The organism is Ruegeria sp. AD2(2025) (assembly GCF_056542385.1).
This window is the reverse complement of sequence record NZ_JBQFZS010000001.1, coordinates 226295-281926: the sequence shown is the minus strand read 5'-3', so window position 1 is coordinate 281926 and position 55632 is coordinate 226295. Positions and strand designations below refer to the sequence as shown.

Here is a 55632-nt window from a genome sequence, read left to right as displayed (position 1 = left end):
CGTAGACCTCGGGATCGACCGGCACAGGCCAGAATAGAAGATAGGCAAGGCCGAGAACGATCAGACCTGTGAGAATGCGCATGGGACCTCCGAACCGCTGTCGCGGGCAAGCTTACGGCGAACGCGGTGGGGTGCAAGACTTGCCGAGCGTCTGGGGTTGCGCTTATCTGCGGCTATGACTGGTCCTCGCTACACCCCGCTTGCGCAATCCCTGCCCGCCACCGTGCCCTTTGTCGGCCCCGAAACGCAGGAGCGTCAGCGCGGCGCGCCGTTTGTGGCGCGGTTGGGGGCGAATGAGAGCATCTTTGGCCCATCGCCGCGCGCGATTGAGGCGATGCAGGGGGCGGCGGGCGAGATCTGGATGTATGGTGACCCCGAGAACTTTGACCTGCGCCATGCTCTGGCGGAACATCATGGGGTCGCGCCCGAAAATATCGTGGTGGGCGAAGGGATTGACGGGCTGCTGGGCTATCTGGTGCGGCTGGTCGCTGGCCCGGGGGATGCGGTTGTGACCTCGAACGGGGCTTATCCCACGTTCAACTATCATGTCGCCGGGTTTGGAGGTGTGTTGCACAAGGTTCCTTATGCCGGGGATCATGAGGACCCGGTCGCCCTGTTCGCCAAGGCGGCAGAGGTAGACGCCAAGCTGGTTTATCTGGCCAATCCCGACAATCCGATGGGAAGCTGGCATTCCGGGGCTGCGATTGTTGCGGCGATGGAGGCTTTGCCCGCTGGGTGCCTGCTGGTTCTGGATGAGGCCTATGTGGAATGCGCGCCCAAGGGGACTGCAGCCCCGGTCGCGGTGGATGATCCGCGCGTGATCCGGATGCGGACCTTTTCCAAGGTGTATGGGATGGCGGGGGCCCGGGTTGGCTATGCGATGGGGGCAGTCGAGTTGATTTCCGCGTTCAACAAGGTGCGCAATCATTTCGGCATGAACCGCGCCGCGCAGGCCGGGGCGCTGGCGGCGTTGCAGGATCAGGCCTGGCTGGCCGAGGTTCAGGCGAAGATCGCAGCAGCGCGTGACCGGATCGGGCGGATTGCGCGGGCGAACGGGTTGGAGCCTTTGCCCTCGGCCACCAATTTCGTAGCGATTGATTGTGGGCGGGATGGCGTGTTTGCGAAGGCCGTGCTGGATGCTCTGGTCGATCAGGGGGTGTTTGTGCGGATGCCGTTTGCCGCCCCGCAGAACCGGTGCATCCGGGTGAGCTGTGGTGGCGATGCGGAGATGGCGGTTTTTGAGATCGCTCTCCCCCGGGCGTTGGAGCGGGCCCGGGCCGTCTAAGGGGGGCTGTCTGCCCCCCATCGCGCCTTTGGGCGCGATCCCCCCCGAGGATATTTTTGGCCAGATGAAGACTGGATCAGGTGGCCAGGGTGGCGGCGGCGGCTTCTAGGGCGCCGGTGCCGCGGGGGATGTTGAGCGCGGCCATCGCCGTTTCCATACTGCCCAGCATGGCCATCACCATCTGGGCGTTCACGTGGCCCATATGGCCGAGGCGGAAGCAACCGTCCCAATCCTGCATCCCCAGACCGATGCCGAGGGTCAGGCCGAGCTGGGTTTCGGTGTAGGTACGCAGCGGCGTGCCACGGCCTTCGGTCAGGCGCAGGGCGGTAACGGCGTGGCTGCGGTGGGCCGGGTCGGTGACGTTGAACTGCAGCGCTCCGCCGTCAGACCAGACCTCGCACGCGGTCCAGATGGCATGGGCGAGGCGGGTGTGGCGGGCCCAGACCTGTTCGAGGCCTTCGGCATGGATCAGGTCGAGCGCAGCGCGCAGGCCGTAGAGGTGGTGTGTCGGCGCGGTGCCATTGAAATGCTGGTAGAACAGGTCGGGATTGGCGCGCGGCTGCCAGTCCCAATAGTGCGAGACGCGGGGCATTGTGGCGCGTTTGGCCTGTGCCTTGTCGTTGAAATAGACAAAGCCCATGCCTGCGGGGGTCATCAGGCCCTTCTGGCAGGCGGTGACGGTGACATCGACGCCCCAGGCGTCCATCTCGAACCGGTCGCAGCCCAGCGAGGCGATGCAGTCGGCCATCAGCAGCGCGGGGTGCTGCAGGTCGTCCAGCAGGGCCCGCAGGGCGGGGATGTTGTTGCGGATCGACGTGGAGGTGTCCACATGGACGGCCAGCACCGCCTTGATCCTGTGATCTGTGTCGGCACGCAGCGCCTCGGCGATGCGGTTGAAGTCCCAGGGTGCAGACATGCCGAAGTCGATCACCTGAGCCTGCGCTCCGAGGCCTTCGGCCATCTCGGCCCAGCCTTCGGCAAAGCGGCCCGAGGCGGGGGCCAGCACAGTTTCGCCGGGGGCGATGACGTTCGACAGCGCCGCCTCCCACGTGCCGTGGCCGTTGGCGATGTAGATGGCGACGTCATGTTCGGTGCGGGCGACACGGCGCAGGTCCTGCAGCAGGGCGGGCATCATCTCGACCAGTTCGCCGTCGTAGATATTGGGCGACGGGCGATGCATGGCCTGCAGCACCGCATCGGGCATGACCGAGGGGCCGGGGATGGCCAGATACTCGCGCCCCTGCGCGAGGGAGGTTTGGTTTGTCATGAGGGCAACCTGTTTGATTTGCGGTTTACCCTAGCGCGTCGCCCTGTGGCGTCAATCCATCAGGCTGGCAGCCTCGCGCGCAAGTGTTTCGATCCCCGCCCAGTCACCGCTTTGCACCATCTGTTTCGGCGCGACCCAGCTGCCGCCAGCGCAGATGACATTGGACAGCGACAGGTAATCGCGGGCATTTGCGGGCGAGACGCCGCCTGTGGGGCAGAAGGTGATCTGCGGCAGGGGTGCGCCGATGGCTTTCAGGGCGGGGGCGCCGCCCGAGGCTTCGGCGGGGAAGAATTTCAGCATGTCATAGCCCTTTTCCAGCAGCGCCATCGCCTCGGTCGCTGTGGCGGCACCGGGCAGCAAGGGCAGGTCTTCGGCTTCGCAGGCGGCGACCAGCGCGTCCGTCGCGCCGGGCGAGACGCCGAATTGTGCGCCTGCCGCCTTGGCGGCACGGACGTCTTCGGGCGTGATCAGCGTGCCTGCGCCGACGACACCGCCGGGGACATCGGCCATGGCGCGGATGGCGTCGAGGGCTGCGGGGGTGCGCAAGGTGACTTCGAGGGCGGGGAGGCCCCCGGCGACCAATGCTTGGGCCAGCGGGCGGGCATTGGTGGCGTCATCGACGACCAGAACCGGAACGATGGGGGCCAGCGCGCAGATCTCGCGGGTGCGTTGGGTTTTGGACATGCTTACACTCCGAAAATGCTGGCACCGGTATCGGCTGAGCCGACATTCTGGCGGAACGCGCCGAAGAGGTCGCGCCCGACGCCGTGCTGGTTCGCTGTCAGGTCGGCGGTGGCCGGGGCGCGGTCGAGGACGCCGGGGGTGAGGACTTCCAACTCGCCCTTCACCGCGTCGACGCGCAGCAGGTCGCCGTCTTGCAGATAGGCGATCGGCCCCTGATCCAGTGCCTCGGGGCAGACATGGATGGCGGCGGGGACCTTGCCCGACGCGCCAGACATGCGGCCATCGGTGACGAGCGCGACCTTGTGCCCTCGGCCCTGTAGGATCGACAGCATCGGGGTCAGCGAGTGCAGTTCCGGCATGCCGTTGGCCTTGGGGCCCTGAAAGCGAACGACGACGATGGTGTCTCCCGTGAACTCTCCGGCTTTGAAGGCGTCTTTGACGGCGTTCTGGTCGTGGAACACGCGGACCGGGGCCTCGACCACCTGATGTTCGGGCGCGACGGCTGAGACTTTCATGACGCCGGTGCCCAGATTGCCGGTCAGGCGCGAGAGGCCGCCGGTGGGCTGGAACGGATCATTGGCGGGGCGGACGATCTTTTCGTTCAGGCTGTGGCCTGCGCCGTCCTCCCAGACCAGTTCGCCGTCTTTCAGCTTGGGTTCCTTGGTGTAGTTGTGCAGGCCCTGCCCCGCGACGGTTAGCGTGTCGGGGTGCAGTAGGCCTGCGTTCAGCAGCGTGCCGATGGCAAAGCCCAAGCCGCCAGCGGCGTGGAAGTGATTCACGTCGGCCAGACCGTTTGGATAGACCCGCGCGACCAGAGGGACCACGGCGGAAATGTCGGAAAAATCCTGCCAATCCAGTATGATACCCCCTGCCCGCGCCATGGCAATCAGGTGAATCAGCAGGTTGGTCGAACCACCGGTGGCCATCAGGCCGACGATGCCGTTCACAAAGGCACGCTCATCAAGGATCTGGCAGACCGGCGTGTAGTGATTGCCCAGCGCGCTGAGAGACAGGGCGCGGCGGGCACCTTCCTCGGTCAATGCATCGCGCAGGGGGGTGTTGGGGTTGACGAAGCTGGAGCCGGGCAGGTGCAGGCCCATGAACTCCATCAGCATCTGGTTGGTATTGGCGGTGCCGTAGAAGGTGCAGGTGCCGGGGCCGTGATAGGCGGCCATTTCGGCTTTCATGAGCTCATCGCGGCCCACTTCTCCGGCGGCGAATTGCTGGCGGACCTTGGCCTTTTCGTCGTTTGGCAGGCCGCTGGTCATCGGACCGGCGGGCAGGAACACGGCGGGCAGATGACCGAAGGCCTGCGCGCCGATGATCAGACCGGGCACGATCTTGTCGCAGACGCCCAAAAACACGGCAGCGTCATAGGTGTTGTGGCTAAGCGCCACTCCGGTCGCCAGCGCAATGACGTCGCGGGAAAACAGGGACAGTTCCATCCCCGCCTCGCCCTGCGTGACGCCGTCGCACATGGCTGGAACGCCGCCTGCAACCTGCGCGGTGCCGCCCGCGGCGCGGATCGCATCGCGGATCAGGGGGGGGTAGCGTTCGAATGGCTGATGGGCCGAGAGCATGTCGTTATAGGCGGTGACGATGCCCAGATTGCCTGCGGTGCCGGTGGCCATCGACTGCTGATCCTCGCCTGCACCGGCATAGGCATGGGCCTGACCGCTGCAGGACAGATGTGCGCGGGCGGGGCCTTTGGACCTGGCCTGCTCCATCCGCTCAAGATGCGGGCCGCGCAGATCGGCGCTGCGGTCGATGATGCGTTTTGTGACGTCGGAAATAACTGTGTTGAGCATGATTATCCTCCGATCTGACGCCAGCGGCGACCATCGCGATGCATCAGCATCAGGGCTTCTTCGGGGCCGGAACTGCCCTGATCGTATTTCGCGGGCTTGTCGCCGCGTTCTTCCCAGCCATGAATGATGGGATCGACCCAGGCCCATGCGGCCTCGGCCTCATCCCCGCGCATGAACAGCGTCTGATCGCCGCGGATCACGTCCATGATTAGGCGTTCATAGGCGTCGGGGGATTGCTGACCGTCGCCCAGCGCATCGGCAAAGCTCATATCGAGCGCGACGTCGGACAGGCGGAACCCGCCTTGCCCCGGTTCCTTGATAGTGGTGCGCAGGGTGATGCCCTCGTCCGGTTGCAGGCGGATCACCAGCACGTTGCCATGCAGAGGGCCAACATTCGGGAAAATCGTATGCGGCGGGTCGCGGAAGAACACCGCGATTTCGGATTCGCGGGCGCGCAGGCGTTTGCCGGTGCGTAGATAAAACGGCACCCCGGCCCAGCGCCAGTTGCCGATATGGGTCTTCAGCGCAATGAAGCTTTCGGTACGGCTGGCGGGGTTTCCGACGTGATCGAGGTAGCCGTCGCCCCCCTTATCCGTACGGTATTGGCCTCGGGCGATATCCTTGGGCTCGACGGGCTCCAGCGCTTCGATCACCTTGACCTTTTCGTCGCGCACCGCATTGGGGGCGAATTTTGAAGGCGGCTCCATGGCAGTCAGGCATAGCAGCTGGACCAGATGGTTCTGGATCATGTCGCGCATCGCGCCGGATTGATCGTAATAGGCCCCGCGCCCTTCAACACCAACCGTCTCGGCCACGGTGATCTGGACATGGTCGATATGGGTGGCATTCCAGAGCGGTTCGAACAGCGAATTGGCAAAGCGCAGCGCCATCAGGTTCTGCACGGTTTCCTTGCCCAGATAGTGATCGATCCGATAGATCTGATGCTCTTCGAAACAGGCGCGCAGGCCCGCGTTCAGGGCCTTCGCCGAGGCCAGATCGTGACCGAAGGGTTTTTCGACAACGATGCGGCTATCGGGTGTGGCAAGGCCATTGTCATTCAGGCCCTGGGCGATGCCCGAAAACAGGCTGGGCCCGACCGAGAGGTAAAAGGCCCGCACCACATCGGGACGCAGCAGCGCGGTCAGCTCGGACCAGCCTGCATCGCCCAGAGCATCGACCGGTACATATTCCACATGGCGCAGGAACTGATTCAGCGTCTCTTTCTTGAACAGAGGCGCAAATTCCTGCATCGATTTGCGCAACACGTCGCGGAAACCGTCGCTGTCCATATCCGAGCGTGCGGTGCCGATGATCCGCGCGTCTTCGGGCATCTGACCCACTTCGAACCGGTGGTACAGCCCCGGCAGAATCTTCCGCTGCGCCAGATCGCCGGTCGCGCCAAACAGCACGAGGTCGAACGGATCCACCGGAATAACGCGTGAGACCATAGTGAGGCTCCTTCTCGGGGTTCATTGCCTGTTTAGCAGCGGGTCGCCCGGTTGTGTAAGGGTGAAGCGTTGCTCTGCCATGTTATCGCTAACATTCATCGGTTGGATAAGTAACCTGCGGGCAAAAATCAAGCCCGGATTTGTGTGCGGCGCTGAAACGGGTGCTGGCGGTTTCTTAGAAAGAAACCGGCCTGAAACTTTGAAAGTTTCAGGTGGCGCAGGGTCAGGACTGTGTGCGCAGCCAATCCATCACCGCCGGGCGTACAGATTGTTCGCCCCTATGGCGCGCGTCGGCGATGATCTTGCGCACATCCTGCAGGTTGGACCGCAGCAGCAGGCTTTTGACCGGCCCGATCGAGGCCGGGCGCATCGACAGGGTGCGGATGCCCATTGCGGCCAGACACAGCGCCTCGACCGGGCGGCCCGCATCTTCGCCGCAAAAGCTGAGCGGGGTGTTCGAAATCTGGCACCGCTCGACAATGCGTTCGATGAAGCTGAGGAAACTGACATTCAGCGTGTCATAACGGCGGCGCACCAGTTCATTTTCACGGTCGGCGGCAAAGAAGAACTGTTTCAGGTCATTGCCGCCGATCGAGATAAACCCGACCTCGTCAAAGAATTTCTGCGGTGCAAAGGCCAATGACGGGGTTTCCAGCATCGCGCCAACTTCGAGCGTTTCGGGCAGGACATGGCCCAGCCGCCGTTCGCGTTCGATGGTTTTCTTGACCTCCCAGCGGGCCTCGCGGAATTCGTCGGCCTGCGCCACAAAGGGGAACATCACCGTCAGCGGGCGGCCATTGGCGGCGCGGATCAGCGCCTGCAACTGCATCCGCATCACCCCGCGTTTGTCCAGACCCACGCGGATGGCGCGCCAGCCCAGCGCCGGGTTCGGCTCGTCCACATGCTTCATGTAGGGCAGAACCTTGTCGGACCCGATATCCAGTGTGCGGAACACCACCCGCTTTTCCCCCGCCGCGTCCAGAACCCGCTGATATTGCGTCACCAGCTCCGACCGTTTGGGCATCTGGTTGCGGATCAGGAACTGCAGCTCGGTCCGGAACAGACCCACGCCTTCGGCACCTGAATTGCCCAGCGAGGGCAGATCGGCCATCAGGCCAGCATTCATCACCAGGCTGATCCGCTCGCCGTCGCGGGTGACGGTGGGGGTCTCACGGATCGAGGCATAGCGTTCCTGCGCCTTGGCCTGCATCGCAACCTTGTCGCGGAAGGCGTTCACCACGGTGTCCTCGGGGCGCAGATGGACCACGCCGTTATCACCATCGACAAGGATGTGATCGCCGTTCAGCGCCTCGGTCGTGATCCGGCCCACATGCACCACCAGTGGGATCGCCAGCGCGCGGGCAACGATAGTGGCATGGCTGCCGACCGACCCCTCTTCCAGCACGATGCCTTTGAGCGAGCGGCCATATTCCAGAAGGTCCCCAGGCCCGATATTGCGGGCGATCAGGATCGGATCAGGCGGCAGATCGGCCCCGTTGGTACTGCCCTGCCCCGTCAGGATACGCAGCAGGCGGTTGCTGAGGTCATCCAGATCGGCCAGCCGTTCGCGCAAGTAAGGATCGGTCACCTGACCCATCCGAGCGCGGGCCTGCGATTGCTCTTTCTCGACCGCTGCCTCGGCGCTGAGGCCAAGCGCGATGTCTTCCTCCATCCGGCGCATCCAGCCCTTGGAGTTGGCGAACATCCGGTAAGCTTCCAGCACCTGAAGTTGCTCGGTGTCCCCGCCCTGCGAGATCTCAAGCATCTTGTCGACGCCGACACGCAGTTCCTCAACCGCCTCGCTCAGACGTTCGCGTTCGCGGTGCGGATCGTCGGCGATGGGGTTGGTGACAACCACGCGGGGTTCGTGCAGCCAGACATGACCCTCGGCCGAGCCCTCCTGCGCCGGGCCGCCGGTCAGCTGGACCGATTGCTGGTGCAGCGGCGACAGGGCCGCGCCCTCGCCCACGAACGCACCCAGCTCGGCCATCTCGGCCAGCACCATGGCGACCACTTCCAGCGCATAGACCTCATCCGCCGAGAATTCGCGCGCATCGCGGGATTGCACGACCAGAACGCCCAGCTTTTCGCCCAGACGCTGTACCGGGACGCCCAGAAAGGAGGAAAACCGTTCTTCGCCCGTCTCGGGCATATAGCGGAAACCTTTGGCCGAGGGCGCATCGGCGGTGTTCACCACCTTGCCCGACTTGGCCACGCGGCCCACCAGCCCCTCGCCCATGCGCATCCGGGTCTTGTGCACCGCCTCGGGCGACAGGCCTTCGGTCGCGCAAAGCTCCAGCGTGTCTTCATCGCGGAACAGGTAGATCGAGCAGACCTCGCGCCCGGTGCTGTCGGCGATCAGATGGGTGATCCGGTCAAGGCGTTCCTGACCGGCGGCCTCGCTGGCCATCTCTTCCCGCAGCCGACCCAGCAGCTTGCGGGATTCTGTTTCAGTGCCGTCCGCCATGGCCCAACCGTCTTATTGTGTCAGGCGTGACCCTTGGCCGATCAGCTCAGGCCGCCTTGTCCAGTTCAAAGGCATCATGCAGCGCCTGAACCGCAAGTTCCATGTATTTCCTGTCGATCAACACGGAAATTTTGATCTCGGAGGTTGTGATGACCTTGATGTTGATCCCCTCATCCGAGAGAACCCGGAACATTTTCGCCGCCACGCCGGATTGCGAACGCATCCCGATACCCACGACCGAGACCTTGCAGACGTCTTCGTCGGCGACCAGTTCGGCATAGTTCAGCTCGCCCCTGTCCTTGATCGCCAGCAGCGCCTTTTCGGCGCGCGCGACCTGATTGGTGGGGCAGGAAAAGGTCATGTCGGTGCGGCCTTCATCCGAGATATTCTGGATGATCATGTCCACATTCACGCCTTCATCGCTGAGCGCGGTAAAGATGGTCGAGGCGATGCCGGGGCGGTCGGCGACCGAAACGGCGGTCATCTTGGCCTCATCCCGCGAATAGGCGACGCCCGAGACTATGTTGGATTCCATGATTTCCTCCTCGTCGACGACCAGCGTTCCGGCCTCGTCGGATTGTTCTTCAAAGCTTGAGAGAACGCGCAGTTTCACCTTGTAGCGCATCGCCAGCTCGACCGAGCGGGTTTGCAGCACCTTGGCCCCCAACGAGGCCAGTTCGAGCATTTCCTCGAACGAAATTCTATCCAGTTTGCGCGCCTTTTCACAGATGCGCGGGTCAGTGGTATAGACGCCATCCACATCCGTATAGATATCGCAGCGCTCAGCCTCGAACGCGGCGGCAAAGGCAACGGCGGTGGTGTCCGAGCCACCCCGGCCCAGCGTGGTGATGCGCCCCTCGGGGCTGATGCCCTGAAAGCCTGCGACAACCGCGACACGCATCCCTTCGCCGAATTTCTGTGTGATATTTTCGGGCGGGATTTCTTCGATCCGCGCCGCCGAATGCGCGCCATTGGTGATCAGCGGCACCTGCCAGCCCTGCCAGCTGCGCGCCGGGATATCCATCTCCTGCAGGGTCAGCGCCATCAGACCGGCGGTGACATTCTCGCCCGAGGACACAACCGCATCATATTCGCGCGCGTCATACAGCGGCGAGATTTCATCGACCCAGCCCACCAGTTCGTTGGTCTTGCCGGACATGGCCGAGACGATGACGATCACGTCATAGCCCTTGGCAACCTCAACCCCCACGCGCTTGGCGGCGCGGCGGATACGGTCCAGATTGGCGACCGAAGTGCCGCCGAATTTCATCACGAGTACGGGCATGGGGGCAAATGTCTCCGCGCCTTGGATTTCTGATCCCGTGCGTCTTATGCGAGGGGGGGCGTAAGGGCAAGGGCGCAAAGAAGTTTCGCCTGCGACGCGGGGCCGCTTTACATTGCATCGCCCCGGTGTCAGCCTGCGCACGAATATTCGCCCACGAGGATTTCCATGTACCGCTTCGCCGCTGCCCTGACCCTGATCTCAACCGCTGCCCATGCGCAGGTCGCCACCCTGTCGGGCACTGATGGCGAGAATTCGCTGGGCACCGTGCCCTGCGCCGCTTTGGCGGGCGAGCCGCTGGATAGCTGCCCCGCCGAGCTGCGCAAGCGCGAGGACGGCACGGCAACGCTGGCGGTGCAATTGAAAACCGGAGAGGTCCGGCGGATCTACTTCACCGGCGGTGTGCCCGATTCCAGCAGTTCAACGTCCAAGCTGACCTATGAGACGCCGGGCGATATCATGGTGATCTTCATCGAGCCCGGCGAGGTTTACGAAATCCCCAAAGCGGCGCTTGGCACTCAATAGGCGTGTGCGCGGCCATCCCAGGTTTCGAAGCATCCCGTAGTCTCAAGGGAGAGCGTATCGAACCGCTGGATCAGCCCCTCGGCGGCCTGATCCACGGTGATCTCGGCTGCGGCACCGCCCATATCGGTCTGCACCCAGCCGGGGTGGTAGATACCGACGGCAATACCATCACCACGCAGGTCGGTGGCCAGATTGCGCCCCAGATTCAGCGCCGCCGCCTTTGAGGCGCGGTAGATATAGCTGCCCCCGGGCGCGTGGCTGTGCGAGGCCATCTGAGACGACAGGATCGCGATCCTGCCCCGCGCCGCCCGCAGGTTCGGCAGCAACGATTGCACCGTCAGAAAGACGCCGGTCACATTGGTCGCAAAACTCTGCGCCCACATTTCGACGGGATAGCCGCTGATGTCGTGGCCCTTGTCCAGATAAACCCCGGCATTGCAGATCAGCAGATCCACCGGGCGGTCCTGTAACCCGCGGGCCATAGCCGCGTGATCTGCCGGGTCGGTGACGTCCAGCGTGATCTGCGCGCTGCCGTCCCGCGCGGTTCCGGTGACATCATGACCTGCCGCACGGTATTGATCCGAAAGCGCTTTCCCGATCCCACGGCCCGCGCCGGTTATGACGACATGCATTGTCTAGTTGGTCTTGCGTCTGGGGATGAAGGGCAGCGGCGCGACCGGCACACCATCTTCAACCAGCGCCCGGGCTTCTTCGGGCGGGGCCTCGCCATAGATCGCTCGCTCGGGCGCATCGCCCAGATGTATCCGGCGCGCCTCGGTGGCGAAATCGGTGCCGACATAGTCCGAGTTCTCTTCGATCTTGCGGCGCAGGTCGGCCAGCACCTTTTCGACGTCGGGCGTCGGGGTGGCAACGTCGATCTGTTCACTTGCAGGCGTCGACAGGGTCTGTTCGGTCGCTGCGCTGCGCGCAGGGCGCACCCGAGGCGTCATCACCGCCTTTTCCACCTTGTCGCAACCGCAAACGGCGCAGGTGACCATCCTGGCCGCCGCCAGCTTGTCAAAAGCGGCTGCGGACTGGAACCAACTGTCAAAGCTGTGGCCTTCGCTGCATTTCAATGCGTATTGAATCATCACATATCCAAGAACCGGTTGGCGAATAGATACCGACCAACATGGCAATATCAAGTCTTGATCTCGGTCCCTACTGCGGCAGATGCCCGAAACCAAGCAGAAGTGAAGCCAGATCGGGCGACCCCACCCGCTGTGCCGCCTTTTCAGGCGACAGCCACTTGCGCCTGCGCTGCCCCGCCTCGGGGAAATCCGCCGCCAGCCGCCGCACATGCAACGGAAACACATCGACCAGACACAAGGCCGATCCCTTGTCGCGCCGGTTCTTGACATAGGCGAACCGCCCCAGGCTTTCGGTCCCGCAAGTGCCCAGCACGCCCGCCTCTTCCCAGGCCTCGCGCGCCGCTGTCTGCCACGGGCTAAGCCCGCTGATCAGCCAGCCCTTGGGAATGATCCAGCGCCGCGCCCGGCGGGTGGTAACCAGCAATATCTGGGGCTGCCCCGCCTGCAGGCGATAACACAGCGCGGCGGCCTGCGTGAACACCGGAAGCGCCCCTGAAAGAGAGAGACCCTCGGTCGAAAGCCTGCCATTGCTCGTGCTACTGCGCCCGTCAAACACGGTTCATACCCAACTGCTCGCTCCGCTTATGTTGCGGTTTATACAGCCAGAATTACCACATGCTGGTTGATATTCCAAGCTTTTCAGAAGACGACGCCTAGAGCGCCATACGCCCCGACAGGCGGCGGACCAGATCGTCATGGGGGATATCGGCGTCGATCGATAGCCGTCGCAGACCGAAATGCACATGGGCGATCTGCTGGTAATAGCGGGTGTAAATGAAATTCGTGCCACCCCCGGCCAACGCGCCCAGCAAGGGCACCGATTGCGCCGCCAGTTTCTGCCCCAGCACCACCGACAGGCGTGGGGCCACCATCGCGATCAGCCGCTGCATGGTTGGGCCGGTCAACGTCAGACGCATCGAGAAGAACCCCAGATCCGCCCCGTCATCCTTGGTCAGAGGCCCCGCGGCGGACAGCACCCGGATCGAGTCGAATTTCACGTTCTCCGCCGCCGGATCAAACCCTTCCCGCGCCGCCGCGCCCTGAATGGCGCGCAGGATCATCGCCGTGGTCGCGGGCAGTTCGACCAGAGCCGTCGATACTCCGCCCAAGCCCCCGGCGGCACCCATCGCGGTGGTCAGCGCGGTGTTCACCCATGGTTTCTGATCGGGCACGGCACGTCTGGATCCTTCGGCGGCGTGCATGGCAAGCCACAGCGCCTGCTCGGTCGCATCGGTCAGGCCGTTGCGCACCGGTTCAGGCAGTTGGTCCAGCAGAGACTCCGCCGACCCGCCCAGCTTGTTCAGCAGATTGACCCCGGCCCCTCCGGCCGAGCTGTAAAGCCGCGCCAGCCGGTCAAGTTCCGCCTCGGGATCAAGTTTTTCGACAAGAACGACGTCCTGCATCTGTGCCCTCCTGTCCTGAAAACATCGGCATTTTGCGGCAGGTTTTCAATGGGTCAGCGGGACCAGCGCGTCACAAGCCCCTGAATTCCATCCCAAACTCCGGGGCTGAGTTCCATCCCCAGAACCCGGTCGGGGTTGGTGGGCGGCGGCATCTCGACCCCGACCAGCGGGGTAAATCCGAACCGCGCATAATAGGGCGCATCGCCCACCAGCATCACCCTGCCCCAGCCCCGGGCGCGCCCGGCCTCAACCCCTTGATGGATCAGATAGCCACCCAACCCTTCGCCCTGGTGGGTCGGATGGACAGCGACAGGCCCCAGCAACAGTGCATCATGATCACCCACATGCACCGGCCAGAACCGGATCGCACCGGCCAGAATGTCCTGACCGTCTCGCGCCACCAGCGATAACCCGGCCACGGGCGGCACATCATCGCGCAACCGGTAGGACGACAGCGCCTCGCGCCCCGGCGCGAAGCAGAGATCATAGAGCGCCTCGACCTCCCACCAGTCGTCCGCCTCTTCCGGCCTGATCCTGAACTGCTGCACGCGCGCCCTCTTTTCCCTGCTGGAATTCGCCCTAGCACTTCGGTACGCCTTGGGCAAACGCTTGGAGACCTTATGTTCTATCGCCCCGAAGACGGCCACGGCCTGCCGCACAATCCCTTCAACGCCATCATCACGCCGCGCCCGATTGGCTGGATTTCCACCCGGGACGCAGACGGGATCAACAATCTGGCCCCCTATTCGTTCTTCAACGGTGTGGCTTACACACCGCCGCAGGTGATGTTCGCCACCACAGGCACAAAACACGACCAAGATGGCGGCAAGGACAGTATCGCCAATATCGAGGCCACGGGCGTGTTCTGCGTCAATGTGGTCGCCCACGCCCATCGGGACGCGATGAATGCCAGTTCGGCGGGCCTGCCGAAACACATCGACGAGTTCGCCCATGCGGGCCTGACGGCTGCCGAATGCGAAACCATCGCCTGCGCCCGGGTTGCTGGCGCTCCGGCTGCGCTGGAATGCAAACTGACGCAGATCGTCACCCTGCCCGGCGAAGCAAACAGGGTGGTGTTCGGAGAGGTCACCGGCATACACCTGCAGGACGCGCACATCCGCGATGGCAAGTTTGATGTGACCTCATTCAAACCGCTCGCGCGGCTAGGATATCGGGATTATTCGGTGGTGAGTGAGCTGTTCTCTCTGAAACGCCCCGACGATTGACCCCATGGGCAGAAGGGGGCGCTGCCCCCGCCGCCCTGCGGGCGACTCCCCCGGGATATTTTTGGCCAGATGAAGCAGGGGATCCGCACTTCATCTGGCTATAAATATCCCGGAGCGCGAGGCAGAGCCTCGCAAAAAGTCAGTGACCACCCAGAATCCCGGTGCGAACAGAGTAATCCACCACCAGTTCGTATTCGGGATCGTCGTCGCTGTCGACCATCAGGTGCCCGGCCTTGGTCAGCAACTTGTGGCAGTCGCGGCTGAGGTGGCGCAGCATGACGCGTTTGCCGGCAGCCTCGTATTTCGCGGCGATGTTCTCGATGGCTTGAAGGGCAGATTGATCGACGACGCGGCTGTCGGCAAAATCGACGATCACCGTGTCTGGGTCGCCCGCCACGTCAAAGAGCTCGATGAACCCGTCGGACGAGCCGAAGAACAGCGGGCCCTGCACTTCGTAGACCTTGGCCCCCGCTTCGGTATGGGACTCGCGCGTGACCGCGTGGATGCGTTTGGCGTTGTTCCAGGCATAGGCCAGCGCCGAGACGATGACACCAACCACAACTGCGACGGCGAGGTCTTCCATCACGGTCACCACCGTCACCAGTACGATGACGAAGGCGTCGGTCATCGGCACCTTGAGCAGGATCTTGAACGAGTTCCATGCAAACGTTCCGATCACCACCATGAACATAACCCCCACCAGCGCGGCCAGCGGGATCTGTTCGATCAGCGAGGATCCGACGAGGATGAACAGCAGCAGGAACAGCGCCGCGGCGATGCCAGCGATGCGGGTGCGCCCCCCCGATTTCACGTTGATCATCGACTGCCCGATCATCGCGCACCCGCCCATGCCTCCGAAGAACCCGGTCACCACGTTGGCTGCGCCCTGCGCGATGCACTCCTGCGAGGCTCCGCCTCGCCGGCCGGTGATCTCTCCGACCAGATTGAGCGTCAGCAGGGATTCGATCAGGCCGATTGCGGCCAGAATGACCGCATAGGGCAGGATGATCTCGAATGTCTCCCATGTCAGGGGTACCATGGGGATGTGGAACGAGGGCAGGCCGCCCTCGATCGAGGCCAGATCGCCCACGCGCGGCACATCCAGCCCCATGCCGATCACCAGCGCGGCCACAACTACGATCCCGGCCAGCGGCGCGGGAATGATGCGGGTAATGCGCGGCATGACCCAGATCACCGCCATGGTCAGTGCCACAAGGCCCAGCATTGTGTAAAGCTGCATGCCCGAGAGCCATTCGCCCCCGCCCATACCGTGACCGGTGTTTTCCATCGTGCCCGGGACCTTGAACTGGCCCATCTGCGCCAGAAAAATCACGATCGCCAGACCGTTGACAAAGCCCAGCATGACCGGGTGTGGCACCAGCCGGATAAAGCGGCCCCAGTGCATCGCCCCGGCTATGACCTGCAGGATGCCCATCAACACCACCGTGGCGAACAGGTATTCGACCCCGTGCTGCGCCACCAGCGCCACCATGACCACCGCCAGCGCCCCGGTCGCGCCCGAGATCATGCCCGGACGGCCCCCGATCAGCGCCGTGATCAGCCCCACCAGAAACGCCGCATAAAGCCCGACCAGCGGATGCACCCCGGCGACGAAGGCAAAGGCCACCGCCTCGGGCACCAGTGCCAGCGCGACGGTGAGCCCCGACAACAGTTCAATGCGGATGCGTGAGACCGAAAAGCCCTCGTCCGGCATCCAGCGCAGATCGGGCATGGCAATACGGTTGGCAAAGCTGGCCAGCAAGGCTCGGGGCATGGATCGGTCCTGTCGGTCTATGGGGTTCGCGCGAAGGGGGCCTTCTACAGGGCAAACTCGGCGAGAGGTACTGCGCCAGGCGGGACCCTGATATGCGCCCAGAACATAGCTTGTGCAGCTTGGGCGGCGCGGGGCACACAAACCGTTGAAGCCGCTTGCCAAACCGGGCCGTGACCCGCAGAACTCGGACAGCAGTTTTTTTCAGCGGAGAACCAACGTGACCCAAACAAAAATCGCCGTCATCGGAGGATCGGGCATTTATGACATCGATGGTCTGGAAAATGCCGAATGGGTTACTGTGGAAACGCCCTGGGGTGATCCGTCGGATCAAATCCTGACCGGATCGCTGGGCGGGGTCGAGATGGCCTTTTTGCCCCGCCACGGGCGCGGCCATGTGCATTCGCCGACCGAAGTACCCTATCGCGCCAATATCGACGCGCTGAAGCGGTTGGGGGCGACGGATGTAATCTCGGTCTCGGCCTGCGGATCGTTTCGCGAGCACATGGCGCCGGGTGATTTCGTGATCGTGGATCAGTTCATCGACCGGACCTTTGCGCGCGAGAAAAGTTTCTTTGGCACCGGCTGCGTGGCCCATGTCAGTGTGGCGCATCCCACCTGTCCGCGCCTGTCGGATGCCTGCGAGACCGCGGGCAAGGCGGCGGGCATCACCGTGCATCGCGGTGGCACTTATCTGGCGATGGAGGGGCCGCAGTTTTCCTCGCTGGCGGAATCCAAAATGTACCGCGAACACTGGGGCTGTGACGTGATCGGCATGACCAACATGCCGGAGGCAAAACTCGCCCGTGAGGCCGAGCTTTGTTATGCCTCGATCGCGATGGTGACCGACTATGACAGTTGGCACCCGGATCATGGCGAGGTTGATGTAACCGCGATCATCGCCACCCTGACCGGCAATGCCGAGAAAGGCCGGGCGCTGGTCAAGGGGCTGCCCGCCCTCCTGGGGGCTGACCGCGCGCCCTGCCCGCATGGCTGTGACCGGGCGCTGGAATACGCGATCCTGACCGCCCCCGAAAAGCGCGATCCGGCGCTGTTGGCCAAGCTGGATGCGGTGGCCGGGCGGATACTCTGAGCTTAGTTTTGCTGTAGCTGCTGATGCACGTCGTCCCACAGCCCATACGACCAGAGGTCGTTATGGGTGCCGTCAGGGATGACGTGTAGCTGCGCCGTGTCGGACAGTTCAGCCAGCGCCTTGCCGTGGTGTACGGGGATGGTTTCATCCTCTGTTCCGTGGAAGATCAGCGTCGGCACGGTGATGCGTTCGATCAGGTCGCGGGTGGCGAACTGGTCTTTCATCAGGGCCGAGACCGGCAGAAACGGATAGCGTTCGGCCGCCACATCGACGGTTGCGGTGAAGGGAGCCTCAAGCACCAGCAACGCGGCACTGGGGCGTTGCGCCGCGACGGCGGCGGCGATACCAGTGCCGAGGCTTTGGCCATGCAGAACAACATCTTTGCCCTCGCCCTGCAGCCGGTCGAACAGCTGAACACCATCCGAGATCAGCGCCAGCTCCGAGGGTTCGCCGTCGCTGCCCGGAAACCCGCGATAGCTGGGCGCAAGCAGCCCGTAGCCTGAGTTGAGAATTTCGCGCATCCGGTCGGCGCGGTCGCCCAGATTGCCGCTTTGGCCGTGGAAAAACAGCACCGTGGGCGCATCAGCGGTCGCTGCTGGGGCGCTCCAGACCGTCAGGACGGTGCCGTCGGCCATGGGTAGTGACAGGGCCTCCACATCCGCCAGACCCACGCTGGCGGGATCGGGCAATTCGCCATCGGGTTTGTAAAGCAGCGATTGCTGGTTGAAATACATATAGCCGAGGATGCCCGCATAGAGCACCGCCCCCACCAGTACGAAGCCCAACAAAACGGCTTTTGCGCGCTCGATCCCGCGATGGGTCGCGCCTGGGCTTGCGTGTTGTATCTGCACCATCGGCCTCTCCTTTGGGTCTGAGGTTGGGCAGGGCGGCGCGGGTTTCAAGATGCGGGGGTGAGGCTTCATCCAATCTTTAACCTGTTGCCGCAAAGCCAATGTGCCGGGCTTTTGTATTCGCGTTGCTTGAAATGGCCCCGGCCCTTGCCAAGTTGACGCTGATTAATGACGAAAAGGCAGGCACTTAGCGGTCTGTGAGGATTGATGAAACGACTCGATGCACTGGATGCCGCCCGATTTCTGGCTTTTTGCGGCATGGTGCTGGTGAATTTTCGCATCGCGGCTGAGGTCGCACCGGGGTCGGATTGGGCATCGACCCTGATTGACGCACTGGAAGGGCGCGCAGCAGCTTTGTTCGTGGTGCTGGCCGGGATCGGCATCGGATTGTCGCGCATCGGGGCCGGGCTGCTGCTGCGCCGGGCGGCGTTCCTGTTTGGGGTCGGGCTGATCAACATGACGGTGTTCGACGCTGACATCCTGCATTTCTACGCGCTGTATTTCGTGGTCGGGGCCGCGTTTCTGACCGCCGCTCCGCGCGGGCTGTGGCTGGGGGCGCTGGGGATCGTGGCGCTGGCGGTTATTGCCAATCTGGTCTTTGACTATGCTCGGGGCTGGGATTGGCAGGCACTAACCTATACCGACCTCTGGACCCTGCCCGGCTTTCTGCGCAACGCGCTGTTCAACGGCTGGCACCCGGTGTTGCCCTGGGCCGCATTCCTGCTGATCGGGATGGCGATTGGCCGGTCTGAACTGCATACGATCTGCATTCAGCACCGCTTGATCATGTGGGGCTTTGGCGCGGCGGTGCTGGCGCTGTTTCCGCAGATGCTGGTATCGGCCCCCGATCTGGCGGCCTATCTTGGAACCGAATCCATCCCGCCCGGCCCGTTCTATATCCTCGCTGGCACGGGTTCGGCCTGCGTGGTGATCGGGCAGTTACTGAAACTCTGGCCTGTGATCGAACGCCTCGGCATCGTCCGGTTTCTGACCGCGCCGGGACGGCAGAGCCTGACGTTTTACATGGCGCATATCCTGATCGGGATGGGGCTGCTTGAGGAGCTCGGGCTGCTGAACGGATCGCTGAGCGCGCCACAAATCGCGGGCTATGCAGCGCTGTTCTGTGCGCTGTCCTCGGCATTCGCATTGCTTTGGTTCCGCAAATTCAAGCGCGGCCCGCTGGAGGCGCTGATGCGGCGCGTGACCGAGCGGGCTTGACCTGACCGCCAACGCCGGGCTTGGTGTGGGAAACGCTCCGATAGGATGACCCATGTCGCTTGATCTCTGGCTGGCCTTTGTGGCCGCATCGACCGCCCTGCTGCTGATCCCCGGCCCAACTGTGCTGCTGGTGCTCAGCTATGCGCTGTCGAAAGGGCGCAGCGTCGCCGTTGCTTCGGCGACCGGGGTGGCTTTGGGCGATCTGGTGGCGATGACCGCCTCGCTGCTGGGGCTTGGGGCGCTGGTGCTGGCCTCGGCCACTCTGTTTGCGGTGCTGAAATGGGTGGGTGCGGCCTATCTGGTCTGGCTGGGCATCAAACTGCTGCGCAGCGCGCCCTCGGGCGGGTTGCAGACGGTAGACACAGGCCGCGACGTCACCGCGCGCAGCGTCTTTGGCCATGCCGCTGCGGTCACCGCGCTGAACCCGAAATCCATCGCCTTCTTCATCGCCTTCGTGCCGCAATTTCTGCGCCCCGCTGACCCGCTGGGTCCGCAATTCGCCATCCTGATCGTCACGTTTGTCGGCCTTGCCGGACTGAACGCGCTGGCCTATGCGCTGCTGGCAGACCGCCTGCGTCAGATGATCGGGCGCGCGGGCGTGATCACCGCCATGACCCGGTTCGGAGGGCTGACGCTGATTGGCATGGGCGTCGCCACAGCAGTCTTGCGGCGCCCGGCCTGAGTCTATTCTTCGGCGTTTTCCTTCATGAACCCCCGGATAAACCGGCGGATTTCCCGTGCGGCGGATGTGTCCAACTCTTTGCACAGCTCGACAAAGGCATCACGCTCATCCTTGTCGAGCCGCAGAACCAACTGACTGTTTTTCTTGGTCGATTTCTTGCCGTCTTTCTTCGCCACGCGCCCTGACCCCGTTCAGACCTTGATTCACAAAGCGATGCAATGTATATACAAAGTATAGAAAATATAGATATCAAAAACATAACAACAAAAGTGAGATCAACGCAATGAACCTTCACGTCGCGCAGGCATTTCTTCTTCGGGATCAACGCAATTGGCGCAAGCCGCATCTTTCGTGGTTGCCGAACGCGCTTTACCGCTATTACGGGCTGCCCAACGCCATCAGCCGCCGCAAGTAGTCGCAGCGGCCAAACATTTCTTGCATGACCGACCCTGATGGGCCAAACACCCCGGCGTGTTTGATGCCAAAGGGGTGGGCCATGTCCAGAAACAAAACGGTCAAGGATTACATTCGGACCATCGTCGATTTCCCGCACGAGGGGATCATGTTCCGCGATGTCACCACCCTGTTCGCCGACCCCCGCGGGTTCCGCATGGCAATCGACCAGATGCTGCACCCCTATGCCGGTGAGCGCATCGACAAGGTCGTGGGTCTTGAGGCGCGCGGCTTCATTCTGGGCGGGGCGATTGCACATCAGCTGAGCGTGGGTTTTGTTCCGATCCGCAAAAAGGGCAAGCTGCCCGGCACCACGATCAGTCAGGACTATAAGCTGGAATACGGCGAGGCGATCGTGGAAATCCACGATGATGCCATCCAACCGGGTGAGAAAATTCTGGTCGTGGACGATCTTCTGGCCACCGGCGGCACCGCCGCAGCCGGGATCAAGCTGATCGAACGACTGGGGGGTGAGATCATCTCGTGCGCGTTCATCATCGATCTGCCCGAACTGGGCGGGCGCAAGATTCTGGAAGAGATGGACATGGATGTGCACGTGCTGTGCGAATTTGAGGGGCTCTGAGAGTCACAGATATCACAAACTTGTGAGTGGAAATCGGACAAGCCGCAGGTTTAGCGCGGATGATCGACGTTTCAACATCCAATGACATTCATATCCGGTGATCTTTTAGCAAGCAGCCTGCGTATCCTGTTTGATGCCACCTAGGGCATTCTCAATCAGGGAACCATACCATGTTGCGCAAATTCGCTGTTGCCGGAGTAGCCAGTATTCTGTTGACCACCTCTGCCATCGCAGGCGGCCACGCCAAGGATATCGTCGATACTGCAGTCGGCGCGGGCAGCTTTGAAACGCTTGTTGCCGCCGTTCAGGCCGCTGAACTGGTCGATACGCTGAAAGGCGAAGGCCCCTTCACCGTCTTTGCCCCCACCGATGAAGCCTTTGCCGCCCTGCCCGAAGGCACGGTCGAAAACCTGCTGAAACCCGAGAACAAGGATCAGCTGGTTGCCATCCTGACCTATCACGTGGTGCCGGGTAAGGTGATGTCGGGCGATCTGTCGGATGACATGACCGCCGCCACCGTTCAGGGTGGAGATATCACGATCGATCTCGACAACGGTGTGATGGTGAATGACGCCAATGTCGTACAGGCCGATATCGAGGCCGAAAACGGCGTCATCCATGTGATCGACAAGGTTATCCTGCCTGCGTCGTAAACCACTGGCGCGGCCCGGCATCGGGCCGCGTTCAACCCGGAAGCACAGCGCCCGGGTTCATGATCCCCAGGGGATCAAGCGCCGCCTTAATGGCCCGCATCGCCTGTAACCGCACCGGATCACCGTACCGTTCCAGGTCTTCGGTCTTGAGCCGCCCGACGCCATGTTCGGCGCTGACAGACCCTCCGAATTCATGCACCAGATCATGCACAGCGCGCTTGACCGCCGCCCTCTGCCCCACATATTCCGCTCGGTCATGCCCCTGCGGTGGAAAGACGTTGTAGTGCAGATTGCCGTCACCCAGATGGCCAAAACAATTCACCCGGAACGGCCCCAGCGCCGCCACGATGTCCTTCCCCTGACGAATAAACGCCGGGATATCCGAAATCGGGACCGAGATATCGTGGCTGGATACCGACCCGATCAGCCGGTTCGCCTCGGGGATATTTTCCCGCACGGCCCACAGCGCGGCCCGCTGCGCCTCGCTCTGGGCGATGACCGCATCGCTGACCAGACCGCGCGCCTCTGCCGCCGCATAGATCGTTTCCAAGATCTCCGAAGGGTCCTGCCCCTCTGACAAGCCCAGTTCGATCAGAACAGACCACTCGGGCTGCGCGGCAAAGGGTTGTCGGACGGTCGGCAGAACCTCGGTCAGAAATTGCAGCCCCTGCCGGTGGATCAGTTCAAAGGTGCTGACGGCCTCACCCACCTGATCACGCGCCAGCGACAGCAGATCAATCGCCGCCTCGGGCGACGTCACCTGAAACATCGCCGTTCCAACCGCCTTGGGTTGCGGGAACATCTTCAATGCGGCAGCTGTGATGATACCCAGCGTCCCCTCGGAGCCGATCAGCAGGTTGCGCAGGTCATACCCGGTGTTGTCCTTCCGCAACCGGCTCAGCCCATGCCAGATTTTACCATCGGGCAGCACCGCCTCAAGCCCCAGACAAAGATCGCGCGCATTGCCATAGCGCAGCACATTCACCCCGCCCGCATTGGTCGCCAGATTGCCGCCGATCCGGCAAGACCCTTGCGCAGCCAGAGACAGCGGAAACAAGCGACCAGCCTGCGCGGCGGCGGCCTGAATGTCGGCCAAAATCGCGCCCCCCTCGGCGATCAGGATGTTCTCGGTCGGGTAAATGGCACGGATCGCAGTCATCCGCTCCAGCGAGATGATCAGCGGCACGGGACCATCGGCCATGACCTGACCACCGACCAACCCGGTCCCGCCTCCGTAGGGCACCACAGGAACCCGCGCCTCAGCTGCGCAACGCACCAGCGCCGAGACCTCCTTGGCCGAACGCGGCACCGCCAGAACCCCGCTCGTGCCGACAAACCGCCGACGGGGTTCTTCAAGATAACGATCCTCAAGCGGGCGCAACACGTCATCGCCCAGCGCCTCGCGGATCAGGCTGGCAAAACTATCATCTGCAGGGTTCAGTTCCATGCCTCATCCCTGCCAAAGGCGATCCGCTGCGACAAGCCCTATTCCAGATCGATCAGATATTGCGACTCCAGCACCACCACCGTGGGCCGGTCCGGCAGGGTCCGCAACGAGACGACAATCTCCGACACCCCATCGCGCTCGACCGGGAAGGTGTCGCGGATATCCACCAGAAACCGCTCCAGCGAAAAGCCCGAGAACCAGTGCATCGGAATAATGACCGAGCTTTTCAGTCGCTTGAGCACCTCGATCATCTCGGGCAAAGGCATCGTCGTGCCGCCATCGACCGCCGCCATCACCACATCCAGCCGCCCCAAAGCGGCAAATTGCTCATCCGAGGGGATGTGATGCAGATGACCCAGATGACCGATGCACAGGCCCTCGACCTCAAACACAAAGATCGAATTGCCGCGCTCCTCGACCCCGCCATAAACCGACCGGATGTCAGTCGACACATTGCGCACCAGCAACTCACCCAGATCAAGGTAGTGATCGATCCCCTGCCCGAACTCTCCCCACCCCGGCAGCACATGCGGTATCGCCGGATCGGGATAAGCGGTCCAATGGGTATCATGCGCATGGTTCATGGTCACCACATCCGGGATCAGATCGGCACCGCCAATGAACCCGGTAAAATCCGTCACCGCATTCAACCCGCCCTGCGTCTGGATCAGAAACGAGGCATGGGCGACATAGCTGATCCGTACGGAGAACTCCGGCACCGGGTCCTGCCAGGCCGCCTTGTGCAGATACTCAATCCCGGGTGCCGCATCCGCGATGGCAATGCAATGGCTCGGCCGCCGCTCCTGCGCCACGGCCCCGCCTGCAATCATCATCAGCCCAACAACACTCCACCGCATGATCCAATTCTAGCGCAGAATGCCGCCAAGTCATGCTCTTTGATGATACCCGCAAAACCAACCCCACCTCTGTGCGACAGATCCCATGCTTCATCTGGCCAAAAATATCCCGGGGGAGTCGCGGCCTGCCGCGACGGGGGCAGAGCCCCCTACCCTGCGTCGGTCTTGCCCCGCCGGTCCGACCGCAGGCTGGCATACAGAACATGCGTCCGCCACCGCCCATTGATCTGCAGATAGGACTGCGCCACACCTTCGTACTTGAACCCCGAACTTTCCAGCAGCCCGCGCGACGGCTTGTTTTCCGGCAAACAAGCGGCTTCGATCCGGCTCAGATCCAACCGGGTAAAGGCATAATGCACCACCGCCCCGATCGCCTCGCGCATGAAACCCTGCCGCGCAAAGGCCTGTCCGGTCCAATAGCCCAGCGTCCCCGCCTGCGCCGGGCCGCGCCGCACATTGTCCAGCGTGATCGCCCCCAGCAATGCATCGTCGCTGCGGCGGAACAGAAACAGCGGGATCGCCGTGCCGCTGGCCACGGAGCGCTGCGCCCAATAGACCCGATTGGTGAAGGATTTACGGCTCAGATGATCCTTGGCCCAGACCGGCTCCCACGGCACCAGATAATCCTTGGACGCGCGTCGCAGCGCGGTCCAGTCGTTAAAATCGGAATGTACGGGCGGGCGCAGGCTCAGCCGCTCGGTTTCGAGTTTCAGCTTGCGTCGGCCCAGTAACATCACGCCGCGCGCCTCGCCTGCAACTCCTCCAGCGACGGCGCACCCGAAACAGGGCCGTAAAGCGCCAGCGCCGCGGGGGCCTGCATCGCCATCGTTTCGGCAAATGCGCGCACATCCTCGGTGCAAACCGCATCGATCTTGGCCACCGTATCCTCAAGCGAGGGCACACGTCCCCAGATCTGCACCAGCCGCGCCAGACGTTCGGCCCGGTTCGAGGGGCTTTCCAGCCCCATCAGCATGCCAGCTTTCATCTGCGCACGCGCGCGGGCGACCTCTTCGGCGCTCATGTCTTCGGCAGCGCGTTTCATCTCATCGATGGTGATGGTCGCCAGCTCTGCAACCTGATCGGCAGACGTTCCGGCATAGATCGTGGTCGTGCCGGTATCGGCATAGGCCCCGGTCTGCGCGAAGATCGTATAGCACAGCCCGCGCGACTCACGCACCTCTTGGAACAGACGCGAGGACATGCCACCACCCAAAGCGGTGGAATAAATCTGCGCGGTATAGATCGCATCATCGCGATAGCCGGGGCTTTCCAGCGCCAGCGCGAAATGGGCCTGCTCCAGCTCTTTCTCCTGCCGTGCTTCGCCACCGGTGAAGCGCGCAGTTTCGGGGATCAATCCCTTGCGCGGTTGCAGATGGCCAAACATCTCTTCGGCCATTTTCATCAACGCGTCGTGATCCACTGCACCCGCCGCCGACAGGATCATCTGTTCCGGCCCGTAATGCTCGGAGACAAAGCCTGACAGGTCTTCGCGCGAAAACGCGCTGACCCGCTCGGTTGGCCCCAGAATGGTGCGGCCCAGGGGCTGGTCGTGATAGCTCTGCTCTTGCAGCCAATCAAAGATCACATCGTCGGGCGTGTCGTAGGCTTGACCGATTTCTTGCAGGATCACGCCGCGCTCCACCTCGATCTCGCGCGGGTCGAAAACCGGGTTCAGAACGATGTCACCGATCACATCCATCGCCAGCGCCACGTCGTCTTTCAGAACGCGCGCGTAATAGGCCGTCACCTCACGCGAAGTATAAGCGTTGATATAGCCGCCCACATCCTCGATCGCCTCAGCGATTTGCAGCGCGGAACGACGCTCGGTTCCCTTGAACGCCATATGCTCAAGGAAATGCGCGATACCGTTCTGCTCGATCCGTTCATGCCGCCCACCGGCAGTTACCCAGATGCCGATGGCCGCAGATTGCAACCCCGGCATATGTTCACTGACGATACGAAAGCCGTTCTTCAGCTGGTCTTGTCTGACTGTCACTCAGCGATGTGCCTTCTGATATGATCCTCAAGGGCCCCCAGATCGTTGGCAATGCGGGTCACCCGTTCGGGACGTTCATACAGATCAGACATGCGGGATGGAAGAGGCGGATGTTCGCCGCTTGCCTTCTCGACCGCTGCCGGGAATTTCGCCGGATGCGCGGTGGCCAGAGTGATCATGGGGACGTCTGCCGCGCGGTGATCCTCGCCGACCTTGATCCCGATGGCCGAGTGCGGACAGACCAGTTCGGCGCTACGGGCCAGCGTGTGCTTGATTGTCTCCAGCGTTTCATCCTCGGACACGCGTCCCGAGTCAAAACTCTCACGCAGCGATTCCATCGCACCTTGACTAACGTTGAAGCCACCAGTTTTCAGCTCGTCCATCAACTGTGCGACGGCACCGCCATCCTTGCCATAGGCATAGTACAGCGCCCGTTCAAAGTTCGAGCTGACCTGAATATCCATCGACGGGCTGATTGAGGGGATGGTCTCGCCCTTGAAATACCCCTCACCCGAAAGGCAGCGGTGCAGAATGTCGTTCTGGTTGGTCGCCACCACCAGACGATCAATCGGCAGGCCCATGCGCTTGGCCAGATAGCCTGCAAAGATGTCGCCGAAATTGCCGGTGGGCACGGTAAAGCTGACCTTGCGATGCGGCGCGCCCAGACTGACGGCCGCCGAGAAGTGATACACGATCTGCGCCAGAACCCGCGCAAAGTTGATCGAGTTCACCCCGGCCAGTTTCACCTCGTCACGGAAGTCGAAATCGTTGAACATATCCTTCAGCGCAGCCTGACAATCGTCAAAATCGCCATCCACGGCCAGCGCGTGCACGTTACTGTCGGTGGGCGTCGTCATCTGACGGCGCTGCACCTCGGAGACACGGCCATGCGGGAACAGGATGAACACATCGACCGCGTCCAGCCCTCGGAACGCCTCAATCGCGGCGGACCCGGTATCGCCACTGGTCGCGCCCACGATGGTCACGCGGTCATTGCGCCGTTTCAGAGCGACCTGAAACAGCTGGCCGATGAGCTGCATGGCAAAGTCCTTGAAGGCCAGCGTCGGCCCGTGGAACAGCTCCAGCAGGAAGTGGTTCTCGTTCAACTGCTTCAAAGGTGCGCGGGCGTCGTGACCGAAGCCTTCATAGGCACGCGCGATGATGTCTTTGAACTCGCCTTCAGTGAACGAGCCGCTGACATAGGGCCACATCACACGGAACGCGATCTCTTCATAGGGCAGACCGGCCAAAGCGGCGATTTCGTCATAGCTCATCACCGGGATCTCGGCGGGCAGGTACAGACCGCCGTCACGGGCCAGCCCGGTCAACATCGCTTCTTCAAACGTGAGTTCGGGCGCTTGCCCTCGGGTCGAGATGTATTTCATGTCGTTTCACTCTCAGACGGGGCGCGGCTGCGCCACAGGAAATATGCGGTCATCGCGGCCCAGACGAAGGCCAGACCAAGCCATGTAATTGCGTATTGCAGGTGATCGTTCGGGATGCCCGCCGTGTCCACGGGCAGAGGCGTCACGCCCGGATCGGTTTCGGAGCGGGCGATCAGCAGAATGGGCTCGGCCCCCAACGCAGCGGCCAGATTGGGCACGTCGCGGGCGAACCAGATGTTGCTGTCGATGTCCGGCTCAGGCGTGTAACTGTCGATCTCATCGGGCCAGTGCAGGTTGCCGGTGACCTCCATCGGGCCGGTCAGACGCGCGGCCTGCTTCGCGGTCGTCGGCACAAAGCCACGATCCACCAGAATGGTCCGGTCTTCGGTGCTGAAGGATTGAATGATCCGGTACCCCGCACCGACCTGTTTGACCGACACCAGAACGTGAATTTCCCTAGGTTCCATCTCGCCCGAAACCCTGACCGCAAGGTACCTGTCAGTGCCAGCCGCGACCTGATCCGGCAGAGCCACGGGGTCTGCAGAAATCCGACTTTCGATATCGGACAGAACACCCTGCTTCCACGCCAGCCGCTGAACCTGCCACATCCCCAGCGACAGCAGGATTGCCAGACCGGCAATACCAAATATCAGCGGAAACAGGATAGAGCGCATGACGGGACCATGTCTGGTTGCTTCGGGGGCGTTTCAACGGCGTCTTGTTAAGGGCGGCACATACTGGAATGCAACCACGCAATTGTATGGGGCGCAATCTTGCGCCCCGGATAGAGAAAAAGCCGCCCCAAGGGGCGGCTTTTGCAATTGGATCATCTGAGGCCGATCAGAATAGCGGGGCCTGACCCCAAATGTAGACGGCGAAGAACAGAAACAGCCAGACAACGTCCACGAAGTGCCAGTACCAGGCGGCCGCTTCAAACCCGACGTGTTTCTCGGGCGTGAAATCCCCTTTCAGCGCCCGGATCAAGCAGACCGTCAGGAAGATTGTACCGATAATCACATGCGCGCCGTGGAAACCGGTCGCCATGAAGAAATTCGAATAGAACTGGTCGCCACCAAATTCCCAGCCTTCATGGGCCAGCAACTCATAGTATTCAAAAGCCTGCAACGCGGTAAAGGCGATACCCAGAACGATACCGATGGCCAGACCCTGCACCAGCGCCTTGCGGTCGTTGTTGTGCACCAGCGCGTGGTGTGCCCAGGTGATCGCGCAGCCTGACAGCAACAGGACCAGCGTGTTGATCAGCGGCAGATGGAACGGGTCAACCGCGTGGATATCCGGCTGGATGTATTCGGTGCCGGCATAGTCGTACATCGGGTACATACGATGTTTGAAGAACGACCAGAACCAGGCAAAGAAGAACATCACCTCGGACATCACGAACAGGATGAAACCATAGCGCAACCCGATGCGAACAACCGGAGTGTGGTCGCCCTGACGGCTTTCGACCACCACTTCGGACCACCAGGCGAACATGGTGTAGAGCACACCCACCAGCCCCATCCAGAAGATCCAGGCGGTGATGCCGTGCATCCAAAGGACGGCTCCGAACAGCATCACGAACCCACTGACCGCGCCAATCAGCGGCCAGATCGAGGGGTTCAGAATGTGGTAGTCATGGTCTTTTGCGTGTGCCATCAGCGTCCCTCACCTACAGGCGTTAGTTCTTGTTTGTCTCAGCCTGCACGTCAAGGGCGGCATAGCCCTCGGGCAGGTCAATTTCGTAGAATGTATACGACAGCGTGATCGTATGCACATACTTGGCTTCCAGATCCTCGACCATTTCCGGGTCGACGAAGAAACTTACCGGCATCTCAACCCGTTCACCGGGCTGCAAAACCTGTTCTTCAAAGCAGAAACAGGCGATTTTCTCAAAATACCCACCGGCGGAATAGGGCGTCACATTGTAGGATGCCTGCCCTGCGATGGGCCGGTCGGTCGGGTTATAGGCCTCGTAAAAGGCCAGCCCGGTTTCGCCGATGCGCACCTGCATCTCACGTTCGACCGGTTTGAATTCCCAAGCCATGCCTTTGGCCTTCGAGGCATCGAACCGCACGGTCACAACGCGATCCAGCACATCTTCGGGCGCGGCTTCGGCCACGCCCGTGGTACCCCCAAATCCGGTGACACGGCAGAACCAGTCGTAAAACGGCACCGCCGCCCAGGCGAGGCTGCCCATCAGGACAACCACACCAACGGTCTGCGCAACCGTTTTCTGCGGACCCGACAGCGCCATCAGTTCTGCACCTCTTGCGTGGCCATGTTGAAATCGGTGCCTGACACCTTGACGATGGTCAGACCGAAGATGATCACGATAAACGCCGCCAGCGTCAGGCCCACGCCCAGATTTCGGCTGAATCGGCGCTGGTGCAACTCGTGGCTTTTGCGCAGGCTCATGACCAGCCTCCCAGCCCATAGGGTTTCAGCAAGGCTTCGGCCAGAATCGCGCCGAAATGCAGGAACAGATAGAGCAGCGACAGTTTGAAGAAACCACGCTCGACCTTGAAATTGTCGGCTTCTGAGTCGTCCTCGGTCCGGCGGGAGATCTGCCACGCGCCGCGCAGGAACAGAGCGTTCATGACAACGGCTACGGTCAGATAGATCGGCCCGCCGATGCCCGAGAATGACGTCCCGACCGCGAGCAGCGCCAGCAGAGCCGTATAGACCAGAATGTGCCAGCGCGTCGCGCGGCGTCCGTGGGTCACAGTCAGCATCGGCACGCCTGCATCGTCGTAGTCGGACCGCATGAACAGTGCCAAAGCCCAGAAATGCGGCGGCGTCCACATGAAGGTCAGGGCGAACATCAACCACGGCTCAAGCGTCATCGAACCTGTGGCTGCAACCCATCCGATCACCGGGGGGAAAGCCCCTGCAGCACCGCCGATCACAATATTCTGCGGCGTCGAGCGTTTCAGCCACATCGTATAAACAACGACATAAAAGAAGATGGTGAAGCCCAAAAACGCGCCTGCAAACCAGTTGGTCGCAAGCCCCAGCATGATCACCGACAGACCGGACAGCGCCAGACCCAGCGCCAGCGCCTCGCCCTCTTCAACCTTGCCCGAGGGGATCGGGCGGCCCTTGGTGCGCTTCATCACCCGATCAATATCCGCATCCCACCACATATTCAGTGCACCTGACGCACCACCGCCGATGGCGATGAACAGGATGGCGCAGAAGCCCACGAACGGATGCACAGGCACCGGCGCGGCCAGCAGACCGACCAGAGCGGTAAACACCACCAGCGACATCACCCGCGGCTTCAGCAGGGCGAAGTAATCGCCAAAGCTGGCCTCGTCCGCGCGGGGCTGCGCGGTAACGGTGCTGGCGTTGAAGCTTGCGTCGCTCATGTCCGGTCCTTTTCGGGGCAAAAGCTGCGCGAAACCCGCGCAGCCCGCATGTTTTACCTAACCCGCAACGGGCTTAGTTCGAGGCCACCTGATACGCAGCAGGCTGACCCGCATACTCTTCCACGGCGCCCTGCAGCCATTCCTCATAGGCCTCTTCGCTGACCACTTTGACGGTGATCGGCATATAGGCGTGGTCCTTGCCGCACAGCTCCGAGCACTGTCCGAAATAGACGCCTTCCTTGTCGGCCTGGAACCACAGCTCGGCCAGACGACCGGGCACACCGTCCTGCTTTACGCCAAAGGACGGGATGGTCCACGAGTGGATCACGTCCGACGCGGTAACCTGCATCACGATAACCTTGCCCACGGGCACAACAACGGCGGTGTCGGTGGCCAGCAGCCACTCGTCTTCGCCATAACCGGCATCCGCCAGCTTGGCGCGCATCGCATCGTCCAGAACAAACGGGGTTACGTCTGCATCCGCCGGGCGCGCACCCTCATCCAGAGTGGCAGGGTGGCCAAGCAGATAGCTGTCAAAGGCGAAATCGTGATCGACATATTCATAGGTCCAGTACCACTGGTTGCCCACGACCTTGATCACCACGTCGCCTTCGGGAATTTCCTGCTGCTTGAACAGCACAGGCAACGAGAAGGCACCGATGAAAACCAGAATCAGGATCGGACCCAGCGTCCACGCGATCTCGACCGGGGTATAGTGCGAGAATCGCGCCGGCGTCGGGTTGGCGCGCTGGTTGTAGCGCACGATGCAGTAAACCAGCAGGCCCGCGACGAACACACAGATCGCGGTGATGATCACCAGAATCATGCTGTCCAGCGAATGGATCCCCTCGGCCAGACTGGTGGCAGCTGGCTGGAAACCAATGCCGCCATCGACCGGCTTGCCAATAATCTCAAGCTCCTGAGCCATGGCGGGAAGGCTGGAGAGGGCTGTCACTAGCCCCGAAAGCATCAAAGCATTCTTCATTTTCTGTCCTGATCGTTTGATCTTTGCGTCCCTGGCGAAAAGGTGTGAATCGGCCACACCTCACCCGTTGTCTTTGGCCGCGTTAAAAACCATATTCCTGCGGGTAGATAAAGCAAAATGCTTGCGTCAAACAGACGCTATTTTTGATCTGGATCAAACCGGAAAGGTCGCAACCAATGACTCAGGCCCCGTTTCGCCCCTTTGAAAGCACTCTTCCGCAGGATGAGGCGCTGGCGGTTCTGCAATCGGCCACTGCCGGGGCCGAGGACGGAGAGCTGTTTGTTGAACGCCGAAAATCCGAGTCTCTGGTCTTTGATGATGGCCGTCTGCGCACGGCCTCTTATGACGCGTCCGAGGGGTTTGGCCTGCGCGCCGTGCAGGGCGAAGTGGCCGGATATGCCCATGCGACCGATGTTTCGATCCCGGCCCTGAAACGTGCGGCTGAGACAGCGCGGTTGGCGGTTGGCGACGGCGGCGGCACACTGTCCGAGGCGCCGCGCGCCACGAATATCCGGCTGTATACGGACGAAGACCCCATCGAATCCGCAGATTTCCCTGTCAAGATCGAGACCCTGCGCGCCATCGACGCTTTTGCCCGCGATCTGGACCCGCGCGTGGTGCAGGTCAGCGCCACCATCGCAGCCGCCGTTCAAGAGGTCGAGATCCTGCGCCCCGATGGCGTGTTGGTACGCGACGTGCGCCCGATGACACGCCTGAATGTCTCGGTCATCGTGGAACAGAACGGACGGCGCGAAAGCGGCTCGGCCGGGGGTGGCGGTCGCGTCGGGCTGGACGGGCTCATTGATCCGGCCGATTGGCAGGACAAGGCCCGCGAGGCGCTGCGTATTGCCCTCGTCAATCTGGATGCGGTGCCCGCCCCCGCGGGCGTGATGGAAGTCGCGCTCGGCCCCGGTTGGCCCGGCATCCTGCTGCACGAGGCCATCGGTCATGGGCTTGAGGGCGACTTCAACCGCAAGGGCAGTTCGGCCTTTGCCGGTCTGATGGGGCAGCAAATTGCATCGAAAGGAGTGACGGTGGTGGATGACGGCACCATTGCGGACCGGCGCGGATCAATCACCGTGGATGACGAAGGTACGCCCAGTTCGCGAACCGTACTGATCGAAGACGGTATCCTGACCGACTATATGCAGGACCGCCAGAACGCCCGCTTGATGGGCGTTTCGCCCACCGGCAACGGGCGGCGACAGAGCTATGCGCACAAACCGATGCCGCGCATGACCAATACGATTATGCTGGGCGGAGATGCCGACCCTGCCGCGCTGGTGGCCGACATCAAGGATGGTATCTGGGCGGTGGGTTTTGGCGGCGGTCAGGTCGACATCACCAACGGTAAATTCGTCTTCTCCTGCACCGAGGCCTATCGCGTCGAAAACGGCAAGATCGGCGCCCCGGTCAAAGGCGCCACGCTGATCGGCGACGGGCCGTCGGCTTTGAAACGCATCCGTGGGTTGGGCAACGATATGGCGCTGGATCCGGGGATGGGCACCTGCGGCAAGGATGGCCAATGGGTCCCGGTCGGTGTCGGCCAACCGACCGTGCTGATGGACGGGCTGACGGTGGGCGGCTCGGCGGCCTGAGTCAGAATCAGCGAACGGACAGGGGCGCAAGGTTAATAACACGCGCCCCGAATGAAGTGCTGCCAGCGCAAGCCGCGCCAAGAAAATTCGTACGAATTTTCTTTGCCATCTCAAAGACATGGGCTCTCTCTCAAAGGCGAACCCCGAACAAATCACGTCTAATTTTCATCGATTTACAAGCTGTTAACCCCAAACCCGGTAAACCAGTTCTGCAATCAGGCGGAGCATCGGATGACCGAAGAGCAGCTTTCTTCCAATCACCCCCCACTCCCACCCACCACGGAAGAGGACCGGTTTTCCTGGCTCCGTCTGTTGCGCTCGCGCAAGGTAGGTCCGGCGACGTTTCGCCGGCTGCTGCGCGAACATGGCTCGGCGCAGAACGCGCTGGCCGCGCTGCCTGAAATGGCACGCGCTGCCGGGATAGAAGGGTATGAAATCTGCCCCCCCGGCGTGATCGAGGCGGAACTCAGGGCCGCAAAGGCCGCGAATGCGCGGCTTTTGTGCCTTGGGGTCGCCGATTTTCCCAGCGCCTTGAATGACCTATCAGACGCGCCGCCTCTGTTATGGGCGATTGGCGACGTCTCGATCTTGCAGAAACCTGTGATCGCCATGGTCGGTGCGCGCAACTGCTCGTCCCTCGGGGCGCGGATGGCACGCGGGCTGGCGACCGATTTGGGGAAACGCGGACATATCATCGTCTCGGGGCTGGCCCGAGGCATTGATACATCAGCCCATCTTGCAGCGCTCGACACCGGCACCATTGCTGTGATGGCGGGCGGCGTGGACGTGATTTATCCGGCAGAGAACACGGATCTCGCGCGGCAGATCGCGTCACAGGGCCTGCGCCTGTCCGAGCAGCCGATGGGTGTGACGCCGCAAGCCCGGCATTTTCCGCGACGCAACCGGATTATCTCGGGCCTTGCGCGGGCGGTTGTGGTGGTTGAGGCGGCAGCCAAATCCGGCAGCCTGATCACCGCGCGCGATGCGCTGGATCAGGGCCGAGAGGTTCTGGCCGTGCCCGGCCACCCCTTCGACGCACGCGCTGCCGGATGCAATCTGTTGATTCGCGACGGGGCCACGCTGGTGCGTTCGGCAGAGGACGTGATTGAGGCGCTGCCCAAGCAGGAAGACCTGTTCCGCGACCACCCGCAACCGCCACGACCTGCGCCCCCTGCCCCGGCCGCAGCGCTGCAAGCTCAGATACTGGCGCGGCTTGGTCCCTCGCCAATCGCCGAGGATCAGTTGCTACGCGATATCGCGGCCTCGGCTGGGGATCTCGGCCCGGCCTTGGTTGATCTGGAGCTGGATGGCCGAATCCAGCGTCAGCCGGGCGGGCTTTTGTCGCTGACTGGCTGATGGCCTCATGCTGGTCGCGGCAACGCGCGGAACGCAGCACAACAGCGGGTAGCGTGCTGGAAACGCGCCATTTTTTCGGCTGCCAAAGGAACGCATTGACAATCCTGCCTTGCCCCACACATTTTGCACCACCATAGAAGGCGTCCATTTCGTCGAGCGAGGTTTCCCCTTAAATGCCTGTCGTTGTTGTAGAATCTCCGGCCAAAGCAAAAACAATCAATAAGTATCTCGGCCCCGACTACACTGTTTTGGCCTCATACGGCCATGTGCGGGACCTGCCGCCCAAGGACGGATCAGTCGATCCAGACGAAGAATTCTCGATGAAATGGGAGGTCGGCAATGACAGCCGCAAGCACGTCAAGGCCATTGCCGACGCCCTGAAAGAGGACAACGCCTTGATCCTCGCCACCGACCCCGATCGCGAGGGGGAGGCGATCAGCTGGCACCTACAAGAGGCGCTGACCAAGCGGCGTTCGATCAAAAAGGACACGCCGGTCAGCCGCGTGACCTTCAACGCCATCACCAAGGACGCCGTGACCGAGGCAATGCAGAACCCACGCCAGGTCGATATGCCTTTGGTCGAGGCCTATCTGGCCCGCCGGGCGCTCGATTATCTGGTGGGGTTCAACCTGTCGCCGGTGCTGTGGCGCAAACTGCCCGGCGCGCGGTCCGCGGGCCGAGTGCAATCGGTTTGCCTGCGCCTGATCGTCGAACGTGAGATGGAGATCGAGGCATTCAAACCGGTTGAATACTGGTCGGTCCGGGCGTTGTTCGAGACGCCGCGCGGTCAGACTTATGAGGCCCGGCTGGTCACTCTGGCAGGCAAAAAACTGGACAAGCACGATCTGGCCAACGCCACGCAGGCGGAACTGGCGGTTCAGGCGATCACCAGCCGTGCGCTCAGCGTGACGTCGGTCGAGGCCAAACCCGCCGCCCGCAACCCCAGCGCGCCGTTCATGACTTCGACTCTGCAGCAAGAGGCCAGCCGTAAATTCGGAATGGGCGCGCGCCATGCGATGCAGGTGGCGCAGCGGCTGTATGAGGCCGGGTACATTACATATATGCGGACCGATGGCATCGATATGGCACCGGAGGCTGTGGCTGCCGCGCGCGATGCGATCTCGGACCGCTATGGTGCCGAATACGTGCCCGACAGCCCGCGTATCTATAAGAACAAGGCCAAGAACGCGCAGGAGGCGCATGAATGTATCCGCCCCACGGATATGGCGCGCGACGCCAAGGCGCTGAAGGTGACGGATGAGGATCAGCGCAAGCTGTATGATCTGATCTGGAAACGCACCATCGCCTGTCAGATGGCCGCCGCCCGGTTGGAGCGGACAACGGTCGAGATTGGCAGCGATGACGGCCAGGTCGGTCTGCGCGCCACAGGTCAGGTGGTGTTGTTTGACGGGTTCATGCGCGTCTATGAAGAAGGCCGCGATGACGTCGCAGACGACGATGAAAAGCGCCTGCCCCAGATCATGCAGGGCGATCCGGCTCCTCTGGTTGAAGGGACCGGGCTCTTTATTACAGAATTCAGCCGAGCGGTTGAAGAGGAGGAGGCGATTAACGATGAGGACGACAGCGATCCGATAATCAGGTACAAATCTGGCCTTCTATACTCCGAAAAACACGTGATGGCTAAGCGTCACGAGACCCAACCACCGCCACGTTATACCGAGGCCACGCTGGTCAAGCGGATGGAAGAGTTGGGGATTGGTCGACCGTCGACCTATGCGTCGATCGTGACCACGATTCAGGACCGTGAATATGTGCGCAAGGACAAAAACCGGCTGATCCCCGAGGAAAAGGGCCGGATCGTCACGATCTTTCTGCTGAATTTCTTCCGGCAATACGTAGGCTATGAGTTCACCGCCAATCTGGAAGAAGAGCTGGATGATGTCAGCGCGGGCGACCGTGACTACAAGGACCTGCTGGGCAAGTTCTGGCGCGATTTTTCGGCCGCGATTGGCGAGACGTCCGAACTGCGCATCTCGGAAGTGCTGGACAAGCTGGATGAGGCGCTGGCCCCACAGCTTTATCCACCGCGCGAGGATGGGACAGACCCGCGTGTCTGCCCGAAATGCGGCGTGGGGCAATTGCACCTGAAAACCTCGCGCACGGGCGGGTTTGTCGGCTGCGGCAACTATCCCGAATGCACCTATACCCGCCCCATCGCGGGTGAAGGCGCCGAGGGCGACGAACGGTTGCTGGGTGAGGATGCGGGAGATGAGATCTGGCTGAAATCCGGCCGTTTTGGACCTTATGTGCAACGTGGCGAGCCCACGCCCGAGAACAAGAAACCTCCACGCGCCTCCTTGCCCCGTGGGTGGAGCAAGGATGACATGGATCTGGAGAAGGCTCTGACCCTGCTGTCTCTGCCCCGCCAGATCGGTGAACACCCCGAGGGCGGCATGATCACCTCGAATTTCGGGCGGTTCGGGCCGTATCTGATGCATCAGCTGGCCGATGAGGCCAAACCGGTCTATGCCAACCTCAAAGACCCCAACGATGTCTTCGAGATCGGGATGAACCGTGCCGTCGAACTGCTGGCCGAAAAGCGCGCCAATCCGGGACGCGGGCGGCGGGCGGCTGCGAAACCGTTGAAAGAGCTGGGCGAACACCCCGATGGCGGTGCGATGCAGGTTCTGGACGGGCGGTATGGGCCTTATGTGAAATGGGAGAAGGTCAACGCGACCCTGCCCAAGGACATCAAGCCCGAGGACGTGACGCTTGAAATGGCGGTAGAGCTGGCCAACGAGAAGGCGGCGAAGAAGGGCACAAAACGAAAAGCGGCCCCCAAGAAGAAGGCCGCCGCGAAGAAGACCACCAAGAAAGCGGCCAGTTAGGTAGAAATACCACTGACCCTCTGGTTTCATTGACTTCCCCGTGACGTGGCGGCACAAATCGGCCCAACACCATGTCATTGGGGGAGTTTTCCATGAAAAAAGTCTATGCCAATGCCACCGAAGCGCTGGATGGCGTGCTGTCGGATGGCATGTTGATCGCCGCAGGCGGGTTCGGCCTGTGCGGCATCCCGGAACTGCTGCTCGAGGCGATCCGGGAATCGGGTGTGCAGGACCTGACCTTTGCATCGAACAACGCCGGTGTGGATGATTTCGGTATCGGCATCCTGCTGCAGACCAAACAGGTCAAGAAGATGATCAGTTCATATGTCGGCGAGAACGCGGAATTCATGCGCCAGTACCTGAGCGGCGAGCTTGAGCTGGAATTCACCCCGCAGGGTACCCTCGCCGAACGGATGCGGGCCGGTGGCGCGGGCATCCCGGGCTTCTATACCAAGACCGGCGTCGGCACCGTGATCGCCGAGGGCAAAGAGCACAAGGATTTCAACGGCGAAACCCATATCATGGAAGAAGGCATTTTCGCCGATCTCGCCATCGTCAAGGCGTGGAAGGCCGATGACACCGGCAACCTGATCTTCCGCAAGACCGCGCGTAACTTCAATGCTCCGGCGGCCACCTGCGGCAAGCTCTGCATCGCCGAGGTTGAAGAGATTGTGCCCCGCGGTTCGCTGGACCCCGACAGCATCCACCTGCCCGGCATCTATGTGCATCGCCTGATTCAAGGCAGCCATGAAAAGCGCATCGAACAGCGCACCACCCGCAAGAAGGAGGACGCATAATGCCCTGGGATCGGAATCAGATGGCCGCGCGCGCGGCGCAAGAGCTGGAAGACGGCATGTATGTGAACCTCGGCATCGGCATCCCGACGCTGGTGGCGAACTATGTGGGCGACAAGGACATCACCCTGCAGTCCGAGAACGGAATGCTGGGCATGGGCCCCTTCCCCTTCGAGGGTGAAGAGGACCCTGACCTGATCAACGCCGGCAAGCAGACGATCACCGAACTGCCCCGCACCTCGTATTTCGACAGCGCCACATCCTTTGCCATGATCCGGGGCGGCAAGATCGCCGCCGCCGTGCTGGGCGCGATGGAGGTGGATGAAGAGGGCGATCTGGCCAACTGGATGATCCCTGGCGTTCTGGTCAAGGGCATGGGCGGTGCGATGGATCTGGTTGCGGGTGTGGGCCGTGTGATCGTGGTGATGGATCACACCAACAAGCACGGCAAATCCAAGCTGCTGAAGAAATGCACCCTGCCGCTGACCGGCAAGCAGGTGGTGAACCGCATCATCACCAATCTCGGCGTGCTGGACGTGGTCGAAGGCGGTCTGAAAATCGTCGAACTGGCCGAAGGCGTCACCGAGGACGAGATTCGCGCCGCGACCGAGGCCACTCTGGTCAACTGACCCGTGCCCTACGAATTTGAAAGGCCCGCGCAGGACGCGGGCCTTTTTCAATTTACGGTCTGAAAGACGCAAGCGTCCGAGATGAACTCGGGCGGGTTGGTGCACAACGCTCGCGCCACCTGAAACGCGGCCAGCACCTTGGGCACATAATCCCGGGTCTCGGCATATGGGGGCACGCCGCTGTGTTTGCGCACCGCCCCCTCGCCTGCATTATATCCGGCCAGTACCAGAATCGGGTCCTCACCGAACTCTTCCATCAGCCAGTGCAGGTATTTCACGCCGCCCTCGATATTCTGTTCGGGCTTGAAGCTGTCCTTGACTCCGAAACGCGCCGCCGTGGCGGGCATCAGTTGCATCAGCCCCTGCGCCCCGGCGGAACTGACCGCCTCGGCCCGGCCTGCTGATTCCACCGAGATCACCGCCAGCACCAGCGCGGGGGACACATTGGTCCCCACTGTCGCCCGCAGGATGTCGACACCGCGCTGATCGGCGATATCCTGAATGGTCTGAAGGCGTGGCGTGGCGACGCTGGTCGCCGACAGGGCCTGTATGGCCTCTCGCAACCGGCCCGCGCTGGCCTGCGCCAGATCGGGCGACACCCTGCTCCAGAATGCCTTGTAGGACCCGACCGGTTTTTCCGTACCCGCGATCTTTGGCGGGATCGACGGCGGAACCTTCGCGCGCGCAATGGTGTCGGGCACGATCAGTTCAGCGCCGGTACTGGGGGCCGACGGCGACGCCGCGTGTTGCTCGGGTGTGATCTGGATCGTCACCCGCGCGCGCGTTCCGGGTTTAGGAGCCTTGATCCGCTTATAGACTCCACGCGGTTCGGGATCGCCCGCGGATACCGGAAGCGCCCCACCAATAAGCCATGCCGCCATACCGGCGCATATAAGTGCGTTCCGGAGATACATTTGCCTGCCTCGATTTTTCTCTTTTTCAGTAGTTTGAACCCGATAACCGCTGCCAACACCAGAAAAACAAAGCGAAATGGGGCAATTTCGCCTCATTTGCCGCTATTTTGCATCGCTCGCGGCCTGGGGTGGAAAAAAAGACTGAATTTTTAACTCATGTTTTCAGTATGTTACGAATTTTATAACCAAAAAATTAAGCTTTGAGCGAAAAAATTGGGGTTTGGCCCAATTCCTGCCACGCACAAGGGGCAAACATAGACCCATACCGAGACGATCGGGAGCGGACTGAGAGAGAAAGCTCTGAAAGACGCCGAGGTTAATTTACTATTTGATCCTTTAGGAGGGACGTAACATGATCAAGTTCATCAAGAACTTCCGCAAAGACGAAGACGGCGCCGTAACTGTAGACTGGGTCGTTCTGACCGCAGCCGTTGTTGGCCTGGCCGCTGTTGCTTACAACGCAATCGGCACCGGCACCGCCAGCGTTTCGACCGAAATCGGCAACGCTCTGGGCACCGTCGCAACCGCGACCCAAGATCCGGACGTCAACTTCTCTGAGTAATAGCCGTGCTGTTGTAGCTTTGTAGTGGTGGGGTCCAGCTTTATCCAGCTTGACCCCACCATTTTTTTTAACTCAGACGATGGTTGGTCCCATGTTAAAAAAAATCACACTTTTTTTTGGGCGCGAAGAGGGAGCCGTAACGGTCGATTGGGTTGTGTTGACTGCCGCAGTCGTAGGATTGGGCGTTTTTATCGGCTTGAACGTCGCCCAACCCGTCAACGATATTGACGAACGAACGGGGCAGGCCCTGACGCAACTTGATGTTCAGGATGTCACCGTCAGCTTTAGCCCTTCTGATCCCTGAATTGGAGGGGTTTTTATTTGCGGAAAGGCAGGGACGTAAACAAAATAAGCTATTGTCCCCCTTTTCGACACAATTCAGGCGTATGCAGCACTGATGCTCGTTGCGAACTTCACGGCGAGAAACTACAAAACGAAACACGAGGGGACGTAGATGCGCGCAGTATTTGGACTTGTCCTAATTGTCGGCGTGGCTTTGGCTGGCGGCGCCGTATATATGGCACGTGATTACATCACGCAGCACCAGAAACAACTCGCCCGCGAGCGGCAAGCTGCACAGGATGCTTTGGCAAAGGTGAACACGGTAACCACCATTAGTGTACTGGTGGTTAACCGCGCCCTGAAATATGGTGAGCCCCTGACCGAAGAAGATATTCGCGTCGTCAACTGGCCAGAAGATGCGATCCCCGAGGGCAGCTTTACAGAGATGGCAGCTCTTTTCCCTGAAACTGGTGAGAATGAACGCTTCGTTCTGCGGGCCATGGAAAAGGACGAAGCGGTGATGGAGGTCAAGGTGACCCGACCCGGAGAATCTGCGGGCCTTACGTCACAGCTTGAGAAAGGAATGCGCGCCTTTGCGATCAGCGTTGATGTCGCATCTGGCGTGTCGGGCTTCCTGCGCCCCGGCGACAATGTGGATGTCTATTGGACAGGTTCTCTGCGCGGCACAGTTGATGGTGCGCAAGGCGAGATAACGCGCCTGATCCAAACCAAAATCCAACTTATCGCCGTCGATCAGATTGCTGGATCCGACCTGACAGGTGCCACGATCGCCCGCACAGTCACGGTCGCCGCGACCCCAGAACAAATCGCCGCTTTGGCACAAGCCCAGAACACGGGTCGTCTTTCATTGGCTTTGGTTGGTGCCCAGGACGACGCGGTTGCAAGCGCAATCGAGATCGACCAGCGCAAGCTGCTGGGAATCAAGGAAGCCGCTCCCGCACCGGAGGTAGAACAAAAGAAGGTCTGCACCATCCGGACACGCCGCGGCGGGGAAACCGTTGAAACACCCATCCCCTGCACAAACTGACGTCAATTCAGTCTGTTACACGTCACTGGCCGCGCACCCAGCGCGGCCATTTTCGTTGCGATGTTGCGGATTGTCCACATAAAGAAAATTCCAGAAACCATTGATTATTGCAATAAATCCCGATTTCGCGCAGGGTTTCCCGATAGAGGGCATAAGACCCATATAATAGAGTGGTGATCGGAGAGGCAGGTCACATGACAATACGTTCCTGGATCAGCGCAACCCTGCTGGGGTTGGCGCTTGTAGTGGGCCCGGTCGGCGATGCCGCCTGGGCTGAAACCCTTCGCGTGGTGAAAAAGGGCACAGCAGAATCGCTGGATGTCCCCGTCAACCGCGCCATCGTTGTTGAAAGCGAACAACCTTTCGCCGACATCAGCATTGCAAATGCCGGCATTGCGGACATCTCGACGCTGTCGGACCGGACAATATATGTTCTTGGCCGCGAGCCCGGGATGACAACCATGACGCTGTTCGATGGCGCGGGCAACCTGATTGCCAACGTCCGCGTACGCGTCGCCCCCGATGTCACCGAGTTCAAAGAACGGCTTCGCCAGATTCTGCCCAATGAGCGAATCGAAGTCCGCACTGCCAATGATGGCATCGTCCTATCTGGTACTGTTTCGAGCAGCGCCCGACTTGCACGTGCTCTCGAGCTGGCGGAACGTTACGCGCCGGAACGCGTTTCGAATCTTATGAATGTCGGCGGTGTGCAGCAGGTCATGCTGAAAGTGCGCTTCGCTGAGATGAACCGATCTGTGGCCAAGAACCTGTCGGCTTCGCTGGGCTTTGGTGGCGGTGACGTAACAGCGGGTATCAACACCCTGAACAACCAGGGCGCTTTGACCAATGCCTTGGCGAACAATATCCCTGTGACGCAGACCAATACCGGTGCGATCCTATTCGGATTCGGCGCCGGATCCACGCAGGTGCGCCTGCTACTGGAAGCGCTTGAGTCCAAAGGTCTTGCACGGAGTTTGGCCGAACCGAATCTGTCCGCTCTGTCGGGACAAGAGGCCGAGTTTCTGGCTGGCGGAGAAGTGCCGATACCTGTCCCTCAAGATGATGGTGTCGTTGCAATTGAATATCGCCAGTTCGGTGTATCTATTCTATTCGTACCGCGCGTGGTCGACGGTGATGTGATCAACCTCGAGATGGGAGCATCGGTTTCGAGCATCGATCCAAACTCGAATTTCACAATCAATGGCGACTCTGTGCCCAGCTTCATCGTTCGTCAAACCAAGACGACTGTGGAGCTCCGTGACGGTGAGAGCTTTGCAATTGCCGGGCTAATCCAGGATGATTTCGCTGACTTGAGCAATCAGGTTCCGTGGTTGGGTGACGTACCTGTTCTGGGCGCGTTGTTCCGCAGCGCCCAATACCAGCGTGAGCAAAGCGAGTTGATTATCATCGTTACCGCGCATCTGGTGTCGCCGACGCGTGGCGAGGCCCTAGCACTGCCTACAGACAGGGTGAAACCGCCCAGCGAATTCGACCTGTTTATCAACGGCAAAGTCGCGCGGACCGAACGTGCCGGAAACGGCGCTGCGTCCGAAGTCGCCAAGCAGGATTTCGGCCAGTCGTACGGCTATGTCCTGGATTGATAGGAGAGGATAGAACCAATGGATAAGTGGATTATCGCACTCACTCTTTCGGTTGCTGTCGCTGGTTGCACGCGCGAAGCCGGATACGAGATTGATGCTGGCACCTTTGGGAACGCGACCCTGAACAACATTCAGGTCATGAACGGCGAACTGACTTATAGTCAAATTCTCGCCCAACGTTTCGCAGCTGAGGTTCCAACACAAATCAACTTTGCGTTCGACAGCGCGAGGCTCGATGCTTCGGCGCAGCGTATCCTGCTGCAACAGGCCGCATGGATTAAGCAATTCCCTGAAGCGCGGTTTCGGGTCTACGGTCACACGGATGCGGTTGGCTCTGAAGCGTACAATAAGCGCCTCGGACAGCGTCGCGCCAATGCAGCCGTCGCCTTCCTGACACGGCAGGGAATTTCCCGATCAAGGCTTGAAGCAGTTGTATCTTTTGGCAAATCGCGACCCCTTGTGGCAACTCAGGATCGCGACCGGCGTAACCGGCGTACGGTTACGGAAGTATCCGGCTTCATAGATCGCCACCCCACCTTGTTGGATGGAAAATACGCTGAAGTGATCTACCGCGAGTACATAACGAGCGCGGCCCCGGTCAGCATCATCCAAGAACAAGACAGCTCAGACGGATAATAATAGAGGATTGGGCGGCATTGTCGCCCATTTCCCCACAATTGGTTCTTTTGCGCCCAATTCTTGCCCTACTTCCAAGCGACATTGTGAACAATTGGGTGACCTGCGGCCAAAGTTGACCGCAACGGGCGACAGCAAACCAGAACTGACTTTTCACGCGTTCAATCGGTTTGCTCAGCCCTCTCGACGAGGATTGTGTTAATGACGAGCGCGACGCCGCACGATGAAAACTCCGCCATTCTGGCCTGCACCATCAGCCGGGATGTCCAGAATTTCGACCTGCTGATCGAGGACATGGAGGCCGCGCTGGGTGAGCGTTGGGGCGATCTTGGTTTTGCCGAGGCCCTGGCCTTCTTCAGCCAGCCCGAGGCCGAATCGCTGCAGTTCGTGGCGCTCGCCCTGGATGGCGATGACGAAGACAACCTGACCCTGATGGGCGAAATCATCACTCAGGCCAAGGAAAAAGGCATCAAGGTTGTTCTGATCGCCGAGGATGTCACGCCCGCCGCGCTGCATCAGCTGCTGCGCAAGGGGGCCGACGAATTCGTCCCCTACCCGCTGCCGGAAAACGAGCTGCAGGAAGCCATCGAGCGGATGAACCGGCCCGATCCTGTCGCTGCTCCTCAGGCGGCTGCGGTACCGCTGGCCAATGGCGCGTCGAAAGAAGGCGCGTTGTTTGTGGTTCAGGGGCTTGCTGGCGGCGTCGGCTCGACCACCATGGCCGTCAACCTGGCCTGGGAGCTTGCGACCGTGTCAGCAAAAGAGGCACCCAAGGTTTGTCTGATCGACCTCGACCTGCAATACGGTACGGTATCGACTTATCTGGACCTGCCCCGCCACGAATCCGTGTTCGAGATGCTCTCGGACACCGCGTCCATGGACGAGGAGTCCTTTGGTCAGGCGTTGCAAACATTCGAGGACAAGCTGCAGGTACTGACGGCACCCTCGGATATGGTGCCGCTGGACATCATCACGCCTGAAGACATCCAGCGCGTGATCGACACCGCGCGCAGCCATTTCGACTATGTCGTCGTCGATATGCCCAAGACGCTGGTGCAGTGGTCCGAGACGGTTCTGCAGGCGGCGCATGTCTATTTTGCGCTGATCGAGCTGGACATGCGCTCGGCCCAGAACGCGCTGCGGCTGAAACGGGCCCTACAGGCCGAGGAATTGCCGTTCAACAAACTGCGTTTCGCGATGAACCGGGCACCTAAATTCACCGATCTCAACGGCAAGAGCCGAGTCAAGCGCATGGGCGAGAGCCTGGGCATTTCGATCGACCTGCTGCTGCCGGATGGCGGCAAGCCGGTCATGCAAAGCGGTGACCACGGGCTGCCACTGGCCAGTTCGGCGGCCAAAAACCCGCTGCGCCGCGAGATCGCCAAGCTGGCCCAGTCCCTTCATAGCCTGGGCAGCAGCGACGCCGAAGCCGCATAACCCGAGGGGGAACCACCGTGTTTTCAAGATACAAGAAACAGCCCTCGGCGCAGCCGGTCGAGACCAAAGCGCCCGCCGCAGCCCCTGCTGCCGCCGCGCCCACCGCCACGGCGGTGGCCCGCAAGCCGGTGCAGAAGAAGGCAGCCGAGGTTGTTGGCAACGACAAAGAGCGCAAGCGCAAAGAGCGCCTGGGCGAGATCAAGCTGGAACTGCACCGCGAGTTGCTGGAGAACCTGAACCTCGCCGCCCTTGAAAACGCGGCCGAGGCCGAGCTGCGGACCGAGATCAGCGCAATCGCCAGCGAAGTTCTGGAAGCGCGCAACATTGTGCTGAACCGCGAAGACCGGAGCCAGTTGAACAAAGAGCTTTATGACGAGGTCACCGGCCTCGGCCCGCTCGAGACGCTGCTGCAGGATGATACGGTCAACGATATTCTGGTGAACGGCCCGCAGCAGATCTTTGTGGAACGCGCGGGTAAGCTGGAGCTCAGCGACATCACGTTCAAGGACGAAAAGCACCTGATGCGGATCATCGACAAGATCGTGTCCGCCGTGGGTCGTCGCGTTGATGAATCCAACCCCTATGTTGACGCCCGTCTGGCCGATGGCTCGCGTTTCAACGCCATGGTGCCGCCGATTGCGGTGGATGGATCGCTGGTTTCCATTCGTAAGTTCAAGAAAGACAAGCTGGGCATTGACGATCTGGTCAATTTCGGTGCCTTCACCGAAGAAATGGCCGCCTATCTGCAGGCCGCGGTCTCGACCCGACTGAACATCATCGTCTCCGGCGGTACGGGTTCGGGTAAGACGACCACTCTGAACGCCCTATCCAGCTTCATCGACGATGCCGAACGCATCCTGACCATCGAGGATACGGCGGAACTTCAACTGCAGCAGACCCATGTGGGCCGGATGGAAAGCCGCCCACCCAACGTCGAAGGCAAAGGCGAGGTCAGCCCGCGCGACTGTCTGAAAAACGCCCTGCGGATGCGCCCTGACCGCATCATCGTGGGCGAGACGCGTGGCGCCGAGGTGATCGACATGCTGCAGGCCATGAACACCGGCCACGACGGTTCGATGACCACGATCCACGCGAACTCGGCCCGGGATGGTATCTCGCGTCTTGAGAATATGATCGCGATGGCCGGGATCGAGATGCCGATCAAGGCGGTCCGTAGCCAGATCGCATCAGCTGTGAACCTGATCGTGCAGGCCAGCCGCTTGCAGGACGGCTCGCGCCGGATGACCTCGATCACCGAGATTACCGGGATGGAAGGCGACGTGATTTCGATGCAGGAAATCTTTCGTTTCCAACGCGTTGGGTTAACGCCTGACAACAAGATCATCGGCCATTTCACAGCCACCGGCGTGCGCAGCCACTATTCCGAGCGCTTCCGCCTGTGGGGCTTTGACCTGCCCGCTTCGATCTATGACCCAACCACGATGTAGGAGACCTGAGATATGCAACTGCCTGTTGAGGCTCTCATCTATGTCGCCATCTTCGTTGGCGTCGTCGCCCTAGTTGAAGGGATCTATCTGGTTGCCTTCGGCAAGTCGATCAGCCTGAACAGCCGCGTCAATCGGCGCCTGGACATGATCGACAAAGGCGTCGGGCGCGAGCAGGTTCTGGAACAGCTGCGCAAGGAAATGCAGCAGCACATGAAAACCCAGAGCATTCCGCTGTATTCTCTGCTGGCCGACAAGGCGCAGAAGGCGGCGTTGGCCTTTTCTCCCAGGCAGCTGATCATGATCATGGTGCTGGTCTCCGGCCTCGCATTTATGGGACTAAGCATCGGCACGGCCACTGAAACCACTTTGCGTGCGGCGATCTCGATCGCTATCGGCGTCGGCGCGGTTTATGCTTGGGTGAACAAGAAAGCCAACAAGCGCATGGCGCTCATCGAAGAACAGCTACCCGATGCTGTTGAGCTGATGGTGCGATCCTTACGTGTCGGCAACCCTTTCGTGTCTTCTGTCCAGATCGTAGCCAACGAGGTAGCAGATCCTCTGGCAACAGAATTCGGTGTTATATCGGATGAGTGCGCGTATGGCCGCGATGTCGGCGAGGCGCTAAAAGACCTGGCCGAGCGTCTGGACATGCAGGACCTGCGCTTTCTGGCGGTTGCCGTGTCCATTCAGCAGCAATCCGGCGGTAACCTGGCCGAAATTCTGGCCGGTCTGGCCAAAGTCATTCGCGCCCGGTTCCGTCTGTTCCGCCGGGTGAAGGCCATCACAGCGGAAGCGCAGTGGTCAGGCAAGTTTCTGTCCGGTTTCCCGTTGTTCTGCCTGGTATTTATTCTGGTGAAAGACCCAGGATATTATGATGATGTGATAGATCACCCATACTTTATTCCTGCATGTTTCTTTGTTGGGATTATGCTTACGCTGAATCTGATCGTCATGCGAGTTCTCACCAACATCAAGGTCTGAGGAAACTTCCATGGAATTGTTGACCCAAATAAATAACCTGCTCACCACCTATCTTGGTGAATTCGGTCCACTGATCGTAGCGGGCGTACTCGGTCTGTTCATGGTTCTCGTTGCAGTACCGCTGTTGCTGAATCAACCCGAAGATCCGTTGAAAAAATTGCAGCGATCTACCGCAGCGCCGAAAAAGAACAAGAAAGACAAGAAAGATCGGCTCAGAACTGCAGGTCGAAACGAACAGCTTGAGAAATTCGCCAACTTCCTCGAACCACAGAACAAGGAAGAATACACTGCCGTTCAACTGAAACTCCGGCAGGCCGGATACCAGTCGAAAGATGCGGTACGCTTTTACCACTTTGCCCAGTTCGCCCTTGGCATTTCGGGACTGCTCATCGGCATCGTGTTTGTGATGTTCTTCTCAGACAATGACGAACTGTCGCCGCAAAACTTGGCAATCCGTGTGCTGCTTCCAGGCGGCGTCGGTTACTTCATTCCGAAGTATTGGATCACGCGACGTGTGGAGGAACGCAAAGAGAGTATCACAGCGGGGTTTCCCGATACGCTGGATTTGATGCTGGTTTGCGTTGAAGCCGGTCAATCGCTGGACCAGGCAATCGTCAGAGTCGCTGCAGAAATGAAAGCGTCCTACCCAGAGATCGCCGAAGAGTTCGAGGTCGTGGCATATGAGATGAAGGCCGGTAAAGAGAAGGATTCCGTCTTGCGCGACTTTGCAACCCGCTGCGGCGTCCAAGACGTAAGCGCCTTCGTTACTGTTATGATTCAATCGGCAACTTTCGGCACCTCGATCGCCGAAGCTCTGCGTGTTTACGCGGATGAGATGCGTGACAAGCGGGTGATGCGTGCAGAGGAAGCGGCAAACAAACTCCCGACAAAAATGACACTTGCAACTATGATGCTGACGGTTCCCCCGCTATTGGTCATTCTTGTCGGTCCTTCCGCAAAAGGCATCATGGATTTTGCAAACAAATAGATCCTTCTTTGCAGCAAAACTGCAAATCCGGGGCTTCAGTTGCCGCCAAATGTTTCTGGCCACCATGGTTCTCGCCATGGTGGCTTCGTGCACTGAAATAGCCCCCGGCGATGATCCCTTTGCCCCAGGTGTCGACCCCAAGGGCCCGGCGGTGGACGAGATTGCGGTGGGCAATCGTCTTATGGCAGCGGGCGAATATGAGCTGGCGCTGGATTCGTTTACCCGCGCGGCCCTGCAGCTGGGCATGACACCTGAGGTCCTGACGTCTCTGGGCACCGCCAATCTGGGGCTGCGCCGGATCGGGCAGGCCGAACCACTGTTGCGCCGCGCCGTCGAAGATGATCCGGACTGGCCCGTCGCATGGAACAATCTGGGCGTCTTCCTGATCGAGACTGGCGAATATGCCGAGGCCTCGCAGGTGTTTCGCAAGGCCTACGCGCTCGACAATGGCGAAAGTGACGCAATCCGTGACAATCTGCGGTTAGCACTCGCAAAAATGGAAAATCCTGTTAATAATACCCCACAAGAACAAGAATTTGAGCTGGAACAGCGCGGCAACGGACAATTTGTTCTGCGCAAAACCCGGCAATAGAGGCAAGAGCAGTAAAAGGACGCAAAAATGCGCCAATCCGTCTTGATTCCGACGATGCTTGCGTGCGGGCTGGTTTTGACCGCTTGCGCGAAAGAGACTGAAGAGGAAAAGGTCGAGCGCACCTTTCAGGAAGTCAACGTCATTGACGAGACCAACCTGAACGACGTGATGCTGAACGCGGCCGACCCGAATGAGGCTGTTACCTATTTCCAGGGCGCGGCTGCCAAGAACCCCGACCGGATCGACCTGCAGCGCGGCCTGGCCATCACCCTGACCCGCGCCAAGCGCAGCACCGAAGCCGCCGCCGCGTGGAAACGCGTGCTGGGCATGAAAGGCGCCAACAACGCCGACCGGGTGGAATATGCGGACGCACAGGTACGCAGCGGCAACTGGGATGGCGCGAAGGCGACGCTGGACAAGATTCCACCCACCTATGAGACATTCAAACGGTACCGGCTGGAGGCAGTGGTCGCCGATTCCAGAAAGGACTGGAAGCGCGCCGATCATTTCTATGAAACCGCTGTCGGCCTGACCACGCGCCCGGCGGGTGTTATGAATAACTGGGGTTACTCCAAACTGACGCGCGGAGACTATGCCGAGGCCGAACGGCTGTTCACCGAGGCGATCCGTCAGGACAACTCGCTGTTCACCGCCAAGAACAATCTGGTTCTGGCCCGCAGCGCACAAGGTAACTACGCCCTGCCGGTGGTGCCCATGACCCAGGTCGAACGCGCCACGCTGTTGAATACAATGGCCATTTCCGCCGTCAAACAGGGTGATGTCACTCTGGCCAAAAACCTCTACCGCGAGGCGATCGCGACCCATCCGCAGCATTTTGACGAGGCGGTCCGCTCGCTCCGCGCGCTTGAGGAAGCCTGATCCATGGCCATTCCCGCGGTGGCAGCAGCGTGGTTTTTGCCCTTTGTGTTGCCGCTGTGTTTCTATGTCGCCTTCACCGATATGCGTGAAATGCTCATCAAGAACCACGCGGTTGTGGCGCTGGCCGTGGTGTTCGCGGTGGTCGGCTTGTTTGTCTTGCCGCCCTGGTCCGGCGAGTGGGTCGGCGGGTCTTTCGGCCCCGTGGCACTGGTGCTGCCCGTTTATGTCTGGCAACTGCTTCATATCGTTGTGGTTCTGCTGATTGGCATCCTGCTGAACGCGGCTGGCGTGATGGGGGCCGGGGACGCCAAGTTTTGCGCCGCCGCCGCCGCCTTTGTCTGGGTGGGCGATCTGGGGCTGGTCCTGGTGATCCTGACCGCGACAACGTTGGGCGCGGTGACTGCACACCGGCTGGCCAAGCACACTCGTCTGCGCCAAATAGCGCCGCGCTGGGAAAGCTGGGACCGAGGCAAGCAGTTTCCGATGGGGCTGGCGCTTGCGGGCAGCCTAGCCATCTATCTGATCCTGGGCACAATTCACGGATCGTAAACAATCATCAGCGCGCCTTGCCCGCGCCTTGGTACTGCCACAAAGCGGCGTCAAATTTTTCTCAAACGGCCCTCTATGGGGCCTTTGACGTGACAATTGACAGACGAGTCCCGCTCATGAACATGCAGACGACCTCGGTTATGGCCCCCCCTGCCCCCAAAGGGTTGGCCGAAATGCAGCTTCCGCTGGTGATGATGCGGGACATCCTGCTGAAAACGATCTTTCGCAAGAACGTCGACACGGTGACCGAGGTCGCCGCCGCAGTCTGTCTGCCCGGCTCGGTCACGCAGGAACTGATCGACATCGCGCGCGAACAGAAACTGCTTGAGGCGACAGGGACCCTGAATGCCAACTCGGGCAACGAGATGGGCTATCAGCTGACCGATGCCGGCAAGGCGCGCGCTTTGGATGCGCTCAGCCAGTCGGAATATTTCGGCGCGATGCCGGTGCCGCTGGATGTCTATCGCGAACAGGTCAAGCGTCAGTCGATCCGCAACATTCAAGTCACACGCGACCAGCTGACAGGGGCCATGGGCCATCTGGTTCTGCCCGACAGCCTGCTGGACCATCTGGGCCCGGCGGTCAGCGCAGGCCGTTCGATCCTGATGTATGGCCCTCCGGGCAACGGTAAATCCTCGATCTCGAACGGTATCCGCGACGCGCTGGGTGACAGCGTCTATGTCCCGCGCGCCATTGAATACTCCGGCCAGGTGATCACCGTTTACGACCCGATCGTGCATACCGCGATCGAACAGGAAGAAGACGACCCCAACAGCCTGCGCCGCCGTAAACGGTTCGATACGCGTTACGTTCAATGCGAACGCCCGACCGTTGTGACGGGTGGTGAACTATCGCTGAGTATGCTGGACCTTGTCTACAACCCCACCGCGCGGACCTATCAGGCCCCGCTGCAGCTGAAATCGACCGGTGGCATCTTCATCGTGGACGACCTTGGGCGTCAGGCCGAGCCCCCTCAGGCCCTGATCAACCGCTGGATCGTTCCGTTGGAGGAAAGCAAGGATATCCTTGGCCTGCAATCGGGTGAGAAGTTCGAGGTGCCCTTCGACACGCTGGTCATCTTCTCGACCAACTTCCACCCGAACGAAATCTTCGACCAAGCGGCCCTGCGCCGGATCTTCTTCAAGATCAAGATCGATGGCCCGAACCAGGAAAACTTCTTGAAGATCTTCGCCATGGTGGCCCGCAAGCGCGGCATCCCGCTGGACGAGTCCGCTCTGGTCCATTTGTTGAAGGTCAAGTATCCGACTATCAACAATATCTACGCGAACTATCAGCCGATCTTCCTGATCGACCAGATGATCGCGATTTGCGAGTTCGAGGGCATCCCCTATCAGATGAGCCCCGATCTGATCGACCGCGCCTGGGCGAACATGTTCGTCAAGGAAGAAAAGATCGTCCACTGACCCCTGCCATTTCTCATCCGTGCGGATAGTCTGCGTCTATGACGCAGATTCCCGCCCGGATTAGCGATTGGTTTGCCGCCAAAGGCTGGTCGATCCATCCCCATCAGCAACAGATGTTCGACCGGGCACGGGACCCGGCGACCCTGCTGATCGCTCCAACGGGCGGGGGCAAGACGATGGCCGGGTTTCTGCCATCCCTGTCCGAACTGGCCGACGGTGCGCATGACGGGCTGCACACGATCTATGTCTCACCACTCAAGGCACTGGCTGCCGATATCCGCCGCAACCTGCGCGCCCCCGTGGACGAGATCGGCCTGCCCATCCGCATCGAGGACCGCACCGGAGACACCTCAGCGACGCAGAAGAAACGTCAGCGCGCCGACCCGCCGCATATCCTGCTGACAACACCCGAAAGCCTTGCCCTGCTGACCTCATACGAGGATGCGCCACGGATGTTTCGCGGGGTACAGCGCATCATTGTTGACGAGATTCACGCACTGGCCGAAAGCAAGCGCGGTGATCAGTTGATGCTGGCGCTGGCGCGGCTGCAAACGCTCTGCCCGGGCCTGCGCCGGGTTGGCCTGTCGGCCACCGTGGAAGACCCCGAGGGCATTGCGCGCTTTCTGGCCCGCCACCCCGACCCGTGCCGCATCATTCAAGCCGATCCCGGACCTGATCCTGATATCGCCATGCTGCAAACCGACGAGATGCCCCCCTGGTCCGGCGGCGGTGCGGCCTATGCGATCCCGGCGGTTCTGCAGCAGATCAGGCAGCACAAAACCACGCTGATCTTTCACAACACCCGCGCACAGGCCGAGATTTTCTTTCACAATCTGTGGCTTGCGAACGATGACGGCCTGCCCATTGGCATCCATCATGGCAGCCTGGACCGGCAACAGCGCGAACGGGTTGAGGCCGCGATGGTGCGCGGTGATTTACGGGCAATTGTGTGCACAGGCAGCCTCGATCTGGGGATCGACTGGGGCGACGTGGATCTGGTGATCCAGATAGGTGCGCCGAAGAATGTCAAACGTCTGGTGCAGCGGATCGGGCGGGCGAACCATCGCTATAACGCGCCGTCCAAGGCTCTGCTGGTGCCCGCCAACCGGTTTGAGGTGGTCGAATGCGTGGCCGCGCTGCAAGCGGTGCAAGAGCATGATTTGGACGGCGATCCGCGCGGGTCTGGCCCCCGGGACGTGCTGTGCCAGCATATCCTTATTGCGGCGGCGGCTGGGCCGTTCGAGGCCGACGCGCTTTATGCCGAGATGACGGCGGCGGGACCCTACGCAGACCTGAGCCGCGCCGCGTTCGATGCCTGTCTCGAGTTCTGCGCCACCGGTGGCTATGCCTTGCGCGCTTATGACCGCTGGCAGCGTCTGCAGCAACGGCCTGACGGACGCTGGCAGTTGCGGGACCCGCGCGCGGGGCAACGTATACGTATGAATCTGGGCACGATTCAGGACACCGACACCCTGAAGGTCCGCCTGAAACGCAATCGCGGCGGCAAACCTCTGGGTGAGGTCGAGGAAGGCTTTGCCGCCTCGCTGACCCCCGGCGACACTTTCCTGATCGGCGGCCAGATCGTGCGCTATGAGGGTCTGCGCGAGATGGTTGTCGAGGTTAGCCGCCGGGCCGATAAAAAGCCCAAGATCGCCACCTTCATGGGCACAAAATTTGCCACCTCGACACAGTTGAGCGACCGCATCCTGCGTATGTTTGCACAACCTGACTGGCCACAGCTGCCTGCGCATACGGCCGACTGGCTGGCCTTGCAGCGCGACGTCTCACGCCTGCCACAGCGTGACCGGTTGCTGATCGAAAGCTTTCCCGATCAGGGCCGCGAACATCTGTGTGTTTACGGCTTTGCCGGTCGCAACGCCCAGCAGACGCTGGGGCTGCTGCTGACCAAACGGATGGAGGAAACCGGGCTGGCCCCGCTGGGCTTTGTCGCCACGGACTATGCCACGCTGATCTGGGGACTGGATGCGGTGACCGATCCACGCCCTCTGTTCCGGCTGGATGCGCTGCGCGACGGGCTGGAAACGTGGCTGGCGGGCAATGCGGTGATGAAACGGACCTTTCGCGCCTCGGCCACGATCGCGGGCCTGATCGAGCGCAATACGGGCGGGCAACGCAAAAGCGGGCGGCAGGCCACGTTTTCGTCGGATATCCTCTATGACACGCTGCTGAAATACGACCCCGACCACCTTCTGATGCAGATCACGCGTGAGGAAGCCATGCGCGGGCTGGTCGACTTCGGACGGATCGAGGGGATGATCGCGCGGATCGGTGATCGCGTCGATCTGCTGCGGCTGGAAAGGGTCTCGCCGCTGGCCGCGCCGCTGTTTCTTGAGGTCGGCAAGGTCCCGGTCAAGGGCGAGGCCGAGGAACGCCTGCTGGCCGAGGAAAGCGCCCGCCTGATGCAGGCCGCGGGGTTAGCGCCGGGTTGAAACGCCTTGCGCGCCGCCGGGAAACAGGCGAAGAACGGATCATGAACACCTTTGAATTCACCTTTGCCGGGCAATCCCTGTCGGCCCTCGGGTCCGGCGCATTATGGTGGCGGGATCAAAACCTGCTCTGCGTGTCAGACCTGCATCTGGGCAAATCCGAGCGTGTAGCCCGCCGTGGCGGCCCGACCCTGCCCCCTTATGACAGCCGCGAAACCCTGAACCGGCTGGCAGCCGATCTTGCCCATACCGGCGCGGCAACGGTGATCTGTCTGGGCGACAGCTTTGACGATCTCGATACTTTGGGCGCGCTGGCGGATGCCGACACGCTGCAGGTGACCGCCCTGCAGGCCGGGCGGCGTTGGATCTGGATCGAGGGCAATCATGACCCCGGGCCGGTCGAGCTGGGCGGTACGCATCTGGCCGAATGGCTCTGCAACGGGCTAAGCTTTCGCCACATTGCCCGCGCGGATGCCCGGGGCGAGGTCTCGGGGCACTATCATCCCAAGGTCCGTCTGAACGCCCGCGGGCGCGCGATGACGCGTCCGGCCTTTCTGCTGGATGACACCCGACTGATCCTGCCCGCCTATGGCACCTATACCGGCGGGCTGCGCAGTACCGATGACGCGTTGACGACCCTGATGGCGTCGAATGCCCGGGCGATCTTGGCGGGTCCCCGCCCGCAGCTTGTGCCGATGCCACGCTAGGCCTCAGATCAGCCCATCCGCCTTGAGCATCGGTTTGTACTTGCGGCTGACCGGCACCAGATCGTCGTTTCGCAGGCACAGAT

The 55632-nt window shown here is 61.1% G+C and carries 57 protein-coding genes (2 of these 57 only partly in view); 29 read left to right on the top strand and 28 right to left on the bottom strand.

What is annotated here, in order from left to right:
• Positions 1-82 carry the 5' end (the start) of an SMP-30/gluconolactonase/LRE family protein gene (locus ACR1XV_RS01340; protein ID WP_480528477.1) on the bottom strand. The gene continues 989 nt to the left of window position 1, outside the view, so the window shows 82 of its 1071 coding nt (coding positions 1-82); it begins with the start codon at positions 80-82; its stop codon lies beyond the left edge, outside the window.
• A 93-nt stretch (positions 83-175) separates the two neighbouring features.
• Here ACR1XV_RS01340 and ACR1XV_RS01335 point away from each other — a divergent pair, with 93 nt between their 5' ends.
• Positions 176-1285, top strand: a complete 1110-nt coding sequence (locus tag ACR1XV_RS01335) for a pyridoxal phosphate-dependent aminotransferase (protein WP_480528476.1) — start codon at positions 176-178, stop codon at positions 1283-1285.
• Between the two features lie 76 nt (positions 1286-1361).
• Here the strand turns inward: ACR1XV_RS01335 and ACR1XV_RS01330 are convergent, their stop codons facing one another.
• The 6 genes from ACR1XV_RS01330 to ACR1XV_RS01305 form a co-directional block, all read right to left on the bottom strand.
• The gene (locus ACR1XV_RS01330) at positions 1362-2552 is read right to left on the bottom strand and encodes a pyridoxal-phosphate-dependent aminotransferase family protein (RefSeq protein WP_480528475.1); all 1191 of its coding nucleotides are present in this window, start codon (positions 2550-2552) and stop codon (positions 1362-1364) included.
• A gap of 51 nt (positions 2553-2603) precedes the next feature.
• The gene (locus tag ACR1XV_RS01325; protein WP_480528474.1) at positions 2604-3236 is read right to left on the bottom strand and encodes a bifunctional 4-hydroxy-2-oxoglutarate aldolase/2-dehydro-3-deoxy-phosphogluconate aldolase; all 633 of its coding nucleotides are present in this window, start codon (positions 3234-3236) and stop codon (positions 2604-2606) included.
• Between the two features lie 2 nt (positions 3237-3238).
• Positions 3239-5044 (bottom strand): phosphogluconate dehydratase, encoded by a 1806-nt coding sequence (gene edd, locus ACR1XV_RS01320; RefSeq protein WP_480528473.1) that lies wholly within the window; start codon positions 5042-5044, stop codon positions 3239-3241.
• Between the two features lie 2 nt (positions 5045-5046).
• Positions 5047-6492 (bottom strand): glucose-6-phosphate dehydrogenase, encoded by a 1446-nt coding sequence (zwf, locus tag ACR1XV_RS01315; RefSeq protein ID WP_480528472.1) that lies wholly within the window; start codon positions 6490-6492, stop codon positions 5047-5049.
• 223 nt (positions 6493-6715) lie between these two features.
• Entirely contained in the window at positions 6716-8959 is a 2244-nt protein-coding gene (ptsP, locus tag ACR1XV_RS01310; RefSeq protein ID WP_480528471.1) for a phosphoenolpyruvate--protein phosphotransferase, read from the bottom strand.
• Between the two features lie 46 nt (positions 8960-9005).
• Complete coding sequence (locus ACR1XV_RS01305; protein ID WP_480528470.1) at positions 9006-10244, bottom strand: aspartate kinase; 1239 nt, start codon at positions 10242-10244, stop codon at positions 9006-9008.
• Positions 10245-10409: 165 nt separating this feature from the next.
• On the opposite strand from ACR1XV_RS01305, the gene ACR1XV_RS01300 reads away from it, so the two are divergent.
• The gene (locus tag ACR1XV_RS01300) at positions 10410-10766 is read left to right on the top strand and encodes a hypothetical protein (RefSeq protein WP_480528469.1); all 357 of its coding nucleotides are present in this window, start codon (positions 10410-10412) and stop codon (positions 10764-10766) included.
• Here ACR1XV_RS01300 and ACR1XV_RS01295 read toward each other — a convergent pair.
• From ACR1XV_RS01295 to ACR1XV_RS01275, 5 genes are all read right to left on the bottom strand, one after another.
• Positions 10760-11398, bottom strand: a complete 639-nt coding sequence (locus tag ACR1XV_RS01295; protein WP_480528468.1) for an SDR family NAD(P)-dependent oxidoreductase — start codon at positions 11396-11398, stop codon at positions 10760-10762. The two genes, ACR1XV_RS01300 and ACR1XV_RS01295, sit on opposite strands and share 7 nt — an antisense overlap.
• Before the next feature lie 3 nt (positions 11399-11401).
• The gene (locus ACR1XV_RS01290) at positions 11402-11857 is read right to left on the bottom strand and encodes a DUF1178 family protein (RefSeq protein WP_480528467.1); all 456 of its coding nucleotides are present in this window, start codon (positions 11855-11857) and stop codon (positions 11402-11404) included.
• A 70-nt stretch (positions 11858-11927) separates the two neighbouring features.
• A complete protein-coding gene (locus ACR1XV_RS01285) occupies positions 11928-12338 on the bottom strand; it encodes an NUDIX hydrolase (protein ID WP_480528465.1) in 411 nt (136 codons plus the stop codon).
• A 172-nt stretch (positions 12339-12510) separates the two neighbouring features.
• Positions 12511-13260, bottom strand: coding sequence for an EcsC family protein (locus tag ACR1XV_RS01280; RefSeq protein ID WP_480528464.1), 750 nt, complete (start codon positions 13258-13260; stop codon positions 12511-12513).
• A 53-nt stretch (positions 13261-13313) separates the two neighbouring features.
• Complete coding sequence (locus tag ACR1XV_RS01275) at positions 13314-13808, bottom strand: GNAT family N-acetyltransferase (protein ID WP_480528462.1); 495 nt, start codon at positions 13806-13808, stop codon at positions 13314-13316.
• Between the two features lie 72 nt (positions 13809-13880).
• Between ACR1XV_RS01275 and ACR1XV_RS01270 the strand changes: the two genes are divergently transcribed.
• The gene (locus tag ACR1XV_RS01270; RefSeq protein ID WP_480528461.1) at positions 13881-14486 is read left to right on the top strand and encodes a flavin reductase family protein; all 606 of its coding nucleotides are present in this window, start codon (positions 13881-13883) and stop codon (positions 14484-14486) included.
• Positions 14487-14625: 139 nt separating this feature from the next.
• On the opposite strand, the gene ACR1XV_RS01265 is transcribed toward ACR1XV_RS01270, so the two are convergent.
• Complete coding sequence (locus ACR1XV_RS01265; RefSeq protein WP_480528460.1) at positions 14626-16260, bottom strand: SulP family inorganic anion transporter; 1635 nt, start codon at positions 16258-16260, stop codon at positions 14626-14628.
• Positions 16261-16477: 217 nt separating this feature from the next.
• Between ACR1XV_RS01265 and ACR1XV_RS01260 the strand changes: the two genes are divergently transcribed.
• On the top strand, positions 16478-17350 hold the full coding sequence (locus ACR1XV_RS01260; protein WP_480528458.1) for an S-methyl-5'-thioadenosine phosphorylase: 873 nt from the start codon (positions 16478-16480) through the stop codon (positions 17348-17350).
• 2 nt (positions 17351-17352) lie between these two features.
• Here ACR1XV_RS01260 and ACR1XV_RS01255 read toward each other — a convergent pair whose 3' ends face one another.
• Positions 17353-18204 carry an alpha/beta hydrolase gene (locus tag ACR1XV_RS01255; protein ID WP_480528457.1) on the bottom strand — a complete coding sequence of 284 codons (852 nt, stop codon included), beginning with the start codon at positions 18202-18204 and terminating at the stop codon, positions 17353-17355.
• Positions 18205-18408: 204 nt separating this feature from the next.
• On the opposite strand from ACR1XV_RS01255, the gene ACR1XV_RS01250 reads away from it, so the two are divergent.
• Both ACR1XV_RS01250 and ACR1XV_RS01245 read left to right on the top strand, forming a co-directional pair.
• Positions 18409-19419, top strand: coding sequence for a DUF418 domain-containing protein (locus tag ACR1XV_RS01250; protein ID WP_480528455.1), 1011 nt, complete (start codon positions 18409-18411; stop codon positions 19417-19419).
• A gap of 52 nt (positions 19420-19471) precedes the next feature.
• Positions 19472-20101 (top strand): LysE family translocator, encoded by a 630-nt coding sequence (locus ACR1XV_RS01245; protein ID WP_480528454.1) that lies wholly within the window; start codon positions 19472-19474, stop codon positions 20099-20101.
• Positions 20102-20103: 2 nt separating this feature from the next.
• Here ACR1XV_RS01245 and ACR1XV_RS01240 read toward each other — a convergent pair whose 3' ends face one another.
• A complete protein-coding gene (locus ACR1XV_RS01240) occupies positions 20104-20277 on the bottom strand; it encodes a hypothetical protein (protein ID WP_480469175.1) in 174 nt (57 codons plus the stop codon).
• Between the two features lie 107 nt (positions 20278-20384).
• Between ACR1XV_RS01240 and ACR1XV_RS01235 the strand changes: the two genes are divergently transcribed.
• The 3 genes from ACR1XV_RS01235 to ACR1XV_RS01225 all read left to right on the top strand — a co-directional run bounded on the left by ACR1XV_RS01235 (position 20385) and on the right by ACR1XV_RS01225 (position 21790).
• On the top strand, positions 20385-20516 hold the full coding sequence (locus ACR1XV_RS01235; RefSeq protein WP_480528453.1) for a hypothetical protein: 132 nt from the start codon (positions 20385-20387) through the stop codon (positions 20514-20516).
• 81 nt (positions 20517-20597) lie between these two features.
• Entirely contained in the window at positions 20598-21137 is a 540-nt protein-coding gene (locus ACR1XV_RS01230; RefSeq protein ID WP_480528452.1) for an adenine phosphoribosyltransferase, read from the top strand.
• A 170-nt stretch (positions 21138-21307) separates the two neighbouring features.
• On the top strand, positions 21308-21790 hold the full coding sequence (locus tag ACR1XV_RS01225; protein ID WP_480528451.1) for a fasciclin domain-containing protein: 483 nt from the start codon (positions 21308-21310) through the stop codon (positions 21788-21790).
• A 31-nt stretch (positions 21791-21821) separates the two neighbouring features.
• On the opposite strand, the gene ACR1XV_RS01220 is transcribed toward ACR1XV_RS01225, so the two are convergent.
• The 11 genes from ACR1XV_RS01220 to coxB all read right to left on the bottom strand — a co-directional run bounded on the left by ACR1XV_RS01220 (position 21822) and on the right by coxB (position 31828).
• Positions 21822-23237, bottom strand: coding sequence for an FAD-binding oxidoreductase (locus tag ACR1XV_RS01220; RefSeq protein WP_480528450.1), 1416 nt, complete (start codon positions 23235-23237; stop codon positions 21822-21824).
• A 38-nt stretch (positions 23238-23275) separates the two neighbouring features.
• The gene (locus ACR1XV_RS01215; protein WP_480528449.1) at positions 23276-24094 is read right to left on the bottom strand and encodes an MBL fold metallo-hydrolase; all 819 of its coding nucleotides are present in this window, start codon (positions 24092-24094) and stop codon (positions 23276-23278) included.
• Positions 24095-24243: 149 nt separating this feature from the next.
• Positions 24244-24828, bottom strand: a complete 585-nt coding sequence (locus ACR1XV_RS01210; RefSeq protein WP_480528448.1) for a GNAT family N-acetyltransferase — start codon at positions 24826-24828, stop codon at positions 24244-24246.
• Entirely contained in the window at positions 24828-26090 is a 1263-nt protein-coding gene (locus ACR1XV_RS01205) for a M16 family metallopeptidase (RefSeq protein ID WP_480528447.1), read from the bottom strand. The genes ACR1XV_RS01210 and ACR1XV_RS01205 overlap by 1 nt, the downstream gene beginning before the upstream one ends.
• Positions 26087-27475 (bottom strand): threonine synthase, encoded by a 1389-nt coding sequence (gene thrC / locus ACR1XV_RS01200; protein WP_480528446.1) that lies wholly within the window; start codon positions 27473-27475, stop codon positions 26087-26089. Before thrC ends, ACR1XV_RS01205 begins: the two co-directional genes overlap by 4 nt.
• Positions 27472-28149, bottom strand: a complete 678-nt coding sequence (locus ACR1XV_RS01195) for an SURF1 family protein (RefSeq protein ID WP_480528445.1) — start codon at positions 28147-28149, stop codon at positions 27472-27474. Before ACR1XV_RS01195 ends, thrC begins: the two co-directional genes overlap by 4 nt.
• Before the next feature lie 166 nt (positions 28150-28315).
• Positions 28316-29131 (bottom strand): cytochrome c oxidase subunit 3, encoded by an 816-nt coding sequence (locus tag ACR1XV_RS01190; protein ID WP_480517741.1) that lies wholly within the window; start codon positions 29129-29131, stop codon positions 28316-28318.
• 22 nt (positions 29132-29153) lie between these two features.
• Positions 29154-29729, bottom strand: coding sequence for a cytochrome c oxidase assembly protein (locus ACR1XV_RS01185; protein ID WP_480528444.1), 576 nt, complete (start codon positions 29727-29729; stop codon positions 29154-29156).
• Entirely contained in the window at positions 29729-29890 is a 162-nt protein-coding gene (locus tag ACR1XV_RS01180; protein WP_162896804.1) for a hypothetical protein, read from the bottom strand. Before ACR1XV_RS01180 ends, ACR1XV_RS01185 begins: the two co-directional genes overlap by 1 nt.
• Complete coding sequence (gene cyoE, locus ACR1XV_RS01175) at positions 29887-30843, bottom strand: heme o synthase (RefSeq protein ID WP_480528443.1); 957 nt, start codon at positions 30841-30843, stop codon at positions 29887-29889. The genes ACR1XV_RS01180 and cyoE overlap by 4 nt, the downstream gene beginning before the upstream one ends.
• A gap of 73 nt (positions 30844-30916) precedes the next feature.
• A complete protein-coding gene (coxB, locus tag ACR1XV_RS01170) occupies positions 30917-31828 on the bottom strand; it encodes a cytochrome c oxidase subunit II (protein WP_480528442.1) in 912 nt (303 codons plus the stop codon).
• Between the two features lie 176 nt (positions 31829-32004).
• Between coxB and tldD the strand changes: the two genes are divergently transcribed.
• The 5 genes from tldD to ACR1XV_RS01145 all read left to right on the top strand — a co-directional run bounded on the left by tldD (position 32005) and on the right by ACR1XV_RS01145 (position 39054).
• Complete coding sequence (tldD, locus tag ACR1XV_RS01165) at positions 32005-33426, top strand: metalloprotease TldD (RefSeq protein ID WP_480528441.1); 1422 nt, start codon at positions 32005-32007, stop codon at positions 33424-33426.
• A gap of 231 nt (positions 33427-33657) precedes the next feature.
• On the top strand, positions 33658-34782 hold the full coding sequence (gene dprA / locus ACR1XV_RS01160) for a DNA-processing protein DprA (protein WP_480528440.1): 1125 nt from the start codon (positions 33658-33660) through the stop codon (positions 34780-34782).
• A 173-nt stretch (positions 34783-34955) separates the two neighbouring features.
• Entirely contained in the window at positions 34956-37631 is a 2676-nt protein-coding gene (gene topA, locus ACR1XV_RS01155) for a type I DNA topoisomerase (protein WP_480528439.1), read from the top strand.
• Between the two features lie 92 nt (positions 37632-37723).
• Positions 37724-38428: a CoA transferase subunit A gene (locus tag ACR1XV_RS01150; protein ID WP_480528438.1), complete on the top strand. Its 705-nt coding sequence runs from the start codon at positions 37724-37726 to the stop codon at positions 38426-38428.
• The gene (locus ACR1XV_RS01145) at positions 38428-39054 is read left to right on the top strand and encodes a CoA transferase subunit B (RefSeq protein WP_480528437.1); all 627 of its coding nucleotides are present in this window, start codon (positions 38428-38430) and stop codon (positions 39052-39054) included. Before ACR1XV_RS01150 ends, ACR1XV_RS01145 begins: the two co-directional genes overlap by 1 nt.
• Before the next feature lie 47 nt (positions 39055-39101).
• Here the strand turns inward: ACR1XV_RS01145 and ACR1XV_RS01140 are convergent, their stop codons facing one another.
• Positions 39102-39935 carry a lytic transglycosylase domain-containing protein gene (locus ACR1XV_RS01140; protein ID WP_480528436.1) on the bottom strand — a complete coding sequence of 278 codons (834 nt, stop codon included), beginning with the start codon at positions 39933-39935 and terminating at the stop codon, positions 39102-39104.
• A 385-nt stretch (positions 39936-40320) separates the two neighbouring features.
• Between ACR1XV_RS01140 and ACR1XV_RS01135 the strand changes: the two genes are divergently transcribed.
• From ACR1XV_RS01135 to pdeM, 15 genes are all read left to right on the top strand, one after another.
• Positions 40321-40530: a Flp family type IVb pilin gene (locus tag ACR1XV_RS01135; protein WP_480528435.1), complete on the top strand. Its 210-nt coding sequence runs from the start codon at positions 40321-40323 to the stop codon at positions 40528-40530.
• A gap of 91 nt (positions 40531-40621) precedes the next feature.
• Positions 40622-40834: a hypothetical protein gene (locus ACR1XV_RS01130; RefSeq protein ID WP_480528433.1), complete on the top strand. Its 213-nt coding sequence runs from the start codon at positions 40622-40624 to the stop codon at positions 40832-40834.
• Positions 40835-40984: 150 nt separating this feature from the next.
• A complete protein-coding gene (cpaB, locus tag ACR1XV_RS01125; RefSeq protein WP_480528432.1) occupies positions 40985-41860 on the top strand; it encodes a Flp pilus assembly protein CpaB in 876 nt (291 codons plus the stop codon).
• Positions 41861-42054: 194 nt separating this feature from the next.
• The gene (locus ACR1XV_RS01120) at positions 42055-43461 is read left to right on the top strand and encodes a type II and III secretion system protein family protein (RefSeq protein WP_480528431.1); all 1407 of its coding nucleotides are present in this window, start codon (positions 42055-42057) and stop codon (positions 43459-43461) included.
• An 18-nt stretch (positions 43462-43479) separates the two neighbouring features.
• Entirely contained in the window at positions 43480-44097 is a 618-nt protein-coding gene (locus ACR1XV_RS01115; RefSeq protein WP_480528430.1) for an OmpA family protein, read from the top strand.
• Positions 44098-44298: 201 nt separating this feature from the next.
• On the top strand, positions 44299-45534 hold the full coding sequence (locus ACR1XV_RS01110) for a CpaE/TadZ family protein (RefSeq protein WP_480528429.1): 1236 nt from the start codon (positions 44299-44301) through the stop codon (positions 45532-45534).
• Between the two features lie 17 nt (positions 45535-45551).
• Positions 45552-46982, top strand: a complete 1431-nt coding sequence (locus ACR1XV_RS01105; RefSeq protein WP_480528427.1) for a TadA family conjugal transfer-associated ATPase — start codon at positions 45552-45554, stop codon at positions 46980-46982.
• A gap of 12 nt (positions 46983-46994) precedes the next feature.
• Positions 46995-47963: a type II secretion system F family protein gene (locus ACR1XV_RS01100; protein WP_480528426.1), complete on the top strand. Its 969-nt coding sequence runs from the start codon at positions 46995-46997 to the stop codon at positions 47961-47963.
• A gap of 10 nt (positions 47964-47973) precedes the next feature.
• The gene (locus ACR1XV_RS01095; protein ID WP_480528425.1) at positions 47974-48951 is read left to right on the top strand and encodes a type II secretion system F family protein; all 978 of its coding nucleotides are present in this window, start codon (positions 47974-47976) and stop codon (positions 48949-48951) included.
• A gap of 49 nt (positions 48952-49000) precedes the next feature.
• The gene (locus ACR1XV_RS01090; protein WP_480528424.1) at positions 49001-49543 is read left to right on the top strand and encodes a tetratricopeptide repeat protein; all 543 of its coding nucleotides are present in this window, start codon (positions 49001-49003) and stop codon (positions 49541-49543) included.
• A gap of 27 nt (positions 49544-49570) precedes the next feature.
• Positions 49571-50422, top strand: a complete 852-nt coding sequence (locus ACR1XV_RS01085; RefSeq protein WP_480528422.1) for a tetratricopeptide repeat protein — start codon at positions 49571-49573, stop codon at positions 50420-50422.
• A 3-nt stretch (positions 50423-50425) separates the two neighbouring features.
• On the top strand, positions 50426-50971 hold the full coding sequence (locus ACR1XV_RS01080; RefSeq protein WP_480528421.1) for a prepilin peptidase: 546 nt from the start codon (positions 50426-50428) through the stop codon (positions 50969-50971).
• 116 nt (positions 50972-51087) lie between these two features.
• Positions 51088-52395: an ATPase gene (locus ACR1XV_RS01075; protein WP_480528420.1), complete on the top strand. Its 1308-nt coding sequence runs from the start codon at positions 51088-51090 to the stop codon at positions 52393-52395.
• Between the two features lie 38 nt (positions 52396-52433).
• Positions 52434-54845 (top strand): ligase-associated DNA damage response DEXH box helicase, encoded by a 2412-nt coding sequence (locus ACR1XV_RS01070; RefSeq protein ID WP_480528419.1) that lies wholly within the window; start codon positions 52434-52436, stop codon positions 54843-54845.
• A 41-nt stretch (positions 54846-54886) separates the two neighbouring features.
• Complete coding sequence (gene pdeM, locus ACR1XV_RS01065; RefSeq protein WP_480528418.1) at positions 54887-55549, top strand: ligase-associated DNA damage response endonuclease PdeM; 663 nt, start codon at positions 54887-54889, stop codon at positions 55547-55549.
• Positions 55550-55552: 3 nt separating this feature from the next.
• On the opposite strand, the gene ACR1XV_RS01060 is transcribed toward pdeM, so the two are convergent.
• On the bottom strand, positions 55553-55632 hold the end of the coding sequence (locus ACR1XV_RS01060) for a LytTR family DNA-binding domain-containing protein (RefSeq protein ID WP_480528417.1). Its footprint extends 658 nt past the window's final position; 80 of the gene's 738 nt are visible here — the last part of the coding sequence; its start codon lies beyond the right edge, outside the window; its stop codon occupies positions 55553-55555.

What these genes read in the sequence shown, in the direction of transcription:
- zwf (WP_480528472.1), bottom strand. Translation starts at nt 6,492, where the DNA reads ATGGTCTCACGCGTTATTCCGGTGGATCCGTTCGACCTCGTGCTGTTT.
- ACR1XV_RS01210 (WP_480528448.1), bottom strand. Translation starts at nt 24,828, where the DNA reads ATGTTACTGGGCCGACGCAAGCTGAAACTCGAAACCGAGCGGCTGAGC.
- ACR1XV_RS01130 (WP_480528433.1), top strand. Translation starts at nt 40,622, where the DNA reads ATGTTAAAAAAAATCACACTTTTTTTTGGGCGCGAAGAGGGAGCCGTA.
- ACR1XV_RS01235 (WP_480528453.1), top strand. Translation starts at nt 20,385, where the DNA reads ATGAACCTTCACGTCGCGCAGGCATTTCTTCTTCGGGATCAACGCAAT.
- ACR1XV_RS01075 (WP_480528420.1), top strand. Translation starts at nt 51,088, where the DNA reads ATGAACATGCAGACGACCTCGGTTATGGCCCCCCCTGCCCCCAAAGGG.
- ACR1XV_RS01135 (WP_480528435.1), top strand. Translation starts at nt 40,321, where the DNA reads ATGATCAAGTTCATCAAGAACTTCCGCAAAGACGAAGACGGCGCCGTA.
- ACR1XV_RS01225 (WP_480528451.1), top strand. Translation starts at nt 21,308, where the DNA reads ATGTTGCGCAAATTCGCTGTTGCCGGAGTAGCCAGTATTCTGTTGACC.
- ACR1XV_RS01080 (WP_480528421.1), top strand. Translation starts at nt 50,426, where the DNA reads ATGGCCATTCCCGCGGTGGCAGCAGCGTGGTTTTTGCCCTTTGTGTTG.
- topA (WP_480528439.1), top strand. Translation starts at nt 34,956, where the DNA reads ATGCCTGTCGTTGTTGTAGAATCTCCGGCCAAAGCAAAAACAATCAAT.
- pdeM (WP_480528418.1), top strand. Translation starts at nt 54,887, where the DNA reads ATGAACACCTTTGAATTCACCTTTGCCGGGCAATCCCTGTCGGCCCTC.
- ACR1XV_RS01070 (WP_480528419.1), top strand. Translation starts at nt 52,434, where the DNA reads ATGACGCAGATTCCCGCCCGGATTAGCGATTGGTTTGCCGCCAAAGGC.
- ACR1XV_RS01100 (WP_480528426.1), top strand. Translation starts at nt 46,995, where the DNA reads ATGCAACTGCCTGTTGAGGCTCTCATCTATGTCGCCATCTTCGTTGGC.
- edd (WP_480528473.1), bottom strand. Translation starts at nt 5,044, where the DNA reads ATGCTCAACACAGTTATTTCCGACGTCACAAAACGCATCATCGACCGC.
- cpaB (WP_480528432.1), top strand. Translation starts at nt 40,985, where the DNA reads ATGCGCGCAGTATTTGGACTTGTCCTAATTGTCGGCGTGGCTTTGGCT.
- ACR1XV_RS01270 (WP_480528461.1), top strand. Translation starts at nt 13,881, where the DNA reads ATGTTCTATCGCCCCGAAGACGGCCACGGCCTGCCGCACAATCCCTTC.
- ACR1XV_RS01255 (WP_480528457.1), bottom strand. Translation starts at nt 18,204, where the DNA reads ATGGTGCAGATACAACACGCAAGCCCAGGCGCGACCCATCGCGGGATC.
- ptsP (WP_480528471.1), bottom strand. Translation starts at nt 8,959, where the DNA reads ATGGCGGACGGCACTGAAACAGAATCCCGCAAGCTGCTGGGTCGGCTG.
- ACR1XV_RS01335 (WP_480528476.1), top strand. Translation starts at nt 176, where the DNA reads ATGACTGGTCCTCGCTACACCCCGCTTGCGCAATCCCTGCCCGCCACC.
- ACR1XV_RS01300 (WP_480528469.1), top strand. Translation starts at nt 10,410, where the DNA reads ATGTACCGCTTCGCCGCTGCCCTGACCCTGATCTCAACCGCTGCCCAT.
- ACR1XV_RS01185 (WP_480528444.1), bottom strand. Translation starts at nt 29,729, where the DNA reads ATGGCGCTGTCGGGTCCGCAGAAAACGGTTGCGCAGACCGTTGGTGTG.
- ACR1XV_RS01190 (WP_480517741.1), bottom strand. Translation starts at nt 29,131, where the DNA reads ATGGCACACGCAAAAGACCATGACTACCACATTCTGAACCCCTCGATC.
- ACR1XV_RS01220 (WP_480528450.1), bottom strand. Translation starts at nt 23,237, where the DNA reads ATGGAACTGAACCCTGCAGATGATAGTTTTGCCAGCCTGATCCGCGAG.
- ACR1XV_RS01295 (WP_480528468.1), bottom strand. Translation starts at nt 11,398, where the DNA reads ATGCATGTCGTCATAACCGGCGCGGGCCGTGGGATCGGGAAAGCGCTT.
- ACR1XV_RS01215 (WP_480528449.1), bottom strand. Translation starts at nt 24,094, where the DNA reads ATGCGGTGGAGTGTTGTTGGGCTGATGATGATTGCAGGCGGGGCCGTG.
- ACR1XV_RS01305 (WP_480528470.1), bottom strand. Translation starts at nt 10,244, where the DNA reads ATGCCCGTACTCGTGATGAAATTCGGCGGCACTTCGGTCGCCAATCTG.
- thrC (WP_480528446.1), bottom strand. Translation starts at nt 27,475, where the DNA reads ATGAAATACATCTCGACCCGAGGGCAAGCGCCCGAACTCACGTTTGAA.
- ACR1XV_RS01325 (WP_480528474.1), bottom strand. Translation starts at nt 3,236, where the DNA reads ATGTCCAAAACCCAACGCACCCGCGAGATCTGCGCGCTGGCCCCCATC.
- ACR1XV_RS01115 (WP_480528430.1), top strand. Translation starts at nt 43,480, where the DNA reads ATGGATAAGTGGATTATCGCACTCACTCTTTCGGTTGCTGTCGCTGGT.
- ACR1XV_RS01180 (WP_162896804.1), bottom strand. Translation starts at nt 29,890, where the DNA reads ATGAGCCTGCGCAAAAGCCACGAGTTGCACCAGCGCCGATTCAGCCGA.
- ACR1XV_RS01330 (WP_480528475.1), bottom strand. Translation starts at nt 2,552, where the DNA reads ATGACAAACCAAACCTCCCTCGCGCAGGGGCGCGAGTATCTGGCCATC.
- ACR1XV_RS01265 (WP_480528460.1), bottom strand. Translation starts at nt 16,260, where the DNA reads ATGCCCCGAGCCTTGCTGGCCAGCTTTGCCAACCGTATTGCCATGCCC.
- tldD (WP_480528441.1), top strand. Translation starts at nt 32,005, where the DNA reads ATGACTCAGGCCCCGTTTCGCCCCTTTGAAAGCACTCTTCCGCAGGAT.
- ACR1XV_RS01280 (WP_480528464.1), bottom strand. Translation starts at nt 13,260, where the DNA reads ATGCAGGACGTCGTTCTTGTCGAAAAACTTGATCCCGAGGCGGAACTT.
- ACR1XV_RS01120 (WP_480528431.1), top strand. Translation starts at nt 42,055, where the DNA reads ATGACAATACGTTCCTGGATCAGCGCAACCCTGCTGGGGTTGGCGCTT.
- ACR1XV_RS01150 (WP_480528438.1), top strand. Translation starts at nt 37,724, where the DNA reads ATGAAAAAAGTCTATGCCAATGCCACCGAAGCGCTGGATGGCGTGCTG.
- ACR1XV_RS01090 (WP_480528424.1), top strand. Translation starts at nt 49,001, where the DNA reads ATGTTTCTGGCCACCATGGTTCTCGCCATGGTGGCTTCGTGCACTGAA.
- ACR1XV_RS01140 (WP_480528436.1), bottom strand. Translation starts at nt 39,935, where the DNA reads ATGGCGGCATGGCTTATTGGTGGGGCGCTTCCGGTATCCGCGGGCGAT.
- dprA (WP_480528440.1), top strand. Translation starts at nt 33,658, where the DNA reads ATGACCGAAGAGCAGCTTTCTTCCAATCACCCCCCACTCCCACCCACC.
- ACR1XV_RS01085 (WP_480528422.1), top strand. Translation starts at nt 49,571, where the DNA reads ATGCGCCAATCCGTCTTGATTCCGACGATGCTTGCGTGCGGGCTGGTT.
- ACR1XV_RS01095 (WP_480528425.1), top strand. Translation starts at nt 47,974, where the DNA reads ATGGAATTGTTGACCCAAATAAATAACCTGCTCACCACCTATCTTGGT.
- coxB (WP_480528442.1), bottom strand. Translation starts at nt 31,828, where the DNA reads ATGAAGAATGCTTTGATGCTTTCGGGGCTAGTGACAGCCCTCTCCAGC.
- ACR1XV_RS01290 (WP_480528467.1), bottom strand. Translation starts at nt 11,857, where the DNA reads ATGATTCAATACGCATTGAAATGCAGCGAAGGCCACAGCTTTGACAGT.
- ACR1XV_RS01245 (WP_480528454.1), top strand. Translation starts at nt 19,472, where the DNA reads ATGTCGCTTGATCTCTGGCTGGCCTTTGTGGCCGCATCGACCGCCCTG.
- ACR1XV_RS01230 (WP_480528452.1), top strand. Translation starts at nt 20,598, where the DNA reads ATGTCCAGAAACAAAACGGTCAAGGATTACATTCGGACCATCGTCGAT.
- ACR1XV_RS01195 (WP_480528445.1), bottom strand. Translation starts at nt 28,149, where the DNA reads ATGCGCTCTATCCTGTTTCCGCTGATATTTGGTATTGCCGGTCTGGCA.
- cyoE (WP_480528443.1), bottom strand. Translation starts at nt 30,843, where the DNA reads ATGAGCGACGCAAGCTTCAACGCCAGCACCGTTACCGCGCAGCCCCGC.
- ACR1XV_RS01145 (WP_480528437.1), top strand. Translation starts at nt 38,428, where the DNA reads ATGCCCTGGGATCGGAATCAGATGGCCGCGCGCGCGGCGCAAGAGCTG.
- ACR1XV_RS01250 (WP_480528455.1), top strand. Translation starts at nt 18,409, where the DNA reads ATGAAACGACTCGATGCACTGGATGCCGCCCGATTTCTGGCTTTTTGC.
- ACR1XV_RS01110 (WP_480528429.1), top strand. Translation starts at nt 44,299, where the DNA reads ATGACGAGCGCGACGCCGCACGATGAAAACTCCGCCATTCTGGCCTGC.